This is a genomic window from Pseudomonas sp. SMV71 (assembly GCF_052042015.1).
Classification (GTDB): Bacteria; Pseudomonadota; Gammaproteobacteria; order Pseudomonadales; family Pseudomonadaceae; genus Aquipseudomonas.
Genome location: NZ_JBKGGU010000016.1, coordinates 115344 through 160319 on the forward strand (window position 1 = coordinate 115344; position 44976 = coordinate 160319).

The 44976-nt window shown below is 62.2% G+C and carries 36 protein-coding genes and 1 riboswitch (1 of these 37 cut by a window edge); of the genes, 28 read left to right on the plus strand and 8 right to left on the minus strand.

Annotated features, from left to right (window positions below; all coding sequences use genetic code 11):
* Positions 1-2509 carry the 5' portion of a pyruvate dehydrogenase (acetyl-transferring), homodimeric type gene (gene aceE, locus ACLEJQ_RS17920; RefSeq protein WP_440797015.1) on the minus strand. It extends 137 nt beyond the left edge of the window, so 2509 of the gene's 2646 nt are visible here — the first part of the coding sequence; the start codon lies at positions 2507-2509; its stop codon lies off the left edge, out of view.
* 382 nt (positions 2510-2891) lie between these two features.
* Here aceE and glnE point away from each other — a divergent pair, with 382 nt between their 5' ends.
* The 15 genes from glnE (at position 2892) to ACLEJQ_RS17995 (ending at position 21651) form a co-directional block, all read left to right on the plus strand.
* Positions 2892-5831: a bifunctional [glutamate--ammonia ligase]-adenylyl-L-tyrosine phosphorylase/[glutamate--ammonia-ligase] adenylyltransferase gene (glnE, locus tag ACLEJQ_RS17925; protein ID WP_440797017.1), complete on the plus strand. Its 2940-nt coding sequence runs from the start codon at positions 2892-2894 to the stop codon at positions 5829-5831.
* A 449-nt stretch (positions 5832-6280) separates the two neighbouring features.
* Positions 6281-7315, plus strand: coding sequence for a lipopolysaccharide heptosyltransferase II (gene waaF / locus ACLEJQ_RS17930; protein ID WP_440797019.1), 1035 nt, complete (start codon positions 6281-6283; stop codon positions 7313-7315).
* Between the two features lies 1 nt (position 7316).
* Entirely contained in the window at positions 7317-8375 is a 1059-nt protein-coding gene (gene waaC / locus ACLEJQ_RS17935) for a lipopolysaccharide heptosyltransferase I (protein WP_440797021.1), read from the plus strand.
* A complete protein-coding gene (locus ACLEJQ_RS17940; protein ID WP_440797023.1) occupies positions 8375-9499 on the plus strand; it encodes a glycosyltransferase family 4 protein in 1125 nt (374 codons plus the stop codon). The genes waaC and ACLEJQ_RS17940 overlap by 1 nt, the downstream gene beginning before the upstream one ends.
* Complete coding sequence (gene rfaP, locus ACLEJQ_RS17945; RefSeq protein ID WP_440797025.1) at positions 9496-10302, plus strand: lipopolysaccharide core heptose(I) kinase RfaP; 807 nt, start codon at positions 9496-9498, stop codon at positions 10300-10302. Before ACLEJQ_RS17940 ends, rfaP begins: the two co-directional genes overlap by 4 nt.
* A complete protein-coding gene (locus ACLEJQ_RS17950; protein WP_440797027.1) occupies positions 10302-11036 on the plus strand; it encodes a lipopolysaccharide kinase InaA family protein in 735 nt (244 codons plus the stop codon). Before rfaP ends, ACLEJQ_RS17950 begins: the two co-directional genes overlap by 1 nt.
* Complete coding sequence (locus ACLEJQ_RS17955) at positions 11033-11785, plus strand: lipopolysaccharide kinase InaA family protein (protein WP_440797029.1); 753 nt, start codon at positions 11033-11035, stop codon at positions 11783-11785. Before ACLEJQ_RS17950 ends, ACLEJQ_RS17955 begins: the two co-directional genes overlap by 4 nt.
* The gene (locus tag ACLEJQ_RS17960; RefSeq protein ID WP_440797031.1) at positions 11785-13236 is read left to right on the plus strand and encodes a lipopolysaccharide kinase InaA family protein; all 1452 of its coding nucleotides are present in this window, start codon (positions 11785-11787) and stop codon (positions 13234-13236) included. The genes ACLEJQ_RS17955 and ACLEJQ_RS17960 overlap by 1 nt, the downstream gene beginning before the upstream one ends.
* A 243-nt stretch (positions 13237-13479) precedes the next feature.
* Positions 13480-15237 (plus strand): carbamoyltransferase family protein, encoded by a 1758-nt coding sequence (locus ACLEJQ_RS17965; RefSeq protein WP_440797033.1) that lies wholly within the window; start codon positions 13480-13482, stop codon positions 15235-15237.
* A complete protein-coding gene (locus ACLEJQ_RS17970) occupies positions 15221-16351 on the plus strand; it encodes a glycosyltransferase (protein ID WP_440797083.1) in 1131 nt (376 codons plus the stop codon). Before ACLEJQ_RS17965 ends, ACLEJQ_RS17970 begins: the two co-directional genes overlap by 17 nt.
* Positions 16351-17247, plus strand: coding sequence for an antimicrobial resistance protein Mig-14 (locus ACLEJQ_RS17975; protein ID WP_440797035.1), 897 nt, complete (start codon positions 16351-16353; stop codon positions 17245-17247). The genes ACLEJQ_RS17970 and ACLEJQ_RS17975 overlap by 1 nt, the downstream gene beginning before the upstream one ends.
* 8 nt (positions 17248-17255) lie before the next feature.
* Positions 17256-18680: a PIG-L deacetylase family protein gene (locus ACLEJQ_RS17980; RefSeq protein WP_440797037.1), complete on the plus strand. Its 1425-nt coding sequence runs from the start codon at positions 17256-17258 to the stop codon at positions 18678-18680.
* Positions 18681-18734: 54 nt separating this feature from the next.
* The gene (locus ACLEJQ_RS17985; protein WP_440797085.1) at positions 18735-19619 is read left to right on the plus strand and encodes a DUF6625 family protein; all 885 of its coding nucleotides are present in this window, start codon (positions 18735-18737) and stop codon (positions 19617-19619) included.
* Entirely contained in the window at positions 19616-20770 is a 1155-nt protein-coding gene (locus ACLEJQ_RS17990; RefSeq protein ID WP_440797039.1) for a glycosyltransferase, read from the plus strand. The genes ACLEJQ_RS17985 and ACLEJQ_RS17990 overlap by 4 nt, the downstream gene beginning before the upstream one ends.
* Positions 20767-21651 (plus strand): glycosyltransferase, encoded by an 885-nt coding sequence (locus ACLEJQ_RS17995; RefSeq protein WP_440797041.1) that lies wholly within the window; start codon positions 20767-20769, stop codon positions 21649-21651. Before ACLEJQ_RS17990 ends, ACLEJQ_RS17995 begins: the two co-directional genes overlap by 4 nt.
* Positions 21652-21726: 75 nt before the next feature.
* On the opposite strand, the gene ACLEJQ_RS18000 is transcribed toward ACLEJQ_RS17995, so the two are convergent.
* Positions 21727-23583, minus strand: coding sequence for an O-antigen ligase family protein (locus tag ACLEJQ_RS18000; protein WP_440797087.1), 1857 nt, complete (start codon positions 23581-23583; stop codon positions 21727-21729).
* 155 nt (positions 23584-23738) lie between these two features.
* Between ACLEJQ_RS18000 and msbA the strand changes: the two genes are divergently transcribed.
* From msbA to ACLEJQ_RS18030, 6 genes are all read left to right on the plus strand, one after another.
* Complete coding sequence (gene msbA, locus ACLEJQ_RS18005) at positions 23739-25541, plus strand: lipid A export permease/ATP-binding protein MsbA (RefSeq protein WP_440797042.1); 1803 nt, start codon at positions 23739-23741, stop codon at positions 25539-25541.
* Positions 25542-25722: 181 nt separating this feature from the next.
* Positions 25723-26292, plus strand: a complete 570-nt coding sequence (gene cysC, locus ACLEJQ_RS18010) for an adenylyl-sulfate kinase (protein WP_440797089.1) — start codon at positions 25723-25725, stop codon at positions 26290-26292.
* A 100-nt stretch (positions 26293-26392) separates the two neighbouring features.
* Positions 26393-27814, plus strand: coding sequence for a bifunctional D-glycero-beta-D-manno-heptose-7-phosphate kinase/D-glycero-beta-D-manno-heptose 1-phosphate adenylyltransferase HldE (gene hldE / locus ACLEJQ_RS18015; RefSeq protein WP_440797044.1), 1422 nt, complete (start codon positions 26393-26395; stop codon positions 27812-27814).
* Between the two features lie 104 nt (positions 27815-27918).
* Positions 27919-28893: a glycosyltransferase family protein gene (locus ACLEJQ_RS18020; protein ID WP_440797046.1), complete on the plus strand. Its 975-nt coding sequence runs from the start codon at positions 27919-27921 to the stop codon at positions 28891-28893.
* A gap of 5 nt (positions 28894-28898) precedes the next feature.
* The gene (locus ACLEJQ_RS18025; protein ID WP_440797048.1) at positions 28899-29600 is read left to right on the plus strand and encodes a hypothetical protein; all 702 of its coding nucleotides are present in this window, start codon (positions 28899-28901) and stop codon (positions 29598-29600) included.
* A gap of 70 nt (positions 29601-29670) precedes the next feature.
* Positions 29671-30477, plus strand: a complete 807-nt coding sequence (locus ACLEJQ_RS18030; protein ID WP_440797050.1) for a hypothetical protein — start codon at positions 29671-29673, stop codon at positions 30475-30477.
* 2 nt (positions 30478-30479) lie between these two features.
* Here ACLEJQ_RS18030 and ACLEJQ_RS18035 read toward each other — a convergent pair whose 3' ends face one another.
* The 4 genes from ACLEJQ_RS18035 to ACLEJQ_RS18050 form a co-directional block, all read right to left on the minus strand.
* Entirely contained in the window at positions 30480-31445 is a 966-nt protein-coding gene (locus ACLEJQ_RS18035) for a metal ABC transporter ATPase (RefSeq protein WP_440797052.1), read from the minus strand.
* 33 nt (positions 31446-31478) lie between these two features.
* Positions 31479-32291 carry an aldo/keto reductase gene (locus ACLEJQ_RS18040; protein WP_440797054.1) on the minus strand — a complete coding sequence of 271 codons (813 nt, stop codon included), beginning with the start codon at positions 32289-32291 and terminating at the stop codon, positions 31479-31481.
* A complete protein-coding gene (locus ACLEJQ_RS18045; protein ID WP_440797056.1) occupies positions 32288-33463 on the minus strand; it encodes an NAD(P)/FAD-dependent oxidoreductase in 1176 nt (391 codons plus the stop codon). The genes ACLEJQ_RS18040 and ACLEJQ_RS18045 overlap by 4 nt, the downstream gene beginning before the upstream one ends.
* A gap of 105 nt (positions 33464-33568) precedes the next feature.
* On the minus strand, positions 33569-33901 hold the full coding sequence (locus ACLEJQ_RS18050; RefSeq protein WP_440797058.1) for a DMT family transporter: 333 nt from the start codon (positions 33899-33901) through the stop codon (positions 33569-33571).
* 103 nt (positions 33902-34004) lie between these two features.
* Between ACLEJQ_RS18050 and ACLEJQ_RS18055 the strand changes: the two genes are divergently transcribed.
* Both ACLEJQ_RS18055 and waaA read left to right on the plus strand, forming a co-directional pair.
* Complete coding sequence (locus ACLEJQ_RS18055; protein ID WP_440797059.1) at positions 34005-34895, plus strand: LysR family transcriptional regulator; 891 nt, start codon at positions 34005-34007, stop codon at positions 34893-34895.
* 22 nt (positions 34896-34917) lie between these two features.
* Entirely contained in the window at positions 34918-36192 is a 1275-nt protein-coding gene (waaA, locus tag ACLEJQ_RS18060) for a lipid IV(A) 3-deoxy-D-manno-octulosonic acid transferase (RefSeq protein ID WP_440797061.1), read from the plus strand.
* A gap of 169 nt (positions 36193-36361) precedes the next feature.
* Here waaA and ACLEJQ_RS18065 read toward each other — a convergent pair whose 3' ends face one another.
* The gene (locus tag ACLEJQ_RS18065) at positions 36362-37801 is read right to left on the minus strand and encodes a TolC family outer membrane protein (protein WP_440797063.1); all 1440 of its coding nucleotides are present in this window, start codon (positions 37799-37801) and stop codon (positions 36362-36364) included.
* Positions 37802-37955: 154 nt separating this feature from the next.
* Positions 37956-38061, plus strand: a riboswitch (TPP riboswitch).
* A 159-nt stretch (positions 38062-38220) separates the two neighbouring features.
* On the opposite strand from ACLEJQ_RS18065, the gene thiC reads away from it, so the two are divergent.
* Both thiC and cytX read left to right on the plus strand, forming a co-directional pair.
* Entirely contained in the window at positions 38221-40110 is a 1890-nt protein-coding gene (gene thiC / locus ACLEJQ_RS18070) for a phosphomethylpyrimidine synthase ThiC (protein ID WP_440797065.1), read from the plus strand.
* 212 nt (positions 40111-40322) lie between these two features.
* The gene (cytX, locus tag ACLEJQ_RS18075) at positions 40323-41615 is read left to right on the plus strand and encodes a putative hydroxymethylpyrimidine transporter CytX (RefSeq protein WP_440797067.1); all 1293 of its coding nucleotides are present in this window, start codon (positions 40323-40325) and stop codon (positions 41613-41615) included.
* Here the strand turns inward: cytX and ACLEJQ_RS18080 are convergent.
* Positions 41584-42330 carry a DUF3298 domain-containing protein gene (locus ACLEJQ_RS18080; protein ID WP_440797069.1) on the minus strand — a complete coding sequence of 249 codons (747 nt, stop codon included), beginning with the start codon at positions 42328-42330 and terminating at the stop codon, positions 41584-41586. The genes cytX and ACLEJQ_RS18080 overlap by 32 nt on opposite strands.
* Positions 42331-42544: 214 nt before the next feature.
* Here ACLEJQ_RS18080 and ACLEJQ_RS18085 point away from each other — a divergent pair, with 214 nt between their 5' ends.
* The 3 genes from ACLEJQ_RS18085 (at position 42545) to cpdA (ending at position 44534) form a co-directional block, all read left to right on the plus strand.
* Positions 42545-43162: an NUDIX domain-containing protein gene (locus tag ACLEJQ_RS18085; protein ID WP_440797070.1), complete on the plus strand. Its 618-nt coding sequence runs from the start codon at positions 42545-42547 to the stop codon at positions 43160-43162.
* Positions 43153-43605 (plus strand): DUF1249 domain-containing protein, encoded by a 453-nt coding sequence (locus ACLEJQ_RS18090; RefSeq protein WP_440797072.1) that lies wholly within the window; start codon positions 43153-43155, stop codon positions 43603-43605. Before ACLEJQ_RS18085 ends, ACLEJQ_RS18090 begins: the two co-directional genes overlap by 10 nt.
* 113 nt (positions 43606-43718) lie before the next feature.
* The gene (gene cpdA, locus ACLEJQ_RS18095; protein WP_440797091.1) at positions 43719-44534 is read left to right on the plus strand and encodes a 3',5'-cyclic-AMP phosphodiesterase; all 816 of its coding nucleotides are present in this window, start codon (positions 43719-43721) and stop codon (positions 44532-44534) included.
* Positions 44535-44976: the final 442 nt, after the last annotated feature.

A 44976-nucleotide genomic window follows, 5' to 3' on the forward strand; every position in this document is an offset into this window, starting at 1 on the left:
CGAAGAAGTGACGCAGCTTCTTGCGGCTGTCGCTACGGCCGAAACCGTCGGTGCCCAGCACCTTGAATTCCTTGGAAGGAACCCACTGACGGATCTGTTCGGCGAACAGCTTCATGTAGTCGGTCGAGGCGATGACCGGACCTTTGCGGCCGTTCAGGCATTCTTCGACGTAGCTCAGCTTCGGCTTCTGGCCAGGGTGCAGGCGGTTGCTGCGCTCTACGGCCAGGCCGTCGCGACGCAGTTCGTTGAAGCTGGTCACGCTCCAGACGTCGGCACCGATGTTGAATTCCTCACGCAGGATCTTCGCCGCTTCACGCACTTCGCGCAGGATGGTGCCGGAGCCCATCAGCTGGACGTGGTGCGCCGCTTCGCGGGTGTCTTCCTCAAGCAGGTACATACCCTTGACGATGCCTTGCTCCACACCGGCCGGCATGGCTGGCTGCTGGTAGGACTCGTTCATCACGGTGATGTAGTAGAAGACGTCCTGTTGTTCTTCGGTCATCTTCTTCATGCCGTCCTGGATGATCACCGCCAGCTCGTAGCCGTAGGTCGGATCATAGGTGCGGCAGTTCGGGATGGTCCCGGCCAGCATGTGGCTGTGACCGTCTTCGTGCTGCAGGCCTTCACCGTTGAGGGTGGTACGGCCGGCGGTACCGCCGATCAGGAAGCCACGGGTGCGGCTGTCGCCAGCGGCCCAGGCCAGGTCGCCGATACGCTGGAAGCCGAACATCGAATAGAAGATGTAGAACGGCAGCATCGGCTGGTTGTGGCTGGAGTACGAAGTACCGGCGGCAATGAAGGAGCTCATGGCGCCCGCTTCGTTGATGCCTTCTTCGAGGATCTGGCCCTTCTTGTCTTCGCGGTAGAACATCACCTGGTCTTTATCGACTGGCTCGTAGAGCTGGCCGACGGACGAGTAGATGCCCAACTGGCGGAACATGCCTTCCATACCGAAGGTACGGGCTTCGTCCGGGATGATCGGGACGATGCGCGAGCCGATTTCCTTGTCCTTGACCAGCTGCGCGAGGATCCGCACGAAGGCCATGGTGGTGGAGATTTCACGGTCGCCCGAGCCGTCCAGGATTGCCTTGAGGGTTTCCAGCGGCGGTGTCGGGATGCTGATGCTCTTGGCGCGACGCTGCGGTACGAAACCGCCCAGCGCGGCGCGGCGCTCGGCCAGGTAACGGGCTTCGGCGCTGCCTTCCTCGGGCTTGAAGAACGGCAGGTTTTCCAGCTCGCTGTCCTTGACCGGGATGTCGAAGCGGTCGCGGAACAGCTTCAGGCTGTCGACGTCGACCTTCTTGGTGTTGTGCGCGGTGTTCTTCGCTTCGCCGGCACCGGTGCCATAACCCTTGATGGTCTTGGCCAGGATGACGGTCGGCTGCTCTTTGTGGTTGACCGCCTGGTGGTACGCCGCGTAGACCTTGTACGGGTCGTGGCCGCCACGGTTGAGTTTCCAGATCTCGTCGTCGGACAGATCGGCAACCATCGCCTTGAGTTCAGGCGTATTGAAGAAGTGCTCGCGGACGAACGCGCCGTCCTTGGCCTTGTAGTTCTGGTACTCGCCGTCGATGACTTCGTCCATGCGGCGTTGCAGGATGCCGTCGACGTCCTTGGCCAGCAGTGGGTCCCAGAAGCGACCCCAGATGACTTTGTTGACGTTCCACTGGGCGCCACGGAACACGCCTTCGAGTTCCTGGATGATCTTGCCGTTGCCGCGAACCGGGCCGTCGAGGCGCTGCAGGTTGCAGTTGATGACGAAGATCAGGTTGTCCAGCTTCTCGCGGCCGGCCAGGGAGATCGCCCCCAGGGATTCCGGCTCGTCGCACTCGCCGTCGCCCATGAAGCACCAGACCTTCTGCTTGCCCGGCTGGATGAAGCCGCGGGCTTCCAGGTACTTCATGAAGCGCGCCTGGTAGATCGCCTGGATCGGGCCCAGACCCATGGAAACGGTCGGGAACTGCCAGAAATCAGGCATCAGCCAAGGGTGCGGGTACGAAGACAGGCCGTTGCCGTCCACTTCCTGGCGGAAGTTGTTCATCTGGTCTTCGGTGATGCGGCCTTCCATGAACGCACGGGCGTAGACGCCGGGCGATGCGTGACCCTGGAAGTAGATCAGGTCGCCGCCGTGTTCGTTGGTCGGGGCCTGGAAGAAATAGTTGAAGCCGATGTCATACAGCGTCGCGCTGGAGGCGAAGCTGGAGATGTGACCGCCCAGGTCTGAATCTTTCAGGTTGGTACGCATGACCATGGCCAACGCGTTCCAGCGTACCAGCGAGCGAATGCGGCGTTCCATGAACAGGTCGCCGGGCATGCGTGCTTCGTGGGTAACGGGGATCGTGTTGCGGTATGGCGTGGTGATGGCGTAGGGCAGTTGCGAACCGCTGCGGGTGGCGAGTTCGCCCATACGGGTCATCAGGTAATGAGCACGGTCTTCGCCTTCTTTGTCGAGAACCGATTCCAGGGCGTCCAGCCATTCCTGGGTTTCGACGGGATCGAGGTCTTGCATGGCTTGCTCCAGGGCGGAAAGGCTACCAGAATCGGTTGCCTGAGTTTGCGACTGGCCTTGTGGGCAGACGATATAAATTCTTGGATTGCCGAAGGTTGTCTCGGCGGCGTGTAGTTTTACTACAAATCGTTGGCCGTTTCAGCCTTTCGAATGTATAGACGAGTAGTAAAACTACACATGAGCGGCTTGTGGCCCCTCGTTTCGTTGTGAGAATAATCGTTACTGTTGGTCGTAAGCCAACTCGAACAGGTAAAAACTTGATGCCGGCTGCCAATAAAATCAGATTTTCAGCTATTTATCATCTTTGTTCGACAGTCGATCAGGTAGTGTCTTTGGGAAAATCACTACATCCAGCCTTTCCCGCGCCGATCAAGGATAGACCATGAGCCTGCCCTCGCTAGCCCCGATACCGGCCATTCTCCAGTCATTGGTCAGTCGCGCCGAGCAGTCGTTCCGTGCGGCAGTGGCCTTGTTCGACGACGACCACGGGCTGTCGACCTGGACGGCGCAGCGCTGGGAAGCGTTCAACCGAATCGCCGCCGCCAGCGACTTTGTCGTCGAGCAGAGCCTGCGCGACCCGGTCATGTTGCTGGAGCTGGTGCGCAGTGGCGAGCTGGACCGCAGCTTCGCCCCCGGTGAGTTGTGCGCACAGATCGCCACTGCGGTGCAGGCCGCCGAAACCGAGGACGAGCTGGGCCGCGTCCTGCGCCGCCAGCGCACCCGCCAGCAAGTGCGGATCATCTGGCGCGACCTGACTCGCCAGGCCGATCTGGTCCAGACCTGCCGCGACCTCTCTGACCTGGCCGACGCCTGCATCGACCAGGCTTATCAATGGTTGTACCAACGCCTCAGCCAGCAATTCGGCACGCCCACCGGGCGGCGCAGCGGCGAGCCGCAGCAGATGGTCATCCTCGGCATGGGCAAGCTGGGTGCGGTGGAGCTGAACCTGTCTTCGGACATCGACCTGATCTTCGCCTACCCCGAGGGCGGCGAGACGGTCGGGGTCAAGCGGCCGCTGGATAACCAGGAGTTCTTCATCCGGGTCGGCCAGCGCCTGATCAAGGCCCTGGACCCGATGACCGTCGACGGCTTCGTGTTTCGCGTCGACATGCGCCTGCGCCCCTATGGTTCGGCCGGCGCGTTGGTGCTGAGCTTCAACGCGCTGGAGCAGTATTACCAGGACCAGGGGCGCGACTGGGAACGCTACGCCATGATCAAGGCACGGGTTGTCGCCGGCGATCAGGCGGCCGGGGCGCAACTGCTCGACATGCTGCGCCCGTTCGTCTATCGACGTTACCTGGACTTTTCCGCGATTGAAGCGCTGCGCACCATGAAGCAGTTGATCCAGCAGGAAGTGCGGCGCAAGGGCATGGCCGACAATATCAAGCTGGGCGCGGGCGGCATCCGTGAGGTGGAGTTCATCGCCCAGGCCTTCCAGCTGATCCACGGCGGCCGGGACCTGAGCTTGCAGCAACGACCATTGCTCAAAGTGCTGGGGACCCTGGAGGGCCAGGGTTACCTGCCGGCCAAGGTGATCGATGAGTTGCGCGAGGGCTATGAATTCCTGCGCTATACCGAGCATGCGATCCAGGCCATTGCCGACCGCCAGACCCAGATGCTGCCGGACAGCGCCCAGGATCAGGCGCGGATCGCGTTCATGCTGGGCTTCGACGACTGGTCGGCCTTCCACGAGCGATTGATGCACTGGCGCGGTCGCGTGGCCTGGCATTTCGGCCAGGTCATCGCCGATCCGGATGAAGAAACCAGCGGCGAAAGTGAAGTGGTGGTGGGCGGCGAGTGGTTGCCTTTATGGGAAGACAGCCAGGACGAGGAAGCGGCCTGCCGCCAACTGGAGGAGGGCGGCTTCGTCGATGCGCCCAAAGCGCTCAAGGCCCTGGCCATGCTGCGCGGCAGTCCGCAGTTGCGGGCGATGCAACGTTTGGGTCGCGAGCGTCTGGATGCCTTCATTCCGCGTCTGCTGGCTCAGGCGGTGGAACACGCCAACCCGGACCTGGTGCTGGAGCGGGTGCTGCCGCTGGTAGAGGCCGTGGCCCGTCGCTCGGCCTACCTGGTGCTGTTGACGGAGAACCCCGGCGCCCTGCGGCGCTTGCTGACGCTGTGTGCGGCGAGCCCGTGGATCGCCGAGCAGATCACCCGTTTCCCTCTGCTGCTCGATGAGTTGCTCAACGAGGGGCGCTTGTTCAAGCCGCCGCTGGCGCCCGAGCTGGCGGCGGAGTTGCGTGAGCGGCTGACGCGCATCCCCGAAGATGACCTCGAACAGCAGATGGAGGCGCTGCGGCATTTCAAGCTGGCGCACCGCCTGCGCGTAGCCGCCTCGGAAATCGCCGGCAGCCTGCCGTTGATGAAAGTCAGCGACTACCTGACCTGGCTCGCCGAGGCGATTCTCGAACAAGTGCTGGCCCTGGCCTGGCGCCAGACGGTGGCCAAGCATGGTGTGCCGCTGCGCACCGACGGCAGCCTGTGCGATCCCGGCTTCATCATTGTCGGTTATGGGAAAGTCGGCGGCCTGGAACTGGGGCATGGTTCGGACCTGGACCTGGTGTTCGTCCACGACGGCGACCCCCAGGCGGAAACCGATGGCCCGAAACCGATCGATGGTGCCCAGTTTTTCACCCGCCTTGGTCAGCGGATCATTCATCTGTTGACGGCCCAGACCAACTCCGGGCAGCTCTATGAAGTGGACATGCGCCTGCGTCCGTCCGGGGCGTCGGGGCTGCTGGTCAGTTCCCTCGGGGCGTTTGCCCGCTATCAGGAGAACGAAGCCTGGACCTGGGAGCATCAGGCGCTGGTGCGGGCGCGGGTGCTGGTGGGCAGTCAGGACGTAGGGCAGGCGTTCGAGAAGGTCCGTGCCCAGGTGTTGGGGCGCAAACGCGACTTGCCGGGGTTGCGCCAGGACGTCAGCGAGATGCGCGCCAAGATGCGCGATAACCTCGGCAGCAAGGCCACGGCTGCCGGGACTGCGGCGAATGCCTTCGAGGCGAGCGCGCCGTTCGACCTCAAGCAGGATGCCGGAGGTATCGTCGATATTGAATTTATGGTGCAATACGCGGCCCTGGCGTGGTCCGAGGAACACCCGTCGCTGCTGCGCTACACCGACAATATCCGCATCCTGGAAGGATTGCAGGAGGTCGGGCTGATGCCGGCCGAAGACGCGACCATGCTGCGCGAGGCCTATAAAGCCTACCGCTCCGCCGCCCACCGCCAGGCCTTGCAGAAAGAGGCAGGAGTGATTGCAGGCGACCAGTTCGTTGAGGAGCGTCGGCAGGTGCTGCGGATCTGGCGAGAGTTGGGGCTTGGTTGATTGCTGGCGAATGAAAGGCCCTTGTGGGAGCGAGCCTGCTCGCGATGGCGGAGTGTCAGGCGGTAATGATGTTGAAAGTGCCGGCCTCATCGCGAGCAGGCTCGCTCCCACAGTTGGATCTGTGGTGTTGCGCGGTATTTGAGTAAATATGAAGACCCTTGTGGGAGCGAGCTTGCTCGCGAAAGCGGTGTGTCAGGCGACAGCGATGTCGAGAATGCCGGCCTCATCGCGAGCAGGCTCGCTCCCACAGTTGGATTTGCGGTGTTACGCCGCACTTGGAACGAATGAAGAACCCTTGTGGGAGCGAGCCTGCTCGCGATAGCGGAATGTCAGGCAACACAAATGTCGGATGTGATGGCCCTTTCGCGAGCAAGCCCGCTCCCACAATGGGTTGCAGTGTTCTTGAGGCGGGGAGGCGTAGGCCTCCCCGTAGCGTTTTTGGAAACCACATGAATATTCTGATCGTTGGGCCCAGCTGGGTCGGTGACATGGTGATGGCGCAGACACTCTTCCAGTGCCTGAAACAGCGCCATCCGCAGTGCGAAATCGACGTCCTGGCGCCCGAGTGGAGCCGGCCGATCCTTGAGCGCATGCCCCAGGTACGCAAGGCCTTGAGCTTTCCGCTCGGTCACGGCGCGCTGGAGCTGGCGACCCGCCGACGCATCGGCAAGTCCCTGGCCGGCCAGTATGACCAGGCGATCCTGCTGCCCAATTCATTGAAATCGGCGCTGGTGCCGTTCTTCGCCGGGATCCCCAAGCGCACCGGCTGGCGTGGCGAGTTCCGCTACGGCTTGCTCAACGATGTGCGCACCCTGGACAAGGACCGTTATCCGCTGATGATCGAGCGTTTCATGGCGCTGGCCTATGTGCCGGGCGCCGAGTTGCCCAAACCGTATCCGCGCCCCAGCCTGGTGATCGATCCGGTGAGCCGCGACGCTGCGCTGGCCAAGTTCGGCCTGAGCCTGGACCGCCCGGTGCTGGCCCTGTGTCCGGGCGCCGAGTTTGGTGAGTCCAAGCGCTGGCCGGCGGAGCATTACGCCCAAGTGGCCGAAGCGAAGATTCGTGAAGGCTGGCAGGTCTGGTTGTTCGGCTCGAAAAAAGATCACCCGGTGGGCGAGGACATTCGCTCGCGGCTGATTCCCGGTCTCAGGGAAGAGTCGGTTAACCTCAGCGGCGACACGTCCCTGGCCGAGGCCATCGACCTGCTGTCCTGTGCCGATTCGGTGGTGTCCAACGACTCCGGACTGATGCACGTGGCAGCCGCCCTGAACCGCCCGTTAGTTGCAGTCTACGGCTCCACCTCGCCCGGCTTCACGCCGCCGCTGGCCGACCAGGTCGAAGTGGTGCGCCTGGGCATCGAGTGCAGCCCTTGCTTCGATCGCACCTGCCGCTTCGGCCACTACAATTGCCTGCGCCAACTCCCGCCTACGTCGGTAAACGAGGCCCTGGAGCGATTGCAGGGCACTCCCGTGGAGGTCCGGTAACTTGCGGGTATTGCTGATCAAGACCTCTTCGCTGGGGGATGTGGTCCACACGCTGCCGGCCCTCACCGATGCCGCGCGGGCGATCCCGAGGATCAAGTTTGATTGGGTGGTGGAAGAAGGCTTTGCCGAAATTCCCACCTGGCACCCGGCCGTGGGCAAGGTCATCCCAGTGGCGATTCGGCGCTGGCGCAAGAACCTCTGGCAGACCATCAAGAGCGGCGAGTGGCGGCGTTTCAAGCAAAACATGCGCGCTGAAAAATACGACCTGGTGATCGATGCCCAGGGCCTGTTGAAAAGCGCTTGGCTGACCCGTTACGTCAAGGCTCCGGTAGCCGGCCTGGATAAGCAATCGGCCCGGGAGCCTCTCGCCGCGCGCTTTTATTCCAGGCGCCTGGCGGTGGCCCGTGGTCAGCATGCCGTGGAGCGGGTGCGGCAATTGTTCGCCGTGGCGCTCGGTTATGACCTGCCGCAAACCCTGGGCAACTATGGCCTGAATGTCGATCGTCTGGTTGAACTACCGCGCAAGTACCCCTATGTGGTGTTCCTGCACGGCACGACCTGGGAGTCCAAGCATTGGCCTGAACTCTACTGGCGCCAGCTCTGCGAACGCATGGGCCAGTTCGGCGTGGTGGTGAAACTGCCGTGGGGCAACGCGCTGGAGAAAGCCCGGGCCGAGCGCATCGCCAAAGGCCTGCGCAACGTCGAAGTGCTGCCGAAGCTGAACCTGGGCGGCATGGGCAAGGTACTCGCCGGCGCCCAGGCCTGCGTGGCGGTGGACACCGGTCTCGGTCACCTGGCCGCGGCCCTGGACGTGCCGACCATCTCATTGCTCGGCCCGACCAACCCGGTGCTGACTGGCGCCTACGGCAAGGGCCAGATACATCTGGCCAGCGATTTCCCCTGCGCCCCCTGCATGCAGAAACAATGCACTTATCCGCCGACCGCCGAAGATGCGCGTCGGTTCGACCTGAAACGCGAGCAGCCGCTGTGCTTCACGCGTCTGAACCCCGAGCGTGTCGCCAGCCACCTGAGCACGTTATTGGCTGAGGAGCCGCGCTGATGCAATTGGCTTTTGTCCTTTACAAGTATTTCCCTTTCGGTGGCCTGCAGCGAGATTTCATGCGCATCGCCCTGGAATGCCAGCGCCGCGGTCACCAGATCCGTGTCTACACACTGATCTGGGAAGGCGACGTCCCGCCAGGCTTCGAAGTGCTGGTGGCGCCGGTCAAGGCGCTGTTCAATCATCGACGCAACGAAAAACTCAGTGCGTGGATGGAGGCGGACCTGGCCAGGCGCCCGGTGGACCGTTTGATCGGCTTCAACAAGATGCCCGGCCTGGACGTCTACTACGCCGCCGACGGCTGCTTCGAGGACAAGGCGCAGAACCTGCGCAATTCTCTGTACCGGCGCTGGGGTCGCTACCGGCATTTCGCCGAGTACGAGCGGGCGGTGTTCGCCAAGGACGCGAAGACCGAAGTGCTGATGATCTCCGAGGTCCAGCAGCCGCTGTTCATCAAGCACTACGACACGCCGCTTGCGCGCTTTCACCTGTTGCCACCGGGCATCGCCCAGGATCGTCGCCGACCCGCCGATGCCGATGAGATCCGGGCCGCGTTCCGTGCCGAATTCGCGCTGGCGGACGATGACCTGCTGCTGGTGCAGATCGGCTCCGGGTTCAAGACCAAGGGCGTGGATCGCAGCCTCAAGGCTTTGGCCGCGTTGCCATCAGAGCTGAAAAAACGTACCCGGCTGTTTGTAATCGGCCAGGACGACCCCAAAGTATTCCAGTTGCAGAGTGCCGCGCTGGGGCTCGGCGACAACGTGCGGTTCCTCAAGGGCCGCAGCGACATCCCGCGTTTCCTGCTGGGCGCCGACCTGTTGATCCATCCGGCGTACAACGAAAACACCGGGACGGTATTGCTTGAAGCCCTGGTGGCCGGCTTGCCGGTGCTGGTCAGCGCGGTGTGCGGGTACGCCCACTACATCGCCGAGGCGGATAGCGGCCTGGTGCTCGACGAGCCGTTCGAACAGGCGCAGCTCACCGAATACCTGGGCCGGATGTTGAGCGACACCGATGCGCGGGCGGCCTGGAGCCGCAACGGCCTGGCCTTCGCCGAGACGGCCGACCTCTACAGCATGCCGCAGCACGCGGCCGATGTGATATTGGCGGAGCACGCACGATGAAACTGATGCTGGCCGAACCGTTCAAGAGCCTTTGGGCCGGGCGCGATGCGTTCGCCGAAGTCGAGGCGCTCAAGGGCGAGGTCTATCGCGAACTTGAAGCCCGACGCACCTTGCGCACGGAGGTCGATGGGCGTGGCTTTTTCGTGAAAATCCACCGTGGCATCGGTTGGGGCGAGATCATCAAGAATCTGGTGACCGCCAAGCTGCCGGTCCTCGGCGCAGGACAGGAATGGAAGGCGATCCAGCGCTTGCAGCAAGTCGGCGTGCCGACCATGACCGCAGTCGCCTACGGCGAGCGGGGCAGTAACCCGGCGGACCAGCACTCGTTCATCGTCACCGAGGAGCTGGCGCCCACTGTCAGCCTCGAAGATTTCAGCATCGACTGGGTCAGGCAGCCGCCCGAACCGACGCTCAAGCGCGCCCTGATTGCCGAAGTGGCGCGCATGACCGGGATGATGCACCGCGCCGGGGTCAACCATCGGGACTGCTACATCTGTCACTTCCTGTTGCACACTGACAAACCGATCACTCCGCAGGATTTCAAGCTGTCAGTGATCGACCTGCACCGTGCCCAGACCCGCCCCGCCATCACCACCCGCTGGCGCAACAAGGACCTGGCAGCCCTGTACTTTTCGGCCCTGGACATCGGCTTGACCCGCCGTGACAAGCTGCGTTTTCTCAAGGGCTATTTCCAGCAGCCGCTGCGCCGGATCCTTGCCGAAGAGGCTTCGCTGTTGAACTGGCTGGAGGGCAAGGCCAACAAGCTGTATGCCCGCAAGCAGCGCTACGGAGATGCCCTCTGATGTCGGGTTGGAATCTGGAGCCGGCCTACGCCGATCTGGCGCAGGATTTCGGTAGCCTCGAAGCGGTATTCGCCCTGCAAGGCGAGCGCCTGACTCGCGACCCGCTGTCCGAGGTCATCCGGGTGCAGCGCAATGGGGTGAATTATTACGTCAAGCGCTACGTCGCGGCCGGCAAGGGCTTGCGCCGATACCTGGGCAAGCCGCGGGTCAAGTCCGAGTGGCAGAACCTCAAGCGCTTCGCCAAATGGGGCATCCCCACCGCCGAAATCGTCGGCTGGGGCCTGGAGCGCAACGGCGCCGCTTATGCCCGTGGTGCGATGATCACTCGTGAACTGCCGCACACCGAAGACCTGTCGGCCCTGGCCGATCGTCATGATCCGCGGCTGACCGATCGCCATTGGGTCAACGGTGTGAGTCAGCAACTGGCTGGTTACACCCGAACCATGCATGAACACCGCTTCACCCATAACGATCTGAAGTGGCGCAACCTGCTGATCGACGACCGGGCGCAGCTGTTCCTGATTGACTGCCCGAATGGTGATTTCTGGCGCGGCTTCTGGCTCAAGTACCGGATCACCAAGGACCTGGCGTGCCTGGATAAAGTGGCCAAGTACCATCTGTCCGCGACCCAGCGCCTGCGTTTTTACCTGCAATATCGCCAGCGGGACCGCCTCGATGCAGGCGACAAGAAGCGTATCCGCCACGTGGTGAGATTTTTCGAGGGGCGTGAATGACTGATTTTCTGGCCGCTGAAGACCGGGCGTTGCTGCAACGTCATGGCCTGGACAGCTTCGATGCCTTGTGGGCGCGACAACTGGATGCGGTGGACGAGCCCAATACCTCGGGCGACGGCTGGAGCAGCGTGTTCCGCCTGGACCTGGAAGGACAGGGTTATTACCTCAAGCGCCAGAGCAATTACCTGACGCGGACCTGGACCCATCCTTTTGGCGAGCCGAGTTTCTCGCGGGAGTTCCGCAATATCAGCCGTTATCGGCAGTTGGGGATTCCGGCGCTGCAAGCGGTTTTCTATGGGCAGCGCAAAGTGGATGGCGAGGTGCGGGCCATCCTGCTGACCCGTGCCCTGGATGGCTGGGATGATCTGGATTCGCTTCTGCAGCGCTGGCCGAGCCTGACGGCGGCACAGCGCGACACTGTCCTGAAAGCCTGCGGACAATTGGCGCGGCGCCTGCACGGCATGCATCAGGTGCACGGCTGCTTCTACCCCAAGCACATCTTCCTGCAAGCCAGCGCCGGCGGTTATCGGGCGCAATTGATCGACCTGGAGAAAACCCGGCCACTGCTGTTTGGCTGGCGCGATCGGGTCAAGGACCTGGAGCCCCTGCTGCGTCGGGCATCGATCTGGAGTGACGCCGATGTGCGCCAATTGTTGTCTACCTACCTGGATCAGCCGCCCGACGCCGCCCTGGTGGACAGTTGGATGAGCCGCCTGAGTGTCCGGCGCAGTCACAAGAGAGCCCGTTGATGCGTTTGTCAGAACTGAAAAGCGTCGGTCGCCATCCCGTCCTGCCGTTGAGCCTGGAGCTGGCAGATGCTGCTGGCCCGGCACAATTGCAGCTGCTTTCCCTGCTGCGTGTATTGCCGGGACAGCGTTACGTTGGCGCGGGCGTCTGGCGCGGCCGGCCGGTGTTGGCCAAGCTATTGGTCGGCAGCAAGGCCGCCCGGCATTTTCAGCGGGAACTGCAAGGTGTGCGCCTGTTGGCGGAGCAAGGGTTGACCACCCCGCTGTTGCTGGCGGACGGCCTGAAAGAGGGCGAAGGCGGCTGGCTGTTGTTCGAGTTGCTCGAAGACGCCCAGAGCCTGGGGGATGCCTGGAAACAGGTCGAGCACCTGCCGTTGCTGGACGACGAGCAGGCCGCGGTACTGGCCGAAGCCCTGGGCGCCATCGCTCGATTGCACAGCAAGGGTCTATGGCAGGAAGACCTGCACCTGGACAACCTGCTGCGCCACGGCGGCCAGCTTTATCTGATCGACGGTGCGGGCATTCGCGCTGAAACGGCGGGCCAGCCCCTGTCGCGACAGAAGGTGCTGGAGAACCTGGGGGTGTTTTTTGCTCAGTTGCCCAAGTCCCTGGAGCCGTTCAACGAAGAATTGCTGGTGCACTACCTTTTGAGTAACGCCGAGCATGCTTTGCCCATGGAGGCCCTGCAGAGGCAGATCGACAAGGTCCAGGCCTGGCGCCTGAAAGACTTCCTGGAAAAGGTCGGACGCGAGTGCAGCCTGTTCAGCGTGCAACGCGGCGCATTCGGCCTGCGGGCTATCCGCCGTGAAGAAGAGGCTGCCATGGTACCGGTGCTGGACCAGGCCGATGCCCTGCTGGACCGGGGCCACTTGTACAAGACCGGAGGCGCGGCGAGCGTCGGCAAGGTCGATGTGAACGGCCGCAACCTGGTGATCAAGCGCTACAACATCAAGAATTTTGCCCATTGGCTCAAGCGTTTCTGGCGCCCCAGCCGTGCCTGGCATTCCTGGCGCGAAGGCCACCGCCTGGCCTTCCTCGGCATCGCCACGCCCAAGCCCTTGGCGTTGCTGGAAAAGCGTTTCCTGTGGCTGCGCCGCGGCGCGTACTTGGTCACCGAGCATCTGTCGGGGCCGGACATCATCGAGCGCTTTGCCCCTTACGTGGAAAGTGGCGAGGCGCCCGAGCCCGAACTGCTGGCCCTGGACCGGTTGTTCGCCGATCTCATCCGCGAGCGGATCAGTCACGGCGATTTCAAGGGCCACAACCTGTTCTGGCAGCATGACCGCTGGGCCCTGATCGACCTCGACTCCATGTGCCAGCATCGCACCCAGGCCAGCTTCGCCCCGGCGTACGCACGGGACCGGGCACGGTTCATGCGCAACTGGCCCGAGGACAGTGGGTTGTATCGGGTGATTGATCAGCGACTGCCCAAAGATATCAAGACTCAAGCCTGAGTTCGTCCGCCAGTGCGCTATCGCGAGCCTGCTCGCGATAGCGCCAGTCGGTATTGGGAGTCTGTAACGGCCCATATACATGTCGTAGTAATTCGCCACAAAGCTCCACGGCTCGCCGCTAGAGGTTTGGGCCGGCTTTTAAGTTATAATCGCCCCCTTTGGCTGCCCCGCGCCCTGGCGAGCGGCACATCAACTTTTTCGAGGCGCTTGTCGCCCGTATGCAGATTAAGAGGCTAGACCCCTGTGGCATTGACGATTCTTGGCCTGTCCGGCGCCCTTAGCCATGATCCTTCCGCAGCGCTGTACATCGACGGCAAGCTGATCGCGGCAGCCGAGGAAGAGCGCTTCGTACGTGATAAACACGCAAAGAACCGCATGCCCTATGAGTCGGCGAAGTTCTGCCTGGAGCAGGCTGGTATCAAGCCGTCCGACGTCGATGTGGTGGCGATTCCTTTCGCTCCGATCAGCCTGTTCGGCGAGGCACGCTGGCACTATGCCAAGCGCTACTGGTATGCCCCGGACCGTGCCCTCGATGCGATTCTGATGGGTAACCGTCGCTACAAGCGTTATCGTCGCAAGATCGTCTGGTGCCTGGAGCAATTGGGCTTCGACCCGAAAAAGATCAAGATCGAGCCGGTCGAGCACCATCTGGCCCACGCCTCCAGTGCCTATCATTGCTCGGGTTTCCAGGAAAAAACCGCGATCCTGGGCATCGACGGCAAGGGCGAATACGCGACCACGTTCTTCGGCTACGGCGAGAACGGCAAGATCCACAAGATCAAGGAGTTCTACGACCCGGACTCCCTCGGTGGCCTGTATGGCGCGATCACTGAATTCCTGGGCTTTGAAATGCTCGACGGTGAGTTCAAGGTCATGGGCATGGCGCCGTACGGCGATGCCACCAAATACGATTTCTCGCGCCTGGCTTCGTTCGAGAACGGCGAACTGGTGATCAACACCGACTACGCCAACGTGATCGGCCTGCGCCGCTATAAAGAAAAGGGCAAGGGTTTCTACTTCTCGCCGAAGCTGATCGAATGGCTCGGCCCGAAACGTGAAGGCGATATCGCCGATGAGCCTTACATCCATTACGCGGCCAGCATGCAGGCGCTGTTCGAGAAACTTGCGCTGCAAATGATCGATCACTACCTGGGGGACGTGCTCAAGGAAACCGGCAAGCTGGCGTTCGCCGGCGGCTGTGCGCTTAACGTCAAGCTGAACCAGAAGATCATCGCCCGCGACGACGTCAAGGAACTGTTCGTGCAGCCGGCTTCCGGCGACGCCGGTACCGCGGTCGGCGCGGCGGCTTATGTGTCACACGCCCGTGGCGTGCCGGTAGAGAAGATGGAGCACGTCTATCTCGGCCCGGCCTACAGCAATGAAGACGTGATCGCCGCGTGCGCGCGCCATCCGAGCAAGCCGGCCTGGCGCAAGATCGACAACACCCCCGAGCGCATCGCCAGGATCATGGTCGATGGCAACCCAGTGGCCTGGTTCCAGGGCCGCATGGAGTTCGGCCCCCGTGCGTTGGGCGGACGTTCGATCATCGGTTGCCCGAGTGCCAGTGGCGTCGCCGACCGCATCAACGAACAGATCAAGTTCCGCGAGCGCTGGAGGCCTTTCTGCCCGTCGATGCTCGACACCGTCGCGCCACAGATGATCAAGGTCGATCACCCCGCGCCGTTCATGACGTTCACCTTCGAAGTGGCCGAGGAATGGAAAACCCGTGTGCCGGAAGTCGTTCACGAGGACGGCACCTCCCGGGCCCAGGTGCTCAAGCGCGAATACAACCCACGATACTACGACATGATGAAGGCGCTGGAAGTCCTGACGGGCAACGGCGTATCCCTGAACACATCGCTCAACCGCCGTGGCGAACCGATGATCTGTTCGCCGACCGATGCGTTGAACATGTTTTTCGGCTCCGACCTGCAGTATTTGATCATGGAAGATATTCTGGTGGTCAAAGAGGGTGTGGATGCTTATGACACGTTCGGCTGAGCGACAGGTACTGCAGTTCTGCCACGGTTATGACGGACCGTTCCTGGACTGCGCGCGACAGTATGCCAGCCTGTTCGCGGGTACCGGCTACCGCGTGACCACGGTGTTCCTCACCGGCGTCGCGGATGCGCAGGTAGCCGCCAGTTGCGCCTCGGACGAGGTGCTGTTCATGGAGTACAAGTCCAGCGCCATTCGCGGCCTGAAGCTGGGTGCCATCGGCGACCTGCGCAAGATCGCCGCATCGCGCAACTTCAGCTTCTGTATTGCTCATCGCTTCAAGCCGATCTATATCGCCCTGCTCGGGACCTCCTTGCCGGTGATCGGCGTGCACCATGCCTTTGGCGACTACAAACGGCGTACCCGTCGGCTGTTCGCTCATATCTTTCGCAAGCGCCTGAGCCTGCTCGGGGTTTCCGATGCAGTGCGTGACGACATACGCCGCTGCCTGGCGAAGTGGCCGGCCGTACGGATCCAGACGCTGTACAACCGCATCGATCTGGAGGCCACCCTGGCCGGCCTGCTGCCGCGGGATGAAGCGCGGCGCAACCTTGGGCTGGATGCAGACGCCTGGATTGTCGGTAATGTCGGGCGCCTGCACCCGGACAAGGACCAGGCCACGCTGTTGCGCGGCTTTGCCGCCGCATTGGCCTATCTGCCCGCTAACAGCCAGCTGGCGATCCTCGGCCAGGGCCGTCTGGAACAGGATCTGCGCAAGCTCGCCCTTGAGCTGGGCATCGCCGATCGAGTGATGTTCCTCGGCCAGGTATGTGACGCCCGCCGCTATTTCCGTGCCTTTGATGTATTTGTCCTGAGTTCCAACCATGAGCCGTTTGGCATGGTGCTGCTCGAGGCCATGGCGACAGGCGTACCGCTGCTGGCCACCGCCTGTGGCGGTGCGAAGGAAGTGGTCGAAGGGGTGGGCATCCTGTTTCCCCTGGGCGATGCCGAACACATGGCCCAGGGGTTGCAACACCTGGCAGCCATGGATGACCAGCAGCGCCGCCAATGCGCCGAACTGATGCTCGACCGCTTGCGTGAGCGCTTCTCGGATCAGGCTGTGCGCGAAGCATTCTGGCGCTTGCCTCAAGTCATCGACCTGGCGCCGAGAGCCTGATGCTCAATCGATTCCAAGGCTGGCGCGAGCGTGGCTGGACAGCCGTAGATGCATCCATATATGCCCAGGCCTGGCAGCGTTTTGGCGGCAGCGTGGCCACCCATCCGCTGGTGGTCGAGCGCCTGGCTGCGTTGGCGGGGATTCCCGTGCGCTACCTGGCGTATGAACAGCAAGGCGAAGTGAAGGCCGCGATTCCCACCTGGGGCCGCGACCTGGCCTTGTCCAAGGACGTGCTCAAGCGCTGCGGCAAAAAAGGCTTGTTCGACCTGGGCAATGCCGAGCTGATCCTGCCTGCGGCGCCCGATGCCCAGGCACCGCTGCGCCATCGCGCACGTTACCTGTCGCAGCTCAACCAGGGCCGTTTCAGTGGCTTGAAGTTGCAGCAGGAACAACTGGCCATGGCCCGGACGCCGGAAGAACTGTCCAAGAAGTTTCGCTACAACCAGCGCCGTGAATTGCGGTTGCTGGAAGAGGCCGGCGGATTGGTGCGGCCGGTCGAGGCGTTCTCCAGTTCGGATCTGGCGTCGATCTACTGCGATTTATTCCTGCGACGCTGGGGCTTTGACGCCACCGGTGCCGAACGCATGGGTGAGGTGATCGAACTGTTGCGCCCATGGTTGATCGGTTCGGTGATCTTTCTCAACGATGCGCCTATCGCCATCCAACTGGTGTATCGCGTCGAAGCGCCCGAGTGGATCAGCGTCGAATACATCAATGGCGGCGTCGACCCGCAGACCCGCGAATTCAGTCCCGGCAGCGTGTTGAGCTTTCTCAACACCCAAAGCGCCTGGGAACATGCCCGCGCCGCCGGCAAGCCGTTGCGTTTCTCGTTCGGCAGGGCGGACCGGGAGTACAAGGACCGTTGGTGCAACCCCGTGCCGGTGTTTACCGTATGAATCCATCAATGAGTCGCAAGCAACAGTTGCTCAAACGCCATCGCCGCAACAAGCGCGTGGGTCTGCTGCTCGCGTTCGTTGTGCTGGTTCTGTCGGGCGTGCTGGTCGCCTGGTGGCTGCCGTTGGTACTTGCGGTCGTGGGCTGGGTCGCCCATGAGGCCTGGTTCGCCGATCATCTGTTTTATTCGCCTGGGGACGATTACCAATACAGCTTCCCGCCCTTTACCCAGCAGCCCAAGGTGCACCTGCATGGCGGGCGGCTTCGGCTGGACGAGGGTGTGATCCTGGACGACGGTGCAACGCTTATCCTGGCATTGCGGGTCAAGAGCAGCTGGCTGGGGCGCTTTGTTGACCCGGTCGTGGAGTTGTCGGGCGGTGACGTGCCGGACCGACAGACGTTCGAGCGTGGTGTCGATGGCCTGCGCTATCTCAACCTCAGCGAGCAAGGGGCCGTGTTGTCCCGAGGGGAACTGCGTTTGCGCGGACGCTTCTGTCGTCTGCTGGGAGAGCCGACGCTCTGGTCTTTCACCTCGCCGCCACTGCATCGCCAACGGGTGATGGTCATCGCGCCCCATGCCGATGATGCCGAGCTGGCCGCCTACGGGCTGTACAGCCAGGCTGACGAAACCTGGATCGTGACCCTGACCGCCGGAGAAATCGAAGCCGAGCACTATCAGCGGATGGGCCTGGATGGCGTCGAAGCTGCCCGGCTCAAAGGTCGCTTGCGAGCCTGGGACAGCATTGCGGTGCCCCGCTGGGCCGGGGTGCCGGAATCGCGATGTGTACAGCTGGGCTATTTCTGCCTGCAACTGGCAGCCATGCAAGCGGCGCCTGATCAGCCCCAGGGTTCTCGCGAAGCCGACCTGAGCGACACCCGGCTGTTTCGTCGGATGAACCCATTCGTGTTGCCGGGCGATGCTGACGGTGCGCCCACCTGGACCAACCTGTTGGCCGACCTGCGCGAACTGCTGCTCAAGGCGCGTCCGGAGGTGATAGTGCTGCCACATCCGACGCTCGATCCGCACGCTGATCACGTCTGCGCCCATGACGCTGTGATGCAAGCGCTGGCGGGCCTGGAATGGCAGCCAACCACGTTGCTGGGCTACGCCAATCACCTGCACGACAATGACCGTTGGCCCATGGGCAACACGGGAGAAGGCGTGGCATTGCCGCCGGTCTTTGATCCGGAGCGGCCAATGCACCCCCTGAGCCTGCCGCTCTCGGTGGCGCTCCAGCGAGACAAGGCCATGGCGCTGGGCATGATGCATGACCTGCAACCGCCGTTGCCATTGAAACGGCGGTTGAGGCGTTTGATCCAGGGTTTGCTGACTACCCGAATCGGTTCCGCCTACGGCGAGAACGAATTTTTCCGTAAGGCGGTCAGGCGTCACGAGCTTTTCTGGCTGATGAAGTCTGCTGAAAGGCAGAATTGAACACAAATGACAGAAAGGGCCCGGTGCCCCCGTCCTGGTAAATGTGAGCTTGTCTTGATCAATCCTTGTCCGCGTATTGTTTTCGTCATTCCGTATTTCGGACGTTGGCCTTTCTGGATGCCGCTGTTTCTGGAAAGCTGTCGGCATAACCCCGATATTGATTGGCTGCTACTGAGTGACTGCGGGATTCCGGAAAATCTGCCGGCTAACGTTACCATTGAAACCACCACGTTCGAGGCGTACTGCCAGCTGGTTTCCCGGCGGCTGGATATCGAGTTCAAGCCGGCGCAGGCGTACAAGCTGTGCGACATCAAGCCGGCCCTCGGGTACATTCATGCCGACCGCCTGGAAGGCTATGATTTCTGGGCCTTTGGCGATATTGATGTGGTGTACGGTAATCTCCGGCAATATTTCACCGCCGAGCGTCTCGCCCGTCGCGACCTGTTCTCAACCCATGAACGCCGCGTTGCCGGGCATTTGTGCCTGATCCGCAACACGGCTGCTTGCCGTGAAGTTTTCAAGCGGATCAACAACTGGCAAGAACGTTTTATCGATGATCGGCACCTGGCCCTGGATGAAGGGGCGTTCAGCCGGATTTTCCTGTGGCGCAAGAACTTTCCCGATCCGCTGTTTAACCTGGTGGGCAAGTTCAATCCGTGGCGTCGTCGAAGTGAGTTCACCGAAGCCTTCAGCACGCCGGGTGGCTGCATAAAATGGCACGACGGTTCGCAGCAGTTCCCCCTTCGCTGGAACTGGCGCAATGGCCGTCTGACCAATGATCGGGATGGGGATCGCACGTTCCCGTATTTTCATTTCGTATGCTGGAAGCGCAACGAATGGTCGGCACTGCCGGAGCCAGACCCTGTCGAGATACAGCGACTGGCGACAACGCCAGCCTGGGTGATCGATGCGACAGGTTTCCACCAGGGAGAAATATGAGCCAGCGGTTCAAAGTGCTGCAGCTGCAGCCGGACTACAACGTCAAGCAACACGACTTCGCCGACTTGGCGGAGCAGATCGTCAAGGCGCTGCCCGGAGAGCGTTACGAGGTAACGGCAGCTTTCCTGCGAGGTCGTCCGGGTCCTGGCGAGGCGGTGAGCCGGGCCGATCATTCGGTTTACTTCGAGTTTTCCGACAAGGCGTTGAAGGGCCTGCGGCTTCGCGCGATGTGGCAGCTGTACCAGTTCTGCCGCAGGGAAAAGTTCGATGTGGTCGTGTGCAATCGCTTCAAGCCCGTCAACATGATGCTGCAGCTCAATCGGTGGCTGAAGATTCCGCTGTGCATCGGCATTTCCCATGGGTTCGGTGAATATGACCGGTTCTACCGTCGCCGCCAGACCGAGCGGCAGGTGGATCGTCATTGGCGATTTGTCGGTGTTTCGCCAGCGGTCAAACAGTACCTGCTGGATTGTCGTTGCGGTTTTACCGACGCCAACACTTATGCCATCACCAACGCCATTGATATCGAGCAGGCTGAAGCCTTGCAGCATCCGCGCGAGCGGGCTCGTGAAATGCTGGGTATCGACCCTTCGGTCAGGCTGGTCGGCGCCCTGGGCCGCTTGGTGCCGGTCAAGGGACATACTTATCTGCTTGAGGCTTTCGCCGCGCTCAAGGATAAATATCCCTCGGTACAATTGGCGATCATTGGCGCCGGCCGCGAAGAATCACGATTGGCGGCGCAAATCGAGCAACTGGGCCTGAACGGCCGGGCGCACTTGCTGGGCTTCAAGGAAAACGCCCTGCAGTATGTACGGGCGTTCGACATCTGGACCATGCCATCGCTGGCCGAGGGTCTGGGGTTGGCGCTGCTGGAAGGCATGAGCGGGCATCTGCCGGTGATCGCGTCTGACGTACCGGCCATGTTGCCATTGATCCAAGGGGCTGGAGGCCTGGCGGTAAAGCCGGCCGATGTGCCAGGCCTGACGAAGGCGCTCGAAACCTACCTGGGGCTTTCGGATGCCGAGCTCAAGACGTGTGGCGAGCGTGCCTATCGTTACCTGGTCGAGCACCACGACATCGACGTGTTCCGCCGCCAATACCTCGAGTTGATCGAGACCGGCCTGGATCAAGCCCGTAAGGAGCAGCCATGAGCGCCGCGCAGCCCGTTGTCACCGTGATCATCGCGTCCTATAACCATGGCCGCTACATCGAAGAGTGCATCCTCAGCGTGCTGGGACAGACCTATCCGAACATCGAACTGTTGGTGATCGATGACGGCTCCACCGACGACAGTGTAGAGCGGATCCAGCGTTTGCAGGCCGCACACGGCTTCGACTTTCGCGTCCAGCAGAACCAGGGGCTGACCAATACGCTGAATGATGCAATTGCCCGCTCCAGCGGCAGCCTGATCGTGCCGTTCGGTTCGGATGACATCATGCTGCCCGAGCGGATCGCCGTTCAGGTGGCGTACATGGACGGCAAGCCCGAGGTCGGAATCTGCGCGGGCAATATCGAACTGATCGATGCCGACGGGAACCTTTATCCCGAGAGTCGCCAGCGTCGGGATGTGCCTTTCCGGCGGCTTGATTTCGAAGACATGTTCATGGAGCGCAAACCCTATCCACCGGCACCGACATTGATGATCCGTCGCGAGGCGCTGGAGAAGGTCGGGGGGTTCGATCCACAGATTCGCCTGGAAGACCTGTTGATCGAACTGAAAGTGACCCGAGCCGGTTATTTTATCGACGGGTTGAGTGTATTGATGGCGCGTTACCGCAAGCACGCGACCAACTCCTACAAGAACCATCGGTTCATGACCGACAGTATTCTGCGTACCTACGCGTTGTTCAGCGACCATCCGCTTTATGACAAGGTGCGTTACAAGTTCCTCAATTCCATGTTCCTGAAAACCTCGAATCGCGACCATGCGTTCGCGCGCGAGCTGCTGGCCCAGATTCCCTTCAGGGCCTGGAACAAGAAAACCTGGCGGGGCCTTGGGCGTCTGTTTTTCTGTCCATTGGAAAAGCACTGAGTCGCGCCCCCGCAGAGCCGTGCGCGTGGGGGCCGCCGCTACACTATTGAGCGGCGGTCCTCGGTAGGCGCGTCATCATGCCTGGGCTGGGCTGCTTCCCGACAGGATGCGCTTTTGCAGGTCATCGACTGCCGGCTGCGGGGCAATCGTGGCGTAGCCATCGAGCAGCGCGTCCAGGTGCTGCTCAAACAGCCATCCGTAATCTTCCTTGTAGCGACGCATATGACGCAGGTTGCGCTGGCGAAGCGCGAGCCTGAGCGAAGACGGATAAACGTACATGTCCGCGATATCGATCAGGCCGAACTCACCGTTATCCAGCACCAGGACATTGCCCATGTGCAGGGAACGGAAATACACGCCGCGCTCATGCAATTGCGCCAGGAATCTGCCGAAGCCCCGTACAAGAGCATGGCGTTGCGCGGGCGCGGATGCGCCTTGCAGCGCCTGGCGCAGGGTCATTCCTGGCAAAGGAACGTAGTGCACGGCGCTGCTGCCATCTTTCAAATGGTACAGGGCGAGTATCGTCGGGCTCTGGATGCCCAGGTTTCGCAGCAGCAGGCTATTGACGGCAAAGCGCTCGGAATAAGGATTGAAGCCGCCCGAGGTGTACCAGCGGCGCGCCCGGAACAGTTTGAGGAAGTCGCCCCCGGACAAGCGCAGGACCTTTGGGCCGAGCCCGTCGGATTCGATCACTTGAGCGCCCGCCGAGAGGGTTTCCAGGGCTTGCGGCGTCAGTTGCTCCACAGGGATATTCAGCAGGCGCCTGGCGCGGTAATTGATGCTCAAGGCAGCGATCAGGGCCAGTGGAATCCACAACAGGAACCAATGCTCCTTTGGCCGGGACAGGATGCCTCCGCCTTCCGTGAGCGCTGCGCTCATGCCGTATATCAACCAGGTCGAGGCCACGACCAGCAAGGGATGGACCCGGTAACGCCAACCGCTCGACAAGGCCCAGGCCTGCATGAAGAGCCAAGGCACCAACCCTACGATGCCGACGTAATACAAAACGCCAAGGGCAAAGTTGTGGGGTTCGGACAGCATGTAGCCCACGCCTGGATCAACCTGAAGGTCCGCCCCGTAGCCATGACCGATCCATGGGTGCTGGGCGATTTTCTGCAGCACGATCTGCCAGATTTCGAAGCGGTATGAGTCTCCGCGGGCGAAGATTGTCTCGCTGAACAAAACGCTTACGATGATTGCGCCCATGATCATCAGCCCGTACAGGACAAGCGAGCGACGATTCCAGCATAGGATACCGACCCAGAGGATGGCGGCCACCAATGCGACCAGCGGTGTCCTGGAGCCGGTAGCGACGATCGCTGTGAACATGACCAGGGTGGCAGGCACGGATAGCCAGAGAATGTGGCGGTTCTTCCAGAGCATGCCCAGGCTGATCCAGTAGGCGCAAAAGAACCCGTAGAGGTGGGAGGCGAGCAGCGGGTTGTCCAGGGCGCCGGTGCCGATCAGGCGCATGCCTGGTTCATACGTCCGGGAAAACATGTACAAGTTATACAGCGTGGCGATCAGGGCTACGGTTGCAGCACCGAACAACACGGGGTGAAGCAGGTCGCCACGGTAGCGCACCAGCAGGTAACACCCGGCGAACAACAATGCGGTATGCAATGCGGTCTTGAATGGGCGTGCGATGCCCTCGATCTCGGGGGTCCACGTCAGACTGATCAACGCCCAGCCCGCGAACACCACAAGCGCGACGAAAATTGGTTCGCGGACCAGTTCCTTCAGCGTACCCGGCCTGATGCACAGGGCTATCAGGGTCGGAATGCTGAACAGGCCATAGAATAATTTATGGTGCTGGCTGCGCCCCGGCAGGAAGAACAAGGCGCACAGAAGTAGCAGGAAGCCAAGCGGAAGAATCCACAGGCAGATGAAATCGAAAACCCTATGGGGCGTGGTGTAGCGCTTGGATAGCATGCTCAGGAATTCATTTCTGGAATCGAGTGGACCATTCACGGTGATGGCTATGGCGTATTTTGGCAGCGGCATAACAATAACAGCCTTACCGGTTTGCCAGAACACCGAAGAAGCTGTGTTAAAGTCAGCGACCTTTTTATCGACATTCGCGTGATATGGCCGACTCCCGTCTTGCTGCAAGCCCTTCGAGCTTGAAAATCTATTTCCGCCTGCTCGGCTACGTGAAGCCCTACATCGGCTTGTTCGGGCTGAGCATCGTCGGTTTCCTGATTTTCGCTTCTACCCAGCCGATGCTCGGCTACATTCTCAAGTACTTCGTCGATGGCCTCTCCAACCCGAACGCGGTGCTGTTCCCGTCGGTGCCTTACCTGCGCGACCTGCAATTATTGCAGGCCGTACCGCTGCTGATCATCCTGATCGCTGCCTGGCAGGGGTTGGGCTCGTACCTGGGCAATTATTTCCTGGCCAAGGTTTCGCTGGGCCTGGTGCACGATCTGCGGGTGCAGTTGTTCAACAACCTGCTGACCTTGCCCAACCGTTATTTCGACAAGCACAACTCCGGTCACCTGATTTCCCGGATTACCTTCAACGTGACGATGGTAACGGGCGCTGCAACGGACGCGATCAAGGTCGTGATCCGCGAAGGCATGACGGTCATCTTCCTGTTCGCCTCGCTGCTGGTCATGAATTGGCGCCTGACCCTGGTGATGGTGGCGATCCTGCCATTGATCGCGGTCATGGTCCGCACCGCCAGCAAGAAATTTCGCAAGCAGAGCAAGAAAATCCAGGTCGCGATGGGTGACGTGACGCATGTGGCCTCCGAGACCATCCAGAGCTATCGCGTGGTGCGCAGCTTCGGCGGCGAGGTGTATGAGCAGAAGCGCTTTCTCGAGGCCAGTCACAGCAATACCGATAAACAATTGCGCATGACGCGTACCGGGGCGATTTACACGCCTTTATTGCAATTGGTGATCTACAGCGCCATGGCCACGTTGATGTTCCTGGTGCTGTTTCTGCGCGGGGATGCTTCGGCGGGCGATCTGGTGGCCTACATCACCCTGGCCGGTCTGCTGCCCAAGCCCATCCGTCAGTTGTCCGAAGTCAGTTCCACCATTCAGAAAGGTGTGGCGGGGGCGGAAAGTATTTTCGAGCAACTGGATGTCACACCGGAGACCGACACCGGCACCGTCGAGCGTCAGGCCGTCAGCGGGCGCCTGGACGTGCGCCATCTGAGCTTCACCTACCCGGATACTGACCGGCAGGTGCTTGACGATATCAGTTTCTCGGTCGAGCCCGGCCAGATGGTTGCGCTTGTGGGACGCTCGGGCAGCGGCAAGTCCACCCTGGCGAACCTGATCCCGCGTTTCTATCACCACCATGACGGCGAAATCCTGCTCGATGGCGTTGAAATCGAGCAGTACAAACTGTTGAACCTGCGTCGTCATATCGCCCAGGTGACTCAGCACGTGACACTGTTCAGTGACACGGTCGCCAACAACATCGCCTACGGCGACCTGGCGGGAGCGCCGCGTGCCGATATCGAGAAGGCGGCCCAGGACGCCTATGCCATGGACTTCATCAGGCAATTGCCCCAGGGCCTGGACACCCAGGTCGGTGAAAACGGCGTGCTGTTGTCCGGTGGGCAGCGTCAACGCCTGGCCATCGCCAGGGCCCTGTTGAAAAACGCCCCGTTGTTGATTCTCGATGAGGCCACATCGGCCCTGGATACCGAGTCCGAGCGGCACATCCAAGCCGCGCTGGATCAGGTCATGAAAGGCCGGACCACCCTGGTGATTGCCCACCGGTTGTCGACCATCGAGAAGGCCGACCTGATCCTGGTGATGGATCAGGGCCGCATCGTCGAGCGCGGCACTCACGGCGAACTGCTGGCGCAGAACGGCTACTATGCACGCCTGAACGCCATGGGACTGGACGCTCCGGCGCAAGACATGGCCTGAAGCGCAGCTGGCCCTCGGCAGTTGGCTTTCGTTTGAACCGAGCCCGGCAGCGCGCAGCGGTGTCGGTAGGGGAAACTATGCTGGGGGTGGGGCCGCCGAACGATCCGGCGGGTGTCCTCGTGCGACAAGGAGATGCTCGGCTGTGGATGACACCTCAAAGGTATTCAAGCAACCGGCGCAGATAAGCCTGCATGCGCCAGTTGTCACGCCTCGGGACCGGGCCGCCATCAAAGCCCAGCGCCCTCGCTGCATCTGGCTGACCGGGCTTTCGGGCGCGGGAAAGTCGACCTTGGCCAATGCCCTGGAAGTGCAGCTCAACCGGCAGGGCTTGCACACCTCGTTGCTGGACGGTGACAACTTGCGCCAGGGGCTGTGCCGGGGGCTGGGCATGGACGCCGAGTCCCGCAAGGAAAATATCCGGCGCATCGCCGAGGTGGCGCGCCTGATGGTCGATGCGGGGCTGATCGTGATCGTCGCCGCGATCTCGCCGTTTCGCGCAGACCGCGACGCGGCCCGGCAGTTATTCCCTCAAGGCGGCTTCCTGGAAGTCTACGTGAGCACACCGTTCGAGGTCTGTGCAGAGCGCGACCCCAAGGGGCTGTACCGCGAAGCCCGCGCCGGGCGGATCAAGCACTTCACCGGGCTCGACAGCCCTTACGAAGCGCCGCTCGAACCGGACTGCGCAATCAATACCGCCGAGGTGGAGCTGGCCCAGGCCTGCGAGCGGCTGTTGGCATTGCTGCAGGGCTGATCGAGCACGCATACCGCTATCGCATTGCAGCCACGGATAAGCCTTCGTCCAACCCTGTGCTAATATCGCGCCCCTGTTCATTTTGTATGTGGGATGCTCCATGAAGTTGTCCATGCCGCGATTCGATCAAGCCCCTGTTCTGGTGGTCGGCGATGTCATGCTCGACCGCTATTGGCATGGCGGTACCTCACGGATTTCCCCTGAGGCCCCGGTTCCGGTGGTCAAGGTCGAGCACATCGAGGATCGTCCCGGCGGTGCCGCCAACGTTGCCCTGAACATCGCCGCTCTCGGCGCCCCGGCGTCCCTGGTAGGCGTGACCGGTGACGACGAGGCCGCCGACAGCTTGTCCAACAGTCTCAAGGGCGCGGGCGTGAGGGCAATCTTCCAGCGCATCGCGCACCAGCCGACCATCGTCAAGCTGCGGGTCATGAGCCGTCACCAGCAACTGTTGCGGATCGACTTCGAAGAGCCTTTCGCCACCGATCCCCTGGCCCTCGGTGCGGATGTCGACAACTTGCTTGAAGGCATCAAGGTGCTGGTATTGTCGGATTACGGCAAAGGCGCCTTGAAGAACCACCAGGCGTTGATCCAGGCGGCCCGTGCCCGCAATATTCCGGTCCTGGCGGACCCCAAGGGCAAGGATTTTTCCATCTACCGTGGCGCCAGCCTGATCACCCCGAACCTCAGTGAATTCGAAACCATCGTCGGCGGTTGCGCCGATGAGCACGAGCTGGTGAGCAAGGGCGCGCAACTGATGCAAGAGCTCGACCTGGGTGCACTGCTGGTCACCCGTGGCGAGCACGGCATGACGTTGCTGCGTCCCGATCATCCTGCCTTGCACCTGCCGGCCCGTGCCCGCGAAGTGTTCGACGTAACCGGCGCCGGCGACACCGTGATTTCGACCCTGGCCGCCGCCATCGCTGCCGGCGAGGAACTGCCCCACGCGGTCGCCCTGGCGAATCTGGCGGCGGGCATCGTGGTCGGCAAGCTGGGTACGGCGGCCATCAGCGCCCCCGAACTGCGTCGCGCCATCCAGCGCGAGGAAGGTTCCGAGCGCGGCGTGCTGGGCCTGGAGCAGCTATTGCTGGCGGTTGACGACGCCCGTGCCCACAACGAGAAAATCGTGTTTACCAATGGCTGCTTCGACATCCTGCATGCTGGCCATGTGACCTATCTGGAACAGGCCCGGGCCCAGGGCGATCGTTTGATCGTCGCGGTCAACGACGACGCCTCGGTGAGCCGTCTCAAGGGCCCGGGCCGTCCGATCAACAGCGTGGACCGGCGCATGGCCGTCCTGGCCGGCCTTGGCGCGGTGGATTGGGTGATCAGCTTCAGCGAAGGCACGCCGGAAAACCTGCTGCGCCAGGTCAGGCCCGATGTACTGGTCAAGGGCGGCGACTACGGGATCGATCAAGTCGTGGGGGCGGATATTGTCACGGCCTACGGTGGCACGGTGAAAGTGCTGGGCCTGGTGGAAAACAGCTCGACCACTGCCATTGTCGAGAAGATTCGCAGTCGTTGAGTTAAATCAGGCTTCACTTCGCAGGTGCGAGACAAGCGCCTCCCGCGCAGGACGACGGATCCGTCCATCGCTTCTACCCTATTCGTTTCGTGGTCGACTAGTTTATGAAAGTCATGCTCCTGGTGATGGATGAACAGCGTGTAATCCTTGACCGCCTCTACGAGGTGGCGCGGGATAATTGCGATGACTGTGTCATCTACCGCTTGAGTAAACAGCAACAAATGAACCTCGGCCCGTTCCTGGCATCGGTCAATTACCAGGACTTCGATCGCGTGGTGATTTTCTCGCGGGTCAAGCGCCTGGTTCGGCAACTGAACGTATTGAAGTGCATCCCGGGCCTGATTTTCCTGGAGCATGACGCGTATCAGAACTACATGCGCGAAAGTAAGTACATAGGCGTCTACTCGCGCTTGTATCGTCGCTTGCCCAGTTCTCGGGCATTGGTATCGGGGGCGGTGGTCGCTCGCCGGATGCAGGCCGAGGGCATCGATGCGGTGTTCGTTTCCAAGGGATATGACGAGCAGATGCTGCATAACACCGGCGCTGTTCGGGACATCCCCGTCGGCTTCCTGGGAAGCCTCAAGAGTACCGAATACGCCTTGCGCAAAGCACTGCTCGAGTCCTTGGCGCGGCGTACCGGCATGCTGGTGACGCGCACCGAGTCGGGGCGCGAATACCTGGAAACCCTCAATCGCATCAAGATCTTCGTCAGCGCCGACCTCGGCATGGGCGAGTTCATGATCAAGAATTTCGAGGCCATGGCCTGCGGATGTGTGCTGCTGGCCTGGAGCCAGGGCGAAGAGGACAAGTTGCTGGGTTTCGAGGACATGGAAAACGTGGTTTTCTACCACGACGAGGACGAAGCGGTGCAGAAGCTGGAGCTGCTGCAACGTGAGCCGGAACTGGCGGCGCGGATCGCCAGCAATGGCCAGGCCTTCGCCGAGAGCCGGTATTCGTTCGCTCGTGTCGGGCGGGACCTGGCCGCTGAAATCCAGCGCCAGATGCGCCCCTGGCAGCCGCCCTCGGCGCTCATCCGCTGGTGGGTCAAGCTTCGCTATGGCATGCAGGTGCCGGGGTAGACGACATGGACGAGCGAGTGGCGCAATCAGGCGAAATGGCCCTGGATCGGCTGCCTGGCGGCGATCAATCGGTAGTGGACGCCATCCCGCAGGCCTTGAAGGATTGCCTGGGCAAGGCTTCGCGGGTGTTGCTGGTGGCGAACAATCCGGCCATTACGGCGGCGGATTTCCAGGCGCTGGATATCGGTCGGGATGATGTGGTGGTGACGTTCAACACCTGCGTGAAGTCGGCGCTGCTCAACGGGCAGAGCGTCAACGTATTCGTGCACGGCTTCAACGCACCGGATGGATATTTCTTCGGCCTGCCGTACAAGCCCGAGGTGCAGCGACTGTTCGAACAGCCTGAGGCGCGCTGCTTCACGATGCTGGTGGGATGCACGGCGCCCATGTCACCGCTGCCGGGCGTCACCCTGTATCGCGAACGCATTCCGCTGCCTGCGTTGTGGAATTACCCGGTCGACCGGCCTGGCGGCAAGCGCTATGTCGGCCCTTCGACGGGCTTCAACGCGCTGGTGGTCTTCGACTGGTTGCGCGGCCACGCGGGCTATTCCTATCGGCTGATGACCCTGGGTTTCTCCAACGAAGCGGGAAAGCTATGGGGCGGACACGCCTGGGATTATGAGCGGCAATGGTTGCTGGAGGCCGACGTGACGGTGGTGCCATTACAACCCAGCCGTTGGTGGCAGCGCTGGTTTCGTCGGCGCTGAGCCAAGTGGCCGCGGGCGCATCGACTGGCGGAGCGTCGCAGGTCTTTTCTTTTCTACAGGGGCAGCACGCGTGTTGAAAGTTGCGGTGGCATTCTTCGGTATCCCGAGAAACTCGGAAATCTGCTTTCCTTCCATCCAGGAAAACGTTCTGGCGCAGATTCCTGCAGGCAGCGACGTACGGTGTTTCTATCACCTGTACAAGATCGACGGGATCAACAACCCGCGCTCCGGCGAGCAAGGCGAGCTGAAAGCCGACAACTATGCGCCGTTCAGCACCATGACCGGCCAGCTCGATTCCACCGAGGGGATTCTGGAGCGCTGGGATTTCGAGCGGGTCAAGGCACTGGGCGATACCTGGGCGGACGGGCACGCGTCGCTGCGAAACCTGATCTACCAGCTCAACTCCCTGTACACCGTCACGGCGATGATGGAGCCGTTCGATCCGGACTTCGTCGTGTTCGTCCGCCCCGACAACTGCTACCACACCGCACTGCCGACGTATGTGTTCGCGCACCCCGATGCCCGTCGGATGAATGCCTACATTCCGGACTGGCAATGGTGGGGCGGCTTGAATGACCGGTTCGCGATCTGCGGACGTGATGCCTACCGGGCTTATGGCCGGCGGATCGAACGCATTTTCGACTTCTGCCAGGCCACCGGCAGGAAGCTGCACTCCGAGCGGCTGCTCAAATACGCCTTGCAGCAGGCGCGTGTCAGGGTCTGTACCCTGCCGACCACCGCCTCGCGGGTGCGAATCAACGGCGAGTTTGCCGAGGAATCGTTCTCGCCCAAGCGTGGCATGGGCAAGCGCGAAAACCGTTACTTCCACTTATTTGCCCGCTGGCGCACCTATCTGGATAAGCGTCGCTCTGCCTGAACCTATTTTTGCAGCGTCCCACGGACCATGCGCATCAGGCCCAGGGCTTTTTTGCGCAGCCGGGTCAGGCCCTGGCGACGGGACGGCGGTATCTCCAGGCCCTGCTGTACCATCCAGTCCTTCCAACGGATACGTTCATCGCGTACCACCCAGCCATCCTGGCTGGCGAAGCTTTCGGCAAGATGCAGGCCGCGGGTGCTGGCCGGGATCAGTTGATCGCGCTTGACGGTATACAACTCGCCCGTCGGCTTGGCGTCCTTGAGCGGCATCAGGTAGAGGTCCGGGCGCTTGCGATCCAGGCGCGCCACCAACTGATCGCCCTCCAGGCGCTCATCCACATGAAACAGGCTCAGTGACTTGGCTTCCTTGGGCACGTCCAGGCGCAAGTCATAGATCAACTGCAGCGATGCCGTCGGCAGATGCACGTAGGCCCGTGGTCGCTCGATCAATTGCAGGTTGCCCGTGCGCACCGGGCGGGCCGAACCCGACAACGGCGTGAGGCGAAACGGCAGGGCTTCGCGATAGTGCAGGGCAGCGGCGTACGGGGCCGGCAGCCAGGTGTCGTTGAAGCGTCCGCCGAGCCAGCCTTCAGGAGTTTCCAGCAGGCATTCCTCGGCGATCTCACTGATGGCGGTGAGCAGCGGCAGGTTCAGCTCATGGGCCGGAACGTAGCCGGAAATCAACTTGAGCACCACGTCGCCGCGATCCTGGCGCCGCTGGCGCACCAGCACCCAATAGTCGCGGTTCTGCCAATGCAGGGTCAGTCGCACCGACACGCCCAGGTTCGCCAGCTCAAGGGAAAAGCGCTCGGCATCGGCCACCGTGACCGGGCGCCGACGCTGCAGGGTCTGGGAAAAATTCAGCGGCATCCCGACACTCTGGTAGGTCAGCCCTTCGGGGGTCGCTTCGACGAACAGGGGCAGGGTCTTGAAGTTGCTGGGGTTCTTTCTGATGAGCGTACGCGGCATGTCGACTCCTTCTTCATGCCGCGTCGGGCGGCGTCAGTTGTCACGCAGGACCTTGGCTACGGTCGCGACGTTATGGGCGAGGTGCAGCGGATTGATGGTGCCGACAATAGCACTGGCGACGCCGGGATGTTCAAACAACAGTTCGAAGCTGGCGCGCACCGGGTCTACTCCCGGGCTCAGGCAGACATGACCGCTGGCGAGGGCTTTCTTCACCAGGATTGCTTTGCCGTGCCCGGCTGCGTAGTCAATGACAGCCTTCTCGTTTCGTTCGTTCAGATTGTAGGTGACCATTGCGCAATCGCCTTGCTCAAGCGCTTTCAGGCCACCGTCGACGGTCTTGCCGGAAAAACCGAAGCCGCCGATCTTGCCCTCGCGTTTGAGCGCCGCGAGGGTCGGGTAGACCTCGCTGTCGTTGAGGATCGCCAGGTCGCTGCCGTCGGAATGCACCAGCACCAGGTCGATGCAGTCGGTTTCCAGGCGCTTGAGGCTGCGCTCCACCGAGAATCGGGTATGGGCGGCGCTGAAGTCATGGCGCGACTGGCCGTCGCTGAACTCTTCGCCGACCTTGCTGACGATCACCCAGTCCTGGCGTTGGCCGCGCAACAACGGGCCGAGGCGTTCTTCGCTCAGGCCGTAGGCCGGTGCCGTGTCGATCAGGTTGATGCCCAAGTCGCGTGCCAGCTTGAGCAGCATGCGCGCTTCGTCGTCATCGGGAATCCGAAAACCGTTGGGGTATTTGACGCCTTGGTCGCGGCCGAGCTTGACGGTGCCCAGGCCGAGGGGAGAGACCTGCGGGCCATTCAGGCCCAGGGGGCGATAGAATTCGTGCAGGGTCGGCTGGCTCATGGCAGCAGTTGCTCCCAGGGCGTCATGCCCATCGGCGGCTTCGGCAGCCCGGGCAACGGCGCCGGATGGCTTGGTTGGATGCCATCGCGTTGCAGCGCGTTGATCACCCGGTCGGCGAAATCCGGGGCCAGGGCCAGTTTGGTCGGCCAGCCCACCAGCAGGCGGTCCTGTTCGGCGAGGAAGGCGTTGTCCGGGCGGGTCAGGCCCGACTGCAAGGGTTCGGCGCGATCAACCCGCAGGGTGGCCCATCGTGCGGTGCTGAGGTCGATCCACGGCAGCAACTGACTGAGTTCTTTTTGCGCGGCGGCGATCTGCGCGGCCGGCTCGCGAGCCACGGCGTCGCCTTCGGCGAGGTCGCCACCCAGGTACCAGACCCACTGACCATCGGCGGCCGGATGGGTGGTCACGGTGACCCGCGGCTTGGGGCCGCCGCCCAGGCAATGGGCATACAGCGGCTTGAGGCTCGGGCCCTTGACCAGGACCATGTGCAGCGGCCGACGCTGCATGGCCGGCTGGTCCAGGCCCAGGGCCTTGAGCAGCTCGGCGGTGCCGCCGCCGGCACTGAGGACGATGCGTTGGGCGCGGATCTCGCGCTCATCCACCTTCAGGCCCACCAGTTCTCCGTTTTCATGCAGCGGTTCGATGTGCTGCCCGGCCAGCAGGCTGTCGCCGGCCAGTTCCGCCAGGCGGGCGATCAGGCTGGGGACGTCCACCACCAGCTCGGCGAGGCGATAGACCTTGCCCTTGAAGCGTTTGTCTTGCAGGGCCGGTGGCAGTTGTTCGCCCTTGACCTGATCGACCCGCCCGCGCACGGCCTTGCTGGCGAAGAAGCTGGTGAGATTGCCCGCCAAGGTGCCCGGGGACCAGAGGTAATGGGCATCGGACAGCATGCGCACGCCGGACAGGTCCAGCTCACCGTCGCCCTTCAAGGCTTCGCGCCAGCGCCGGGGCATGTCGGCAATCGCTTCCGAGGCGCCGGTCAGGGCGCCGTGCAAGGCATATTTGGCGCCACCGTGGATGATGCCCTGGGATTTGACGCTCTGCCCGCCGCCGAGGCTGGCGCTTTCCACCAGCACGGTCGAAAAACCCTGGCGACGCAGGCGTGCATTGAGCCAGAGGCCGGCGACTCCGGCGCCGACAATCAGAACGTCGGTGGAAATAACGGATGGCATGCAGCGACCTCAGGGGGAATGAAGCTGCAAGTTTCAAGCTTCAAGCTTCAAGTTACAAGCGAGAGGGTAGCCTTGCTTGCAGCTTGCAGCTTGCAGCTTGCAGCTTCAATGCCCGGCGGTCTTCGAGAAGAGCTGGATGACCACGACCCCCAACACAATCAACGCCATCCCCAGCATGGCCGGCATGTCCAGTTTCTGCCCGTAGATGAACAGCGCGGCCACGCTGACCATGACGATGCCCATCCCGGCCCAGACTGCATACGCCACACCCACCGGAACAGTACGCACCACCAGAGTCAGCATCCAGAACGCAATGCCGTAGCCCGCGATGACCAGCATCAGGGGCAGGGGTGTGCTCAGGCCCTTCACCGCTTTCATCGAAACGGTGGCGATCACTTCGGCGCAGATGGCGATGGCCAGGTAGTAGTAAGCGTTCATGAGCAGTTCCTCTTTCCAGGTTGCGTCTTTCGATGCGGCGATTCTAGAGCTTGGACAGATGCGGTAAAGTCATTACCTATCTGTATTCGAGATAGGGTGCGTTATGAACGTTCACTGGAATCTGGAGCAACTGCGGTTGTTTGTCGGCGTCGCTGAAAAGCGCTCGTTTTCTGCGGTTGCTCGTGACCAGCGCAAGGCGCAATCGGCGATCAGCAGCGCGATAGCCCTGCTGGAAACCGACCTGGGCGTCAGCCTGTTCGAGCGCAGCAGCGGGCGTCAGCCGCAACTTACCGAGGCCGGTGCGGCGTTGCTGGAACAGGCGCGGGAAGTGTTGCGCCAGTGCGAACGCCTCAATGGTCGGGCCCAGGCCTTGATGCGCGGCCAGGAAGCGCGGCTGCGCCTGGCACAGGACGAGGCGATGCCGTACCAGCCGGTGATCGACAGCCTGGCGGCCTTGGCCGAGCAGTTCCCTACCCTCGAAGTGCAACTGGCGAGCGCCGCCCAGGGCGATGTGGCGCGCAAACTGGTGGAGAGCCGCGCCGACCTGGGGCTGCTGTTCTACCACGAGCAGATTCCAGGGGAACTGGAGCGTCGGGTGCTGGGCAGCGTCGAGATGGTGACCGTGTGTGGCCGCGGGCATCCCATGGCCGATCTGGACTACGTGACCTGCCTGGAAATGGCCCGGCACCGGCAGTTGCTGATGGCGACCCAATCCAGCGTCTACCCGGGTAGCGAGCAGGCCAGCCCGCAGGTCTGGCGCGCCGACAGTTTCTACGTCCTGGCCGAATGGTTGAGGAGCGGCCTGGGCTGGGCCTGGCTGCCGCGCCACGTGGTGCAATACCCGGCGTACCTGGGCGACATGGTCGAACTCAACAGCGAATGGACCCCGCCGGCGCTGGTGGTGGAGCTGGTGTGGCGGCGCGACGAGCCCATGGGCCCGGCGGCGCGCTGGTTGGCGGAACGTTTTGCCGTGCAGTTGCAGGCGATCGGTTGAAAAACCGATAAACTCCGCCGCCATGAACAGAACTCTCTATAGCGCGTTGTTTTATCTGGGGCTGCCACTGGTAGCGATTCGGCTGTGGTTGCGCTCGCGCAAGGCGCCGGCGTATGCCCGGCGTATCGGCGAGCGTTTCTCCTGGGGCTTGCCGGCCATGGTGCCGGGCGGCATCTGGGTCCATGCGGTATCGGTGGGTGAGAGCATTGCAGCCGCGCCGATGATCCGCGCCTTGCTGCAACGTTATCCACAGCTGCCGATCACCGTGACCTGCATGACGCCCACCGGTTCCGAGCGGATCCTCGCGTTATTCGCCAACGAGCCACGTATCCAGCATTGCTACCTGCCTTACGACTTGCCCTGCGCGGCCAAACGTTTTCTCGACCGGGTCCGACCATCCCTCGCGGTGATCATGGAAACCGAGTTGTGGCCGAACCACATTCACCAGTGCGCCCGGCGCGGCATTCCGGTGGCGTTGGCGAACGCCCGGTTGTCGGAGCGTTCGGCCCGCGGTTACGCACGCTTTCCCAAATTGACCCGGCCAATGCTCGCCGAGATGAGCCTGTTCGCTGTCCAGACCGAAGCCGAGGCCGAGCGTTTTCGTCAGTTGGGCGCCCGGGCCGAAACCGTCGAGGTCACGGGCTCGATCAAGTTCGATCTGACCATCGACCCGCAACTGCTCGAAAGCGCCAGTGCCTTGCGCCGCCAATGGCAAGCCACCGAGCGCCCGGTGTGGATCGCCGCGAGCACCCATGAGGGCGAGGACGAAGTGGTGCTGGCCGCCCACCGGCAGTTGCTCGACAGCTACCCCGATGCGTTGTTGATCCTGGTGCCGCGCCATCCGGAGCGGTTCGACTCGGTCCATCAACTGTGCCAGAGCCGAGGCTTCGCCACGGTCCGGCGCTCCAGCGCCCAGCCGGTCGGCACGCAGACCTCGGTGCTGCTGGGCGACACCATGGGCGAGTTGCTGTTTCTCTATGCGCTGGCCGACAGCGCGTTCGTCGGTGGCAGCCTGGTGCCCAATGGCGGGCACAATCTGCTGGAGCCGGCGGCGCTGGCCAAGCCGGTGTTGAGTGGCCCGCACCTGTTCAACTTCCTTGAAATCGCCGCGCAATTGCGCAGCGCCGCAGCGTTGCAGGAAGTCGAAGACGCCGAAAGCCTGGCTCTGGCCGTACAACGCCTGTTCGAACTGCCCCGCGATGCCCAGCGCATGGCCGAGGCGGGGCTTGCGGTGATGCGCCGTAACCAGGGGGCATTGCAGCGGTTGTTGAATGGGTTGGGGCGGTTGATCGGCTGAATGTACCCACATCTGCCGAGAACGCTGTTGTAGCGAGGGAGCTTGCTTGTGGCGAGGGAGCTTGCTCCCGCTGGGCCGCGGGGCGGTCCTCGCTCTTGGTGGGCGCTTCGCACCCAAGCGGGAGCAAGCTCCCTCGCCACAACTGCGCTTTGCCTTTAGGGCACGGGATTTACTGCGCCGGCCGCGAGCGCAACTGCTCCGCCGCTGCCTGCGCCAGGTCCGGCGGCAGGAAGTCCTTGTCCGGGTTGTAGTCGGGCTTGAGGTAGCGCGACAGGTCCTGCAAGTCGGCCGGGCTCAGGGTGCCGGCGGCCTGCTTGAGGCGCAGGTTGTCGAGGATGTAGTCGTAGCGGGCATTGTTGTAGTTGCGCACCGAGGTGTACAGCTGGCGCTGGGCATCCAGCACATCGACGATGTTGCGCGTGCCTACCTGGTAACCGATCTCCGTGGCCTCCACTGCGCTCTGGTTGGAAATGATCGACTGGCGCCGGGCCTGGACCTGCTCCACATCGGTGTTCACCGCACGGTGCAGGTTGCGGGTGTTTTCCACCACCTGCCGGCGCAGGCCTTCGCGCTGCTGTTCGGTCTGGGTCAGTTGCGAGTAGGACTCGCGGACCTGGGAACTGGTCAGCCCGCCGCTGTAGATCGGGATATTCAATTGCAGAGCCAGGGTGCGCTGCTCGACGTCGCCGCCATAAGGCCGGCCAATGGTGTTCGGATTACTGAACCCCAGGGCGTCGTTGTCACCTTTCTCATACTTGGCCACGGCGTCCAGGGTCGGCGCGTGGCCGGCCTTGCGCTGGCGCAGGGTGTCTTCGGCGGCATCGACCGCGTAGTTGCTGGCCAGCAGGTTGAGGTTCTGCCTGGCAGCGGTGTCGACCCAGGCCTTGGCGTCGTTCGGGGTCGGCGGCAGGATCGGCAGGGTGTGGACGATGCCCTGGATCGAGTTGTACTGGCGGTTGGTCAGGGTGATCAACGCTTCAAAGGCGTCTTCGACCTGGCGCTGGGCGAGGATCCGGTTGGCCCGGGCGGTGTCATAGCTGGCCTGGGATTGCAGCACGTCGGTCTTGTCCGACAGGCCCACGTCGAAGCGTTCGTTGGACTGGTCGAGCTGGCGCTTGAACGCCGCTTCTTCAGCCTTGGTCGAGGCCAGGTTGTCTTGGCTGCGCAGCACGTTGAAATAACTTTCGGCGCTTTGCAGGATCATGTTCTGCTCGGTGGCCGACAGTTGCAGCGAGGCCTGTTCATTCACCGACTTGGCAGCCTGGAACTGGAACCAGCGATCGGCACGAAACAGCGGCTGGGACAGCGTCGCCTGGTACGAACGGGCGCTGCGGGTCGCAATGGCGGCCGGCTGGTCGATATCAGTGCGCACGTTGGCGACTTCGGCGCCGCCGGACAAATTGGGCAGCAAGCCGGCGCGGGCCTGGGGCACCACCTCCTTCCGGGCGCCGTACTGGGCGCGGGCGGCGGCGAGGTCGGCGTTGTTGTCCACCGCCTCTTGATACACGCTTACCAGATCGGTCTTGGTGGTGAGGGGCGCTTCGGCCGCCCAGGCCAGTCCATTGGACGCACAAGACACGGCGAGGGCCAGTGAGAGTTTGCGCAGCATGAGGCGATCCCTATTTCACGGATGAGTGCGCACAAGAGGCGCGGCGTAGCGAGTGTAGTTGCGCGCAGGCACGGCAACAATCCTGTATATGCGCCATTCATCACGCCTTTTGCTACGGCGATGGCGTTCTCTGGTGGTTGTGTCTAGACTGGCCAGGTTCTTGTCGGGGTGCCTTGCTATGAGGCTGAGATCGAATAATTTCGGATCCCGTTGAACCTGATCAGGTTAGCGCCTGCGTAGGGAACAAGATTTCTCGTCACCCGGCGAGTCCTCTTGTGCTTCGTCCGGGATGTCGTTCGATCATCGAACCGTCTTGCATCAAGCACAGCATCCACACAACCGTGATGGGATGTGTCCATTCGTTACAGGTTCGCTCCGACAAAAATCCACTGCCTGGATGTGTGTCTGGAGAGCCCGTGATGACGACAAAATCAAAAAACGCGATCAACCTCAGTGATTCGGCCCAGGTCGATCAGCAATCGGTTCAGCCTTTTACTCGCTCGCAAAAAATCTACGTCCAGGGCAGCCGCCCGGATATCCGCGTGCCCATGCGCGAGATCAGCCTCGACGTGACCCCGACCGACTTCGGCGGCGAGATCAACGCGCCGGTAATGGTCTACGACACCTCGGGCCCCTACACCGACCCGAATGTGATCATCGACGTGCGCAAAGGCCTGGCTGACGTCCGCTCGCCGTGGATCGAAGCCCGTGGCGACACCGAACGCCTGGCCGGCCTGAGCTCCAACTTCGGCCAGCAGCGTCTGGCCGACCCCGAGCTCACCCAGCTGCGTTTTGCCCACGTGAACAATCCGCGTCGGGCCAAGCCCGGCGCCAACGTCAGCCAGATGCACTACGCACGCAAGGGCATCATCACCGCCGAGATGGAATACGTCGCCATCCGCGAAAACATGAAGCTGGAAGTGGCCCGCGCCGCCGGTCTGCTTGACCAGCAACACGCCGGCCACAGCTTCGGCGCCAGCATCCCGAAGGTCATCACACCGGAATTCGTCCGCGACGAAATTGCCCGTGGTCGCGCGATCATCCCGGCCAACATCAACCACACCGAACTGGAACCGATGATCATCGGCCGCAACTTCCTGGTGAAGATCAACGGCAACATCGGCAACAGCGCCCTGGGCTCGTCCATCGAAGAAGAGGTGGCGAAACTGACCTGGGGCATCCGCTGGGGCTCGGACACGGTCATGGACCTGTCCACCGGCAAGCACATCCACGAAACCCGCGAGTGGATCATCCGCAACTCGCCGGTGCCGATCGGCACCGTGCCGATCTACCAGGCCCTGGAAAAAGTCGGCGGCGTGGCCGAGGACCTGACCTGGGAGCTGTTCCGCGACACGCTGATCGAACAGGCCGAGCAGGGCGTCGACTACTTCACCATTCACGCCGGCGTGCTGCTGCGCTATGTACCGATGACCGCCAAGCGCGTCACCGGCATCGTCAGCCGTGGCGGCTCGATCATGGCCAAGTGGTGCCTGGCGCACCACAAGGAAAACTTCCTCTACACCCATTTCGAAGACATCTGCGAAATCATGAAGGCCTACGACGTCAGCTTCTCGCTGGGCGATGGCCTGCGTCCGGGCTCGATTGCCGATGCCAACGACGAAGCGCAGTTCGGCGAGCTGGAAACCCTCGGCGAGTTGACCAAGATCGCCTGGAAGCACGACGTGCAATGCATGATCGAAGGCCCGGGCCACGTGCCGATGCAGCTGATCAAGGAGAACATGGACAAGCAGCTCGAATGCTGCGACGAGGCTCCGTTCTATACCCTCGGCCCGCTGACCACCGACATCGCGCCGGGCTACGACCACATCACCTCCGGCATTGGTGCGGCGATGATCGGCTGGTTCGGCTGCGCCATGCTCTGCTACGTGACTCCCAAGGAACACCTGGGCCTGCCGAACAAGGATGACGTGAAGACCGGGATCATCACCTACAAGATCGCGGCTCACGCAGCAGATTTGGCGAAAGGTCACCCAGGCGCGCAGATCCGCGACAACGCCTTGAGCAAGGCACGCTTCGAGTTCCGCTGGGAAGACCAGTTCAACCTCGGCCTGGACCCGGACACCGCCCGTTCGTACCACGACGAAACCCTGCCGAAGGACTCGGCCAAGGTCGCGCACTTCTGCTCGATGTGCGGGCCGAAGTTCTGCTCGATGAAGATCACCCAGGAAGTCCGTGAGTACGCGGCCAACCAGCGCATCGAAGCGGTGGATGTGGACGTCGCCCAAGGGATGGCGGAACAGGCTGAGCGGTTCAAGCAGGAAGGTAGTCAGCTTTACAAGAAAGTGTGATCCGGGCGGTGTTCACAAGAGCACCGCTAACCCCTGTGGGGAGGGAGCCTGCTCCCGCTCGGCTGCGAAGCAGCCGCAAGACCGGCACCGCGATTCCGAATGGCAGGACGCGGTGTCTGAATTGGGTCTGCTGCGCAGACCAGCGGGAGCAAGCTCCCTCGCCACGAGGACGATCATCGACCCAAAACCATAATCTCCTTTGAGATCTCTCTGTGAACATCCAACCCAGCACCTACGCCCCCGGCATCGCCGTCCCCTTGGACAAGCGCGTATTCGGCGCCCGTGATCTCTTCTCCCTGTGGTTCTCCCTCGGCATCGGCCTGATGGTCTTGCAGGTCGGTGCCCTGCTCGCACCGGGCCTGGGCCTCAGCGGTTCGTTGCTGGCGATTGTCCTCGGCACGCTGGTGGGGGTTCTGCTGCTGGCGGCCGTCGGCGTGATCGGCAGCGACACCGGCCTATCGGCGATGGCCGCCCTCAAGCTCAGCCTCGGCAGCCAGGGCGCGAGCGTACCGGCGATATTGAACCTGTTGCAGCTGATCGGCTGGGGCTCGTTCGAAATTATCGTCATGCGCGACGCTGCCAGCCTGCTCGGCGCCCGGGCTTTCAGCGAGGGCAGCCTGGGCTCGAACCCGCTGCTGTGGACGTTATTCTTCGGCGCGCTGGCGACTCTGCTGGCGGTGAGCGGGCCGTTGACCTTCGTGCGCAAGGTACTGCGCAAATGGGGCATCTGGCTGCTGCTGGCGGCGTGCATCTGGCTGACCTGGAACCTGTTCGCCAAGGCCGATCTGGCGGCGCTGTGGGCCCAGGCGGGTGACGGCTCGATGCCGCTGGCGGTGGGGTTCGATATCGCCGTTGCCATGCCGCTGTCCTGGCTGCCGCTGATCGCCGACTACTCGCGCTTCGGCCAGCGCGCCAGGAACGTGTTCGGTGGCACCGCGCTGGGCTTCTTCATCGGTAACGTCTGGCTGATGAGCCTGGGCGTCGCCTACACCCTGGCGTTCGCCCCGAGCGGGGAAGTGAATGCGTTGCTGCTGGCCCTGGCCGGCGCCGGGCTGGGCATCCCGTTGCTGCTGATTCTGCTGGATGAGTCGGAAAACGCCTTCGCCGACATTCACTCGGCGGCGGTGTCCAGCGGCATGCTCTCGGGGCTGAAGGTCGAACACTTGGCGTTGGCGATTGGCCTGATCTGCACCTTGATCGCCTGCTTCGCGCCGTTGGCCCAGTACCAGAATTTCCTGTTGTTGATCGGCTCGGTGTTTGCGCCGCTGTTCGGCGTGGTGTTGGTGGACCACTTTATCTTACGCAAACGCAGCAGCCAGGTGGCATCGGCCGCGTTGCGCTGGCCGGCACTGTTGGCCTGGCTGGGTGGGGTGAGCACTTATCACGTGCTCGCCAATGTCTATCCAGACATCGGCGCGACCCTGCCGTCACTCATGCTGGCAGGGCTGCTGCAACTGCTGCTGGGCCGGGCGTTCAGCTACGGCCGGGGAACAGCTCGGGCTTGAGGATACCGTTGAGGCGCGGGTAGGCGATCTTCAGTTCGATGTGGCCCAGTGCGTAGGGGGCGATGGTGCTGGTTTCGTACTTGAGGATCACCCCGCCGTAGGTCAGCGCGATGTGCGGGGTTTTCTGGAAGTGCCACTGTTTCAGGAAGTCGGGTTCCTGATCCAGTTTGGTGCTGATCAACCAGCTGTTATGGGCCACTTGCGCGGCTTTCCAGAACGCTTCTTCCTGGCCGGGCAGCAGCATGTCCGACAGCGTCAGCACCTTGTGCTGCTGGCGCGAATAGTTGATGAAGCCACGGCCAGGCGTGCCGTGGGCGCCGCCGGTGTCCAGGTAGCTGGACAGCTCGATGATCACCAGGCCGTCATGCTGCTCGCGTACCTTGGCTTGCAAGTAGCTGCTGTTACGCGGCCCGGCGCTGCGCAAAAATTGCTCGCGGTAGGCCGCCAGCGTCGGCGCCGCCGGGGCGTCCGGGCTGGTGCGGGTCATTTGCAGCAGGCGTTTTTCGATGATGCTGTCCAGGGCCGGCTCGGCGGGAAAGTGCAGGGTGTCGATATTCACCAGCGGGCAATCGGCGCTGGCACAACCGGGCTGCAATTGCTCCGAGGCGTCGCGGGTGGTTTCCAGCGGTGCGCGGTAGTTGGGTTGGAACAGACTCTGGCAAGCCCCCAGGGTCAAGGCAATGGCGGCCACTGAGGCGGTTTTGAAAAGCGACATGGGCGTCCTTCATGGAACAGGGAAAGGCAAAAAGTTACCCGCTTCGACTGTCGGCAGGGCAATCAGTTCGCCACTAAGCTAATTAGAGTTCTTTCATCTTCTGCCGTCTATCCCGATGAGTGGAAAGGGGCTGCATCAAACACAACGGGCGCGTTAGGATGGCGCGAAGCCGAGGTAGGAACCTCGTCCCGAGCCATTGCACACGAGGATAGTCATGACCGATTTCGCCAGCGCCGCGCCGACCACCGTGGACATCGTCAAGCGTGAAACCTGCTTCAAGGGTTTCTACAAGCTCGACCGCCTCGTGCTGCGCCACGAGTTGTTTGCCGGAGGCATGAGCCGCGAGATCAACCGTGAACTGTTCGTGCGCCATGACGCGGTGTGTGTGTTGCCTTACGACCCGCAGCGCGACGAAGTGGTACTGATCGAACAGTTTCGCGTCGGCGCAATCGGCAAGACGACCAACCCTTGGCTGGTGGAACTGGTGGCCGGCCTGATCGACAAGGACGAGCAACCGGAAGAAGTTGCTCATCGCGAGGCGCAGGAGGAAGCTGGGCTGGCATTCGCTGCATTGTGGCCGATGACCAAATATTTTCCATCGCCGGGCGGCAGCAACGAATTCGTGCATTTGTACCTGGGGCGTTGCGACAGCACTGACGCGGGCGGCCTGCATGGGTTGGTGGAAGAAGCCGAAGACATTCGCGTGAAGGTCTGGGCTTACGAAGACGCCCTGCAAGCGGTGCGCGACGGGCGTATCTGCAACGCGGCCAGCATCATTGCCTTGCAATGGCTGGCCTTGAACCGCGAAGAAGTGAGGGGGCTATGGTCTTAAACAAGCTACGCGATCGTTATCGCGTCGATCTGGTGGGATTGCAGGCCGCCTGTGAGGCCAACTACGCCCGCCTGATGCGCTTGTTGCCGGACATGCGCAGCGAGCCGGCACCGCGACGCATCGCCGTGACTCACGGCGATCAGATGCTCGGCGTGCTGGCGCTCGAAGTGCTGCAAACCTGTCCCTACACCACCACCTTGCAAGTGCGCCAGGAACACAGCCTGCCGTGGCTGCCGGTGCCGCAACTGGAGGTCCAGGTCTATCACGACGCGCGCATGGCCGAAGTGGTCAGCGCCGAACATGCACGACGCTTTCGCGGCATCTATCCTTATCCCAATGCCTCGATGCACCAGCCGGATGAAAAGGCCCAGTTGAATCTGTTTCTGGGTGAATGGTTGAGTCATTGCCTGGCGCTGGGCCACGAGTTCGAAGTCGTTCGCTAGCGGGTGTCCTGTTGTGTCTGTGAACCGGTTCCGGTTCGCGGGTTTCCCCTTTCGACTATCCCCAGCATAATTGCGGCTTCATCCAACGGCGTGAGCGCCTGGGAGTGAGCGATTTGCCGAGCGTATCCACCTTGACCAGCGCCGATGCGGCGTTGCTGGTCCAACTCTCCGACAGCCACCTGTACGCCGAGGCCGATGCCTCGTTGCTGGGCATGAACACCCGCGACAGCCTGCGTGCCGTGATCGACCTGGTGCTCAAGCGGCAGCCGGACATTGATCTGTTGCTTGCCACGGGCGACTTGTCCCAGGACGGCACGCTGCAATCCTACGAGGCTTTCCGGCAGATGAGCGGGCGAATCGACGCGCCGGCGCGCTGGATTCCCGGTAATCATGACGAGCCGCAGGTCATGCTGGAGGCGGCGGTGAAGAGCACGCTGCTCGATCCGGTGGTGGATATCGGCAATTGGCGGATCACGCTGCTGGACTCTGCGGTGCCGGGTTCGGTGCCGGGGTTTCTGGCTGAGGAACAGCTCATTCTGCTGGTCAATGCCTTGAGCGAAGCGCCACAGCGGCATCATCTGGTGTGCCTGCATCATCATCCGGTGTCGATTGGTTGTGCGTGGATGGAGCCGATCGGCTTGCGAAATCCTGAAGCGCTGTTTGCGGTGCTGGATCGGTTTCCCCAGGTGCGGGCGGTGTTGTGGGGGCATGTGCATCAGGAGGTGGATCAGGAGCGCAATGGGGTGCGGTTGTTGGCTTCGCCTTCGACGTGCATTCAGTTCGAGCCGGGGAGTGAGGATTTTGCGGTGGGGGAGCAGGCGCCGGGGTATCGGTGGTTGCGGCTTTGGCCGGATGGGCGGTTGGAGACGGGGGTTGAGCGGGTGGTTGGGTTTGCGTTTTCTGTTGATTACGAATCTGATGGGTATTGATCCACTTGCCTATTGATCAACCCGTGGGAGCAAAGCTTGTTCGCGATGGCGGCGTCATAGTCGACCTGGATTTCCGGGTACATATCCATTTCTGCGGTAACGGCCGCTTAGGGTTCCGCCCTGACGGCGGGTCACTTTTGGATAAGGCGCCAAAAGTAACCAAAAGCGCCTCGCCCCACCACTGGGCACCTCGCTTACGCTCGGTGTTCCCTCACTCCGGCATTGCTCCGTGGGCCCGCCGCGAAGGGTCATCCATGACCCAGCGCGGCTAACCCGGCATCCATGCCGGGTTGCCCACTACACAATGCCTGCGTTCGGCCCTTGTGGTTGATGGGGCGCCCAGATCAAAAGCCAAAGCAAAGCAAAAGCAAGGCGGCCTAACGGCCGACCTGTCTCTCGGTCGTAACCCAATCAAATTGTGGGAGCGGGCTTGCTCGCGAAG

Coding starts and splice junctions, on each gene's coding strand:
- glnE (WP_440797017.1), top strand. CDS start 2,892: ATGAGCCTGCCCTCGCTAGCCCCGATACCGGCCATTCTCCAGTCATTG.
- waaF (WP_440797019.1), top strand. CDS start 6,281: ATGAATATTCTGATCGTTGGGCCCAGCTGGGTCGGTGACATGGTGATG.
- ACLEJQ_RS17940 (WP_440797023.1), top strand. CDS start 8,375: ATGCAATTGGCTTTTGTCCTTTACAAGTATTTCCCTTTCGGTGGCCTG.
- rfaP (WP_440797025.1), top strand. CDS start 9,496: ATGAAACTGATGCTGGCCGAACCGTTCAAGAGCCTTTGGGCCGGGCGC.
- ACLEJQ_RS17950 (WP_440797027.1), top strand. CDS start 10,302: ATGTCGGGTTGGAATCTGGAGCCGGCCTACGCCGATCTGGCGCAGGAT.
- ACLEJQ_RS17955 (WP_440797029.1), top strand. CDS start 11,033: ATGACTGATTTTCTGGCCGCTGAAGACCGGGCGTTGCTGCAACGTCAT.
- ACLEJQ_RS17960 (WP_440797031.1), top strand. CDS start 11,785: ATGCGTTTGTCAGAACTGAAAAGCGTCGGTCGCCATCCCGTCCTGCCG.
- ACLEJQ_RS17970 (WP_440797083.1), top strand. CDS start 15,221: ATGACACGTTCGGCTGAGCGACAGGTACTGCAGTTCTGCCACGGTTAT.
- ACLEJQ_RS17975 (WP_440797035.1), top strand. CDS start 16,351: ATGCTCAATCGATTCCAAGGCTGGCGCGAGCGTGGCTGGACAGCCGTA.
- ACLEJQ_RS17980 (WP_440797037.1), top strand. CDS start 17,256: ATGAGTCGCAAGCAACAGTTGCTCAAACGCCATCGCCGCAACAAGCGC.
- ACLEJQ_RS17990 (WP_440797039.1), top strand. CDS start 19,616: ATGAGCCAGCGGTTCAAAGTGCTGCAGCTGCAGCCGGACTACAACGTC.
- ACLEJQ_RS17995 (WP_440797041.1), top strand. CDS start 20,767: ATGAGCGCCGCGCAGCCCGTTGTCACCGTGATCATCGCGTCCTATAAC.
- ACLEJQ_RS18000 (WP_440797087.1), bottom strand. CDS start 23,583: ATGCTATCCAAGCGCTACACCACGCCCCATAGGGTTTTCGATTTCATC.
- msbA (WP_440797042.1), top strand. CDS start 23,739: ATGGCCGACTCCCGTCTTGCTGCAAGCCCTTCGAGCTTGAAAATCTAT.
- hldE (WP_440797044.1), top strand. CDS start 26,393: ATGAAGTTGTCCATGCCGCGATTCGATCAAGCCCCTGTTCTGGTGGTC.
- ACLEJQ_RS18020 (WP_440797046.1), top strand. CDS start 27,919: ATGAAAGTCATGCTCCTGGTGATGGATGAACAGCGTGTAATCCTTGAC.
- ACLEJQ_RS18025 (WP_440797048.1), top strand. CDS start 28,899: ATGGACGAGCGAGTGGCGCAATCAGGCGAAATGGCCCTGGATCGGCTG.
- ACLEJQ_RS18035 (WP_440797052.1), bottom strand. CDS start 31,445: ATGCCGCGTACGCTCATCAGAAAGAACCCCAGCAACTTCAAGACCCTG.
- ACLEJQ_RS18040 (WP_440797054.1), bottom strand. CDS start 32,291: ATGAGCCAGCCGACCCTGCACGAATTCTATCGCCCCCTGGGCCTGAAT.
- ACLEJQ_RS18045 (WP_440797056.1), bottom strand. CDS start 33,463: ATGCCATCCGTTATTTCCACCGACGTTCTGATTGTCGGCGCCGGAGTC.
- ACLEJQ_RS18050 (WP_440797058.1), bottom strand. CDS start 33,901: ATGAACGCTTACTACTACCTGGCCATCGCCATCTGCGCCGAAGTGATC.
- ACLEJQ_RS18055 (WP_440797059.1), top strand. CDS start 34,005: ATGAACGTTCACTGGAATCTGGAGCAACTGCGGTTGTTTGTCGGCGTC.
- waaA (WP_440797061.1), top strand. CDS start 34,918: ATGAACAGAACTCTCTATAGCGCGTTGTTTTATCTGGGGCTGCCACTG.
- ACLEJQ_RS18065 (WP_440797063.1), bottom strand. CDS start 37,801: ATGCTGCGCAAACTCTCACTGGCCCTCGCCGTGTCTTGTGCGTCCAAT.
- thiC (WP_440797065.1), top strand. CDS start 38,221: ATGACGACAAAATCAAAAAACGCGATCAACCTCAGTGATTCGGCCCAG.
- ACLEJQ_RS18080 (WP_440797069.1), bottom strand. CDS start 42,330: ATGTCGCTTTTCAAAACCGCCTCAGTGGCCGCCATTGCCTTGACCCTG.
- ACLEJQ_RS18085 (WP_440797070.1), top strand. CDS start 42,545: ATGACCGATTTCGCCAGCGCCGCGCCGACCACCGTGGACATCGTCAAG.
- ACLEJQ_RS18090 (WP_440797072.1), top strand. CDS start 43,153: ATGGTCTTAAACAAGCTACGCGATCGTTATCGCGTCGATCTGGTGGGA.